This is a genomic window from Bacillus cereus (assembly GCF_002567495.1).
GTDB classification, from domain to species: Bacteria; Bacillota; Bacilli; order Bacillales; family Bacillaceae_G; genus Bacillus_A; species Bacillus_A cereus_AQ.
In genome coordinates this window covers 1-47,081 of record NZ_NVAP01000024.1, presented here as the reverse complement: position 1 = coordinate 47,081, position 47,081 = coordinate 1, and the positions used below count along the sequence as shown (strand labels likewise).

Genomic DNA, 47,081 nt, shown 5'->3' with positions numbered 1-47,081 from the left:
CAGTCTTCTCTCATTTATATGGTGTTGTTGCTTTCACTTTTTGTCGGTAAGTCGATATAATTCAAAAATCGCTGATATATTTTTAAACGGCGATCAATATAATTTCATTTACCGTCGAACCATTATCTGAATTTCATCAACTATTAATCAGTTGCCTTCCTATTTAAAAACGACTACAATTTTACTGTTATATATATGAACGAAAAAAATAGAATAGGAGGGGAAACTATGCCAAGGAAAGTATGGCTATTAGTAGCTGGGATGATTATTAATGTCACGGGTGCTTCTTTTTTATGGCCTTTTAATACAATTTATTTGCATGATCATCTAGGGAAATCTTTATCTGTGGCCGGGATGGTACTAATGATCAACTCGCTTACTGGTGTAATCGGAAACTTGCTCGGCGGTGTTTTATTTGATAAATGGGGCGGTTATAAATCAATTTTAGTAGGAATTGTTATTACACTCGTATCGATTTTAGGTCTTGTGTTCTTCCACGGTTGGCCGTTATATGTTGTGTGGTTAGCGTTAATCGGATTTGGTTCTGGAATGGTCTTCCCATCGATGTACGCGATGGTCGGTACGGTTTGGCCAGAAGGCGGCAGGCGGGCATTTAATGCAATGTATGTTGGACAAAATGTTGGTATTGCAATCGGAACAGCGTGCGGTGGTTTAGTTGCTTCATATCGTTTTGATTATATTTTCTTAGCGAACTTTATTTTATACTTTGTTTTCTTCTTAATTGCTTTTATTGGATTCCGCGGTATGGAGGACAAGAAAGAGCCAGGAGTGCAAAAAGAAATCGAAACGAAAAAAGGGTGGTCACTTACACCTGGATTTAAAGCACTTCTTATCGTGTGTGTAGCATATGCTTTATGCTGGGTTACATACGTACAGTGGCAAGGAGCCATTGCAACACATATGCAGGAATTGAATATTAGTCTTCGTCACTATAGTTTATTATGGACGATAAACGGAGCGATGATTGTTTGTGCACAGCCACTCGTTAGTATGCTAATTCGCTGGATGAAGCGTTCTTTAAAGCAACAAATTATGATTGGAATTTTCATTTTTGCCGCGTCATTCATTGTGTTAAGTCAAGCGCAGCAATTTACGATGTTCCTCGTGGCAATGGTGACATTAACAATTGGTGAATTATTCGTATGGCCAGCGGTCCCGACGATTGCGAATATACTTGCACCAAAAGATAAATTAGGATTCTATCAAGGGGTCGTAAATAGTGCGGCGACTGTAGGGAAAATGTTCGGACCGGTCGTTGGCGGAGCGATTGTGGATTTATACAATATGGAAGTATTGTTTATAGCCATCATGGTAATGCTTGTAGTAGCGCTTATTGCAACGAGCATGTATGATAAACGAGTAAAAGTAGAAGAAACAGTTGAAGAAAAAATTGCAGTTTAGTTTGACGGAACATGTAACATGTTTTAGAATATATTTAAATAAAATAACCTTTGGAACAAGGGAGATAGCTCGGCTGTCTTGAGACGAATTCGTTAGTTATGAAAAATAACGATGAACCGAGAAGTCCTCACTTCAAGTAAGCTCTTAAGAGATACGAAGTGATGGATAGTTCACATTAACTTATATGTGTAATAACAGTGAGAAGGAGTAGTAGTAATAGAAGCTGGTTTAGAGAGTTGACGGTCGGTGCAAGTCAATCCACGTTTCGTTATGAACTCGCCTTTGAGTTGCAGTTGTGAAACTAATAGTAGCAATTGCCGTTAATCCACGTTACGGATCTAAGCGAATGTACATTTGTACATTAATTTAGGGTGGTACCGCGGGAATCTATAACCTCTCGTCCCTTTCTAGGGATGAGAGGTTTTTTGTATTTTGGGCGGTGAAAATAAATTGAATTTCAAGGAGGGTATCTCATGAGCTTTAATCATCAAGAAATTGAGAAGAAGTGGCAAGGGTACTGGGAAGAGAATAAAACATTCCGTACGCCAGATGAGACAGAAAAACCAAAATTTTATGCACTAGATATGTTTCCATATCCATCAGGTGCAGGCTTACACGTAGGACATCCAGAAGGTTATACAGCGACAGATATTTTATCTCGTATGAAGCGTATGCAAGGGTATAACGTTCTTCATCCAATGGGATGGGATGCATTCGGTCTTCCAGCAGAGCAATATGCACTTGATACTGGAAACAGCCCAGCTGAATTTACAGAGCTTAATATTAATACGTTCCGTAATCAAATTAAATCATTAGGTTTCTCTTACGATTGGGACCGTGAAGTAAATACAACAGATCCAAACTACTATAAGTGGACACAATGGATCTTCCTGAAATTATTTGAAAAAGGTTTAGCTTACGTTGATGAAGTACCTGTAAACTGGTGTCCAGCACTTGGTACAGTACTTGCGAATGAAGAAATCATTGATGGTAAGAGTGAGCGCGGTGGACATCCAGTTGAGCGTCGTCCGATGAGACAGTGGATGTTAAAAATTACAGCTTACGGAGATCGTTTATTAGAAGATCTAGATGAGCTTGATTGGCCAGAAAGCTTAAAAGATATGCAACGTAACTGGATCGGTCGTTCTGAAGGTGCAGAAGTACACTTCAACATCGATGGTACAGATGAGAAATTCACAGTTTTCACAACGCGTCCTGATACACTATTTGGTGCAAGCTATTGTGTACTTGCTCCAGAACATGCACTTGTTGCAGACATTACAACAGCAGAGCAAAAAGAAGCTGTAGAGGCTTACATTAATTCTGTAAAAATGAAGAGTGACCTAGAGCGTACAGAACTTGCGAAAGAGAAAACTGGTGTATTCACTGGTGCTTATGCAGTTAACCCAGTAAACGGTGAGAAATTACCAATCTGGATCGCTGACTACGTTCTTGCAACTTACGGAACAGGTGCTGTAATGGCAGTTCCAGCTCACGATGAGCGTGACTATGAGTTCGCATCAACTTTCAATCTTCCAATGAAGGAAGTTGTAAAAGGTGGAGACATTACGAAAGAAGCATACACAGGTGATGGTGCACACGTAAACTCAGCATTCCTTGATGGTTTAAATAAAGAAGAAGCAATCGCAAAAATGATTGAATGGCTTGAAGTAACGAGCGCAGGAAATCAAAAAGTAACGTACCGTCTACGTGACTGGTTATTTAGCCGTCAACGTTACTGGGGTGAGCCAATTCCAGTAATCCACTGGGAAGATGGTACAATGACAGCTGTGAAAGAAGAAGAATTACCATTAGTTCTTCCGAAAACAGAAAACATCCGTCCTTCAGGTACAGGTGAATCACCACTTGCAAACATTGACGAGTGGGTAAATGTTGTAGATCCTGAGACTGGTAAAAAAGGTCGTCGTGAAACAAACACAATGCCACAATGGGCTGGTAGCTGCTGGTATTACCTACGCTACATCGATCCAAACAATAACGAAGCGCTTGTAGATCCTGAAAAAGTAAAACAATGGCTTCCAGTTGATATTTATATCGGCGGAGCAGAGCATGCTGTACTTCACTTACTATATGCTCGTTTCTGGCATAAAGTATTATACGATATCGGTGTAGTTCCAACGAAAGAGCCATTCCAACAATTATTCAACCAAGGTATGATCTTAGGTGAAAACAACGAGAAAATGAGTAAATCAAAAGGTAACGTTGTAAACCCTGATGATATCGTAGCAAGCCATGGTGCAGATACACTTCGTCTATACGAAATGTTCATGGGACCATTAGATGCTTCAATTGCTTGGTCTGAAAATGGTCTTGACGGAGCTCGTCGTTTCTTAGACCGCGTATGGCGCCTATTCGTTCAAGATAATGGTGAATTAAGTGAGAAAATTACTGATGCACCAAATAAAGAGCTTGAAAAAGCTTATCACCAAACAGTGAAGAAAGTAACAGAAGACTATGCAGAGCTTCGCTTCAACACAGCGATTTCTCAAATGATGGTATTCATCAATGATGCATACAAAGCTGAAACACTTCCGAAAGAATATGTAGAAGGTTTCGTAAAAATGGTTGCACCAGTTGCACCTCACATCGGGGAAGAACTATGGAGCAAGCTTGGTTACAATGAAACAATCACATATGCAAGCTGGCCAACATTTGATGAGTCAAAACTTGTAGAAGATGAAGTTGAAATCGTTGTTCAAGTTATGGGTAAAGTTCGTGCAAAACTAACAATGAGTAAAGATGCATCAAAAGAAGAAATGGAACAAATTGCACTTGAGGCAATTCAAGACCAAATTGAAGGGAAAACAGTTCGCAAAGTAATTGTTGTTCCTGGAAAACTTGTTAACGTTGTTGCAAACTAATGTAAGAAAGAAAAGCTCAGAGCATGTATGCTCTGAGCTTTTCTGTATGAAAAATTATTTCTGGATCACCTTAATCTAAGTTTTCAATTATTCCACTACGTACAAATAAAAGAGCGGAATTCCAATACAGACAAACACCTATTCTTCTATAAGAAATATGATAAAAAAGGTAGGCTAAATTGAGTAGAAGAGGTGAAAGGAATGAAAGGGATGGACAATAATGCACCACATGGTTTCTTCGGGGGTGGATCGGATAGTAGTTATGAACAAATGATGTTAATGGGAGCAGGACAACAAGGATACGGTGGAATTCCGGGCTGGATGGGCGGAACACCTGGAGGTTTTTCGACATCAGTAGCTGGTGTACAAACAGGAATTCCAACATTAACAGGAGGATTTCCAACATCGGTAGCTGGGGTGCAAACGGGAATCCCAACATTTGTTGGCGGAGCAGCGGGAGGAGTACCAGTAGGCGTACCAACTACATTTCCATCTTTCGTTGGAGGAGTACAGACAGGATTTCCTGTACCGGGAGTAGGTGTTGTAGCAGGAGGAGTAGGCGGATATCCACAAGGTGTTCACGGTCACCACGTACATCATCATCAAGGTCAACATGGCCACCACCAAGGTCATCATCATCATCAAGGTCAACACGGCCACCACCATGTACATCACCATCATCAAGGTCAACACGGCCACCACCATGTACATCACCACCATCAAGGTCAACATGGACACCAAGGTCAACATGGACACCAAGGTCAACATGGACACCAAGGTCAACATGGACACCAAGGTCATCACCAACAACAAGTACATCACCAAGGCCACCACCACATTCATCCGCAAGCTGTTCTTTATCAAACGCACCACGGCCAACAACATGGCCATCAAGGCCATCACCACCACGGCCAACAACATGGACACCAAGGTCACCACCACCACGGCCAACAACATGGACACCAAGGTCACCACCACCACCACGGCCAACAACATGGACATCACCAAGGTCAACAACATCACCAAGGTCAACAACATCAACAACATCAACATCAACAACAACAATATCAACAACAGCAATCTTCTCCTTGGACAGGTGGAATGGGAGCAGGAGGAGCAGGAGCAGCGGCAGGAGCAGCTAGCATTGGTGGAGCAGCAGGACATGCGGGACACGTGGGTCATTAATGAGTCAAAGGAAAAAAGATATAATAAAAAACTGCTAGGAAATCCTAGCAGTTTTTTTCAGCTTCTTGGCGTTGGCGTTCAATTTCAGCACGAAGTTGTGGTTCTGGTGCTTGCCAGCCTTCTGGTTTTAGAATTTTACCGTCGCCTTCACGGAAGCGAGGTTTTCCATCAGGGAATAGTTTTGCCATGTTGGCGTTGTTTACAATTTCGAATCCTTTGTCTGGACGTACGCCCATTTCTGCAAACGTTCCGAATGCAAAGTAAATAAGATCAATCAGTGCATCGTATTGATCCTCAACAGTCGTTGCCTCTAGAAACTCTTCTAGTTCTTCTTGCATAAAACTTGCACGGATTTTTGCGCGCTCTTCTGTTAATTTTGTTGGAGTATTTGTCACAGGATGTCCAAAGACTTCATGCATTTTCGCAACAAGTTCGTATCCTTTATCTAAACCTTTTTCGTTTGTCATGTTGTTTCATCCTTTCTTACGTTATGCCGAAGTTTATTGTAACATAGATGACCAGTGACTATTCTTCTTTCTTAATTAAAATAGATAAAATAAGATCAATGCCAAAAATACCGACGAGTAACATTGGTATAACGACAAGCAAGTAACGTGTGAAGGAAACATTTTTCAAATATGTATGAGCAAATAAAAAAACGCCGAGAAATAAAATACCATTTAAAATAGGCTTTACTAATTTTTTAGACATAAGCTCCCCCATAAATATCTTCTCTCTCTATTTGGTAATAAAAAACTCCTCTCTCCGTTTTATCATGCTGGAGAGAGGAGTTCAATCATTTCTCATTCAATTACACCAGAATTTGTAATGTTAACGGTGTATTTTATTTGAATTGGAACATCTTTGTACATTTGTTTCCACTCCTCTAATTTGAATGGGCGATAATGTTGTTTATATTTTGCTCCTAGCCCGAGAGGATCGACGTTTAAAGATTTAAATTGCTTAATTAATTTTGCAGCCTGTACATCCAATTGTTTTTGTACATTTTTTTCAATGTTTTTTGTGTTCTTGTTATTTTCTAAGTTAATTTGTTTCGATAGTTCTTGAATACGAGCTTCAAGGTTAACATGAATGAAAAAAGAAGGTTTACCATTTTTTATTTTTATATCGTAAGTTGGAACAGAACGAATATTATTAATCATTACGTACGCAGAATCTGTTTTAAATTCATGTGAATCTAATTTATGTTTCTCTAACAGCCCTTTAAATATGAACATATCTTTTTGCGCAATTTTACCAATATATTTATCTTTTTTAAAAAGGCCAATTCCGGTAATTTTTATTTTATCACCATGTTTCTTTAAAATTGGAATATAGTAGTCTTGCCCTTCTTGATAATAACGGAATGCTCCTACATGCAGATTATCTGTTGGTAAAGGACCAGTTTCCATATTATGTTCTAGCAACTTTTTTATATAAATTGCAACGTTGTATGAAGTTGTATATTTGCCTTTTAAAAGTTCAGTACCATTCCCCTCTAATAAACCAACATATAAAGCGTTCCCTATATTCACATCTCGAAGTAATGTATCGAATGAAGTAGACATTCCTGTTTTGGCAAGTCTTATAGTATAGAGAGCAACACGCATTTGTCCGCTAGCAAAGGGTTGAGAAGATTCTAAAGATGTGTCTGCTTTTACTTGTTTTACCGCATTTGCGCTGCCTTCAAAAACTTGAACTTTATTGCCTTTTTTCTGAATGGGACAAACGAATGTCACTTTTACCTTATTATCTTTTCCTACATCAAAAACGCTTCCTTGAATAAGCTGTACATCATCGATAATATTTTTTTGTAAACATCCAGTTAGACTGAAGAGTGTTATACAAGAAATAAGTATTAATTTACTTTTGATTTTTTCCATTTTCTTTTCACCCACACAATGATAAATAGGATAGGGATGTATACATAAATAAGCCAGAAACTAACTTTTGACGCATTACTAATAAAATTATTAATATCGTGTCTGTTTGTTAAAAGTTGTGAAACAATGAGAGTGATAAGGATGAAAGCGATTAGAACACCTCTTTGTTTCACTCGAAATATTTCGTGAGTGCCTCTCGTTGCTGCCCATAAAGGAAGGATAAAACTTGAAATAATCACGAGTGCATAGCCTGAAATTGCAATATATTCTAGTCTTTCTATGAACGGTAATTGAATGACTTGGGTCATAGAAAGTTGCGACCATATCGTTTTTAACAATTGCTTCTCACTAAAAAATACAAAGGCTAAAAGGGTACTAAATAAATATAGTAGGTTTGAAAATAGTGCCCCGAGTTGAGCGTATTTATGAGATTGCATAGGTTTTTTCACAAAAGGATACACCATGAGGTAAATCTCAAAGCCTGTCATACTGTAGATTGACAGATGTGCCGATTTTAAAATATCTGAAAACGAATGTGTGAAAATAGGAAGTAAATTATCCCAATGTGAGTATTTCAAAACGAATAGGCTAAGAAGTAAATATCCTAGTGTACCACCAACAGAGATGACGCAAATGCCAGTAATGACACGAAATCCAGAAGAAATAATGTAATAACTAACTAAGCATAAAAAGAGTGTTAACATAAAGGTGGAAGCGGTAGGGAACATCCATACTTGAATAATTTCAACATATGTTCGAATGACGGAAATACTGACGATTAAAAAATAAGCTGCAAAGATGATATTAAAGCCATTCCCTAGCCATTTTCCAAATGTTTGTCGATGTAAATCAATTAAATTCCCGTTTGTTTCCCTTAATAAAAAATACATCATCCATATAAGAATATGGATACCGAGTCCTGTGATTACAACTCCCATCCAGCCGTCGTATCCAGCAGCCTTTGCAATGATTCGAGCGAAGCCGAGAACACCAGCTCCAAACTGTGCACCGTGAATTAAGAAGAAGACAAAGACAGGAGATATTTGATATTTTTCTTGAACTTTACTCATCAATGCACCTCAGTTCTTAATCATCAAAATCCGATCTATGTTTTGTTGAAATTCCTTTCGCTGCTTTTTTTACATGTTGTGGTCTTGCTTGTACATCACGTGTATCAATCATTGTTAAAGGAAAACGAATCCAAGAATCTTTAACAGATTGTTGTCTTGTTGGGTAGAACAAAGCGTACGGCTTGCGTAAAGAAGTAAGTCTAAATAGATGGGTAAATAAAAAGATAAATCCAAGAGAAATCCCGAAAAGTCCTCCTATTTCTGCAAATGCGAGAAATGGGAAGCGTAGTAATCGAACCGCATTACCCATTTTATAAATAGGTGTAATAAAGGAAGCGAGTGCTGATAGGGCAACGATAATTAATAAAATGTTACTCGTTAAACCAGCTTGTACAGATGCTTGCCCGATTACGATACCGCCTACAATACCGAGCGTTTGACCGACTTTCATCGGTAACCTCGCGCCAGCTTCTCTCAGTAAGTCGATTGCAAGTTCTAAAAAGAGTGCTTCAATTAAAGGCGGGAATGGTACTTGTGCCCTTGATAAAATCAAAGTTTCAAGTAAGTCACTTGGAATGAGTTCATAATGATAATTTAAAACTGCAACGTATAATGGTGTAGCGCATATCGAGAATAGAACGGCAAGAAGGCGTAAAATCCTTGAAAATGTAGCGTATAGCCAAGAGACGTTATAGTCTTCAGGTGAAATGAAAAAATCGAAATAGGATACAGGTGTTAGTAGAACACTTGGAGAACCATCCACAAAAATAGCGATTTTCCCATCAATTAGTGCTTTTGTAACTCTATCAGTACGTTCTGTATTGATATAGAGAGGGAAAATCGACTTTTCACCCATTAATTCTTGTATATAAGCACTATCATTAATTTGATCATATTCAAGAGCGCGTAATGATTCCTCAAGAAAATCTACATTATCTTTTTCAGCGAGGTTGTCTAAATACATCATGACAACTTTCGTTTTGGAAAACTCCCCGACAATCATTTCTTTTGTTTGTAAATCTAAAACAGGAAGACGTTTTCGAACTAAATTAATATTTGTATCAATATCCTCTACGAAACCTTCTTGAGGACCAATAACAGTCGACTCGTTTAAAGGAGGAGTTGGCGCACGATAATTATCAATTGCAATGTTTGCAAGCATGCATTTTTGGTCTTGCTGGTTCAATTGAATAATCGCATGTCCCTTTAAAACCATATCCTCAATTTTTTGTAAGTCGTTTGTAATTGTAATGCCGCTCATCGGAATATGTTCTTTTAGTTCTTCTAGCGAAGTACAAGGTCTTTCTAAAAGAGCAGGCATTAAATATTTCTGTAATTTCTCCCCATCAAGTGAAGGACGATAGTAAGAAATCCAATAAGGCATCGTCTCATCGTCAGATGTATGGTAATTAATAAAATCACTAGACTTTTTAAGTTTCTCTATTAAATCTTGTAGAGAATGAATACGGTCCTTTGTTGGCTTCGTAAAATCATAAATACTGTTCTCCCCAGCGCTTTGAGATTGATTTTGAGAAGAGTTATCTTGCTTAGAGCTTTGCTNNGAAGAGTCATCTTGCTTAGAACTTTGTTGTTTGTTTTGAGAAGAGTCATCTTGCCTGTTATTTTTACCTTTAGTATGTTTCATACTTCTAGTCTGTTCGTTGTTATCGTCATCTTGATTGTTAGACTGCTGCTCCCAGTTATCGGCTTCTTTTGCTTCTGTTGTATTTGATTTTTTTTTCTTACGTAACCAATTCCAAATCATATGTATGCCCTCTTTAATTGTGTAATATAGTGCTATTTTGTGGCTAATTTTGTATATTATTCATTTATTTATGAAAAGAAGGAGGAGATTGGTTTGTATAGAAAAAAACCTTTAGTAAGCAGTTCATACTATAACGGGGAGAGGGAGAGTCTGTGCAAATTGTAAAAAAGGAGAAGTTTGTTTTAAAAGAATTTACGTTTGAAAATGGTAGGGGAATTCCTGTTCAAATGGGGTACGAGACATATGGTACGTTAAATAGAGAAAGGTCAAATGCGATTTTGGTTTGTCATTACTTTAGTGCAACAAGTCATGCGGCGGGGAAATATACAGAGCATGATGAGGAGCCTGGTTGGTGGGATGGGCTTATTGGACCAGGTAAAGCAATTGATACAAATAAGTATTTTGTTATATGTACTGATAATCTTTGTAATGTGCAGGTGAAGAATCCATATGTCATTACAACGGGGCCGAAATCGATTAATCCAGAAACTGGAGAAGAATATGTAATGGATTTCCCTGTGTTTACATTTCTTGATGTAGCTCGTATGCAATATAGATTAATAAAAGATATGGGAATCTCAAGATTATACGCTGTAATGGGACCCTCAGTTGGTGGGATGATTGCGCAGCAATGGGCTATTCACTATCCTCATATGGTAGAGCGGATGATTGGTGTTATTACGAATCCGCAAAATCCGATTATCACTTCAGTGAATGTAGCGCAAAATGCGATTGAAGCAATTCAACTAGATCCAAGTTGGAAAGGTGGAAAATATGGAGAGGCGCAGCCAATGAAGGGACTGCATTTAGCAAATAGAATGATGTTCATGAACGCATTTGATAATAATTTTTATGAAACGGCATTTCTTCGTAACAGTGTAGAGGTAGAACCTTATGAAAAGTTTTCTTCATTAACATCATTTGAGAAAGAGATAAACAAATTGACATATAGAAGTATAGAGTTAGTAGATGCAAATTCGTGGATGTACACCGCGAAAGCAGTTTTATTACATGATATTGCACATGGATTTTCTTCATTAGAAGAGGCTCTTTCTAACATAGAAGCAAATGTACTCATGATTCCGTGCAAACAAGATTTGCTTCAGCCGCCACGTTATAATTATAACATGGTAGACATTTTGCAAAAACAAGGAAAATATGCGGAAGTATACGAGATAGAAAGTATAAATGGGCATATGGCAGGAGCATTTGATATTCATTTATTTGAAAAGAAAGTGTATGAATTTTTAAATCGGAAAGTATCTAGTTTTGTGTAGGCAATAAATAATGTGAAAAAGGTGCAATATGTGTAGTAGGCACCTTTTTTTACATGATTTGTAGACGGAAAATATATGTAGCGATTGCTATACCGAAGAACGCTATACTAAGTAATAGAAATAAGAATGACATTTCTTGGGGAGATTTTATCTTTTTATTATTTTTCATACTAAGTGCAATAATTGCAGCGAGTAAGAACACAATGCCCATAATGAAAAGAAAAAGCGTCATTTTAATCGACTCCTTTCATAAAACAAGTATATTGAGGATACAATGTGCTAGTTATGTTTGTAAAGAATAAGTTTTGCAAGAAAATTGAGAAATAGCTTTTTGATTTCTTTGCGTTCTTTCTTTCGCATGCTAAAATTGGTAGAGAATGTTTGTGACAAAGAAACTAAAGGTTTTATTGTATATAAGGAGGAACTACATATGACAGAAGTTAAAACAATTACTACAGAAGAGGTACAAGAGCGTTTAGAAAATGGAGAAACGTTATTTTTAGTAGACGTAAGAGAAGATGAAGAAATAGCGACAGGAAAAATTCCAGAAGCTGTACATATTAAAATGGGTGATATCCCAACTAAAGTAGATTTCTTTAATAAAGAGAATGAATATATCTTTATTTGTCGTTCGGGAATGCGCAGTGAAAATGTATGCCATTATTTAAATGAGCAAGGATTTAAAACGATGAACATGGTTGGCGGTATGCTTCAATATGAAGGTGAAACGAAATAGTTAATAGTTAAAAACTTGAAACGAGTATGTTTCAAGTTTTTTTTCTTTTGCATACAGTATATAAAAGGAGGATGGAGAAGATGGGAATTAACATGCGTAAAGTAAAAATTATAAATAATACAGGAGCTGTTAATGTTGGCGATTGTTATGATCTCTCACCTTTTGCTGTATCAAAAGCGTATGCGGGTGCTGGAGGGGCGAGTGCGGCTATTTTTTTAAATGGGAAAAGGCAGCCAGAAGCAGTAATTAGAACATCAGTATTTCTTCCACCATTAGCAACGAGTACACGTACGTTAGGTTCGTAAAAGAAAGGTGGAGTGTAAGTATGCCTGCGCATATAAAAGAGTTTGTTATTGTTAATAATACTGGGAACATATTTACAGGTGACAATTTGAGTGATACTTCATTTACTGCTTCGAAATCGTATAGTGGTTCACTGGGGTGCACTTGGATTGACGTTGTTACAGTAATAGGGACGGAGACGAAGCTTTGTTTACAGCCAGGAGATTCGGTCACAACAACGTATACGCGAGGTACTCCTGCTGGTACTGTAACAGGAACAAATACCGGGCAAGGTGCAAATGTGTCGAGTACTATGCAGGCGGTGCCAAATACAGATAATATGGATTCAGTTGCTGGACTCCCTTAAGGAATTAAGGGAGTTTTTATTATTTAAAATAAAAATAGTCTTGGAGATTATTTTTGTAAATAGATTAAGAAGAGGTTTATTTATTATGAAAAAAACGGTTTGTAGGTGGTGAAAGTGTGAAGAATCGTGACAATAAAGGGAAACAACACTCTAATTTTAGAATTCCACCAGAACTTATTGGTCCTACTTTTCCTCCTGTTCCAACTGGATTTACCGGTATAGGGATTACTGGCCCAACAGGTCCACAAGGTCCGACTGGCCCTCAAGGACCAAGAGGATTACAAGGTCCAATGGGAGAGAGGGGGCCGACAGGACCTCAAGGTGTGCAAGGAATTCAAGGGACACAAGGACCAATAGGTGCAACTGGACCAGAAGGACAGCAGGGTCCACAAGGATTAAGAGGACCACAAGGGGAAACTGGAGCGACAGGTTTACAGGGTGTGCAAGGTTTACAAGGGCCGATTGGTCCAACAGGTTCGACTGGAGCACAAGGGATACAGGGTGTACAGGGATTACAGGGGCTGATTGGAGCTACTGGACCTGAGGGACCTCAAGGAATCCAAGGAGTGCAAGGGATACCGGGAGTAACTGGTCCTCAAGGAATCCAAGGAGCGCAAGGAATCCAAGGGCCACAAGGACCAAGTGGAAGTACCGGATCAACGGGAGCAACCGGTCAGGGGATAACTGGTCCGACTGGAATAACAGGTCCAACAGGGATAACTGGACCATCTGGAGGACCTCCTGGTCCGACAGGGCCAACTGGTGTGACAGGTCCGGGTGGTGGACCGAGTGGAAGTACAGGTGCGACTGGAGCAACAGGTGCAACTGGAAATACTGGAGCAACTGGTCAGGGGATTACCGGTCCGACGGGAAGTACAGGAGTAACAGGTGCGCAGGGGCTACAAGGAATTCAAGGTATCCAAGGGCCAATTGGCCCAACAGGTCCAGAAGGACCGCAGGGGATTCAAGGTATTCCTGGTCCGACGGGAATAACTGGTGAACAAGGAATCCAAGGGGTTCAGGGGATTCAAGGAGTAACAGGAGCAACAGGAGATCAAGGTCCACAAGGTATACAGGGGGCTATAGGACCTCAAGGAGTAACGGGAGAAACAGGAGATCAAGGTCTACAAGGTATACAAGGAGTACCAGGTCCATCAGGAGCAACGGGACCACAAGGTGTTCAAGGGATACAAGGTCCGATGGGTGATATAGGACCAACAGGTCCAGAAGGCCCAGAGGGACTTCAGGGCCCGCAAGGAATACAAGGAGTGCCAGGGCCAGCTGGAGCAACAGGTCCAGAGGGTCCGCAAGGGATACAAGGCATTCAAGGACCGGTAGGTGCAACAGGTCCAGAAGGTCCACAAGGAATACAGGGAATACAAGGAGTGCAAGGGATAACGGGAGCAACAGGAGTACAAGGAGCAACTGGAATTCAAGGGATACAAGGGGAAATCGGTCCAACGGGTCCAGAGGGTCCCCAAGGAGTGCAAGGTGTTCAAGGGGCGATTGGTCCAACAGGTCCGATGGGGCCACAAGGGGTTCAAGGAATACAAGGAATTCAAGGAGCAACGGGTGCACAAGGAGTGCAAGGTCCACAAGGGATTCAAGGAATCCAAGGCCCGACAGGGGCAACAGGAGATACGGGAGCAACAGGGGCGACAGGGGAAGGAACTACAGGCCCAACTGGAATAACGGGGGCAACAGGGGTAACGGGGCCTTCTGGAGGACCGGCAGGACCGACTGGCCCAACGGGGCCATCAGGTCCGGCGGGAGTTACAGGTCCGTCCGGTGGACCACCAGGCCCGACAGGAGCAACAGGTTCGACAGGAGCAACAGGAGATATCGGTGCGACAGGCTCAACAGGAGATACGGGAGCGACAGGAGCAACCGGAGCAACTGGAGTGACGGGTTTGCAGGGCCCACAAGGAATTCAAGGTGTGCAAGGAGAGATAGGTCCAACGGGTCCACAAGGTGTTCAAGGTCCCCAAGGAGTGCAAGGGATAACGGGAGCAACAGGAGATCAAGGTCCGCAAGGGATTCAGGGCCCTCAAGGAATCCAAGGTCCAACTGGCCCGCAAGGAATTCAAGGCCCCCAAGGTCCCCAAGGAATCCAAGGAGCAACTGGGGCAACTGGAGCACAAGGCCCACAGGGAATCCAAGGTCCTCAAGGGATTCAAGGTCCGACCGGCCCCCAAGGTCCAACTGGAATTCAAGGTGTGCAAGGAGAAATAGGTCCAACCGGTCCGCAAGGTGTGCAAGGCTTGCAAGGTCCACAAGGCCCAACCGGGGATACGGGAGCCACAGGTTCGCAAGGCCCACAAGGAATTCAAGGTCCAACGGGAGCCACGGGAGCGACAGGTCCCCAAGGAATTCAAGGCCCTCAAGGAATTCAAGGTCCCCAAGGAATCCAAGGTCCAACGGGTGCCACAGGAGCCACAGGTTCGCAAGGTCCGACCGGTGATACGGGTCCAACAGGTTCGCAAGGAATCCAAGGCCCAACTGGTCCAACCGGAGCTGGAGCAACCGGAGCCACAGGAGCGACCGGGGTGACTGGAGTTAGTACAACTGCAACGTATGCATTTGCGAATAATACATCAGGAACCGCTATTTCCGTTTTATTAGGTGGTACGAATGTACCATTACCGAACAATCAAAATATTGGCCCAGGAATTACCGTCAGTGGAGGGAATACTGTATTCACAGTTACGAATGCAGGAAATTACTATATAGCTTATACAATAAATTTAACAGCCTCTTTACTTGTAAGTTCTCGTATAACTGTAAATGGCAGTCCGCTTGCGGGAACGATAAACGCTCCAACAGTGGCTACTGGTTCATTTAGTGCACCGATAATTGCTAACTTGCCTGCTGGAGCCGCTGTTAGCTTGCAATTATTTGGATTAGTTGCAATAGCTACATTATCTACAACAACGCCAGGGGCTACTCTCACGATTATTAGATTAAGTTAATAAGTAGAAAACCTTGAAACTTTTATGTTTCAAGGTTTTTTTATCCTTGTATTTGCAAGTAAATCTCGTTAATCAGCAGGAGAGTGGATACCCTCTAATTATTTAAAGTTTCACTTTATTCACTTGAGTAAAAACATCGCAGTTCGAAAATATATTATAATAGAATGAAAAGAAAGAAATTTGGCAGAAAGGGAGGGTGGCGATGCAGGAGATGGTTAAAGATTTTTTTGGGCGCCCACTTCAAGATTTACGTATATCTGTCATTGATCGTTGCAATTTTAGATGTACATATTGTATGCCAGCGGAAATATTTGGGCCAGATTATGCTTTTTTGAAAGATGAGTTTTTACTAACTTTTGATGAAATTGAGCGTTTGGCAAAATTATTTGTTAGCATCGGTGTACGAAAAATTAGAATTACTGGCGGTGAGCCACTGCTTCGCAAAGATTTAACAAAGCTTATTGCACGTCTTGTGAAAATTGATGGGCTAATAGATATAGGGTTAACGACAAATGCTATTCATTTAACGAAACAAGCGAGGGTGTTAAAAGAAGCCGGTTTACATAGAGTGAATGTTAGTTTAGATGCGATAGATGACAACATATTTAGGAATATTAATGGTCGAAATATTAATACGAAGCCAGTGATTAAGGGAATTATAGCAGCGAAAGAGGCAGGGCTGGAAGTAAAGGTAAACATGGTTGTGAAAAAAGGGATGAACGATCATCAAGTACTCCCGATGGCTGCATATTTTAAAGAGCAAGAAATTCCGCTTCGGTTTATTGAGTTTATGGATGTTGGTAGTACGAATGGATGGAATTTTGATCAAGTGGTTACAAAGCGAGAATTGATTGAGATGATTCATAGAGTGTACCCGCTTGAGCCAGCTGAAGTACATTATTTTGGTGAGGTTGCGAAGCGATATCGGTACGTTGGAACAAATGTCGAAGTTGGTTTTATTACATCTGTTTCTGAGTCATTTTGTGCCTCTTGTACGAGGGCGAGAATTTCGGCAGATGGAAAGTTTTATACGTGCTTATTTGCGACAGAGGGTTTGGATGTAAGGGAACTTCTTAGAGGAAATCTTTCGGATGATGAGTTATTGAGTGTTATACAAGATGTATGGATGAATAGAAAAGATAGGTATTCGGATGAACGGACAGAAGAAAGTGCAAAAAATCGTCCGAAAATCGAAATGTCTTATATTGGAGGATAAGAAAGGAGGCTATCGTATGCAGGAGCGATATTCAAGACAAATATTATTTTCTGGTGTTGGAGAAGAAGGACAGAGAAAAATAAGAGAGAAGCATGTGCTTATTATTGGTGCTGGTGCTCTCGGTGCGGCGAATGCAGAAGCGATTGTTAGAGCAGGTGTTGGAAAAGTAACGATTGCTGATCGTGATTATGTAGAATGGAGTAATTTACAAAGACAACAACTATATACAGAAGAAGATGCAAAGCAGTATAAACCAAAGGCGATAGCGGCAGTAGAACATTTACAAGCGATTAATTCTGAGGTGGAAATGAATCCGGTTGTGACTGATGTAACGGTGCGAGAAATGGAAGAACTAGTGAATGATGTAGATTTAATATTAGATGCGACAGATAATTTTGAAACGCGTCTTCTTATTAATGATATTTCACAAAAGTATAATATTCCATGGATATATGGTGGTTGTGTCGGAAGCTACGGGGTAACGTATACAATTTTACCAGGGCAAACACCGTGTTTTCGCTGTTTAATGGAGCATCCAGCGAGCGGAGCAACATGTGACACAGCTGGTATTATACAACCGGCAGTACAGTTAGTAGTTGCGCATCAAATTACGGAAGCGCTAAAAATATTAGTAGAAGATTTTGGGGCGCTTCGTGAAACGATGTTATCGTTTGATCTTTGGAATAATCAACAGATGGCATTTAAAGTGAATAGGCAGAAAAAAGATACTTGTTTATCTTGCGGAAGGTTACGTACATATCCGAGTTTGACATTTGAAGCACAAACGAAAACAGAAGTGTTATGTGGTCGAAATACAGTACAAATTCGTCCGGGTATGCGAAAGAATTTTAATTTAGAAGAAATTAAAAAGCGCTTACAAAGAAGTGTAGAGATAAAGGCGACGCCTTATTTATTATCATTTCCGGTAGAAGAATATCGTTTTGTTTTATTTGCAGATGGCAGGGCGTTTATTCATGGGACGAATGATATGAATGTAGCAAAAAGTCTATATGCAAGATATATAGGTTGAACCTAAAGGAAACCCTTTAGGTTCAACGGAGAGAGTATTATGAATTTCTCGTATAATCCCCACTTTTTCCACCTGTTTTTTCAAGTAAGTATGTTTCGCCGATAATCATACCTTTATCGACAGCTTTACACATATCATACACAGTAAGAGCGGTAGCGGAAGCAGCTGTTAAAGCTTCCATTTCAACGCCGGTGCTACCTTCTGTTTTAACTTTTACTTCAATGAGTAAACGATATTGTTCTTCTGATTGTTTCCAATCGAAAGAAACGTCAACACCTTTTAATAATAAAGGATGGCACATTGGGATAATATCAGAAGTTCGTTTCGCGGCCATAATGCCTGCGATTTGCGCAACTGCTAATACATCACCTTTCCCAATTTCATTGTGAGAGATTTTATCGTAAATTTCTTTCGTAACGACAATGCTAGAGCACGCAATTGCTGTTCGAACGGTTGCTTTTTTGTCGCTTATATCAACCATTTTTGCGCGTCCTTGGTCATTAAAGTGTGTAAATGAAGACATGGAATTCCTCCTTGAAGTAATTTCTATTGAATACATAAAGTTTAATCGAGATAAAAAAAATTGCAAATATGAGGTGAGAAACGATGGTAGAAAAACGAATTCCAATTCAAGTTGCTGAGGCAGTAGAACGGGTAATGAAATATGCGAAGCATGGTGAATTAGAAGAAGTTTCTATTACGGAAAGTTACGGGAGAATTCTCGGGGAAGATGTTGTCTCAGATCATGACGTTCCTCATTTTGATCGTTCTCCTTATGATGGTTTCGCCATTCGAGCAAAAGATACGAAAGGAGCAACTCAAGAGAATCCAGTTGAATTTGAAGTAATAGGAGAAATTGGGGCAGGTTCTGTTTTTTTAGAAAAAGTAGGAGCTTTGGAAGCGATTCGTATTATGACAGGAGCAGCTATTCCAGAAGATTGCAATGCAGTCGTAATGCTAGAGCTGACAGAAGGGTTTGAGAAGAGCGGAAAAACATATATGAAGTTAAAACGCCCGTTTAATAGCGGTGACAATGTGTCGTTTAAAGGAGAAGATATAAAACAAAATCAAGTTCTCGTTAAGAAAGGTGTTGCAATTAATCCAGGTGTTGCGGCCTTATTAGCGACGTTTGGATACAGCACTGTGAAAGTTGTAAAACAGCCTGTTGTCGGTATTGTAACGACGGGAAGTGAATTACTAGAAGTACATGAGTCATTAGAGCCGGGGAAAATTAGAAATAGTAACTCGTATATGATTGCAGCTCAAATTATGAAAGCTGGCGGGAGGGTTCGTTATTATGGCCAACTTGCCGATGAGTTAGCTGCATGTTTTACAGCTGTTCAATCAGCGATGGATGAGGTCGACATTTTAATTACAACAGGCGGTGTGTCAGTAGGAGACTATGATTACTTACCAGCTATTTATGAAAGATTACAGGCGAATGTCCTCTTTAATAAAATAGCGATGAGACCGGGAAGTGTAACGACAGTAGCTGAAGTGGATGGGAAGTTACTTTTCGGTTTATCAGGAAATCCATCTGCTTGTTATGTAGGATTTGAATTATTTGTGCACCCAATTATAAAAACGTATTTGTATGCGAAGGAACCTCACGTATATAGAGCGGATGCTATTTTACAAAAAGATTTTCCTAAGCCAAATCCATTTACTCGTTTCGTAAGAGCGAACGTAACGATTGTGGACGGGGCGTTACAAGCGATGCCGGTCGGTTTAGATAAATCGAGTGCGGTATCTTCACTTGCAGATGCGAATGCTTTTATCGTGTTACCTGGAGGAACGAGAGGATTTGAGACCGGGATGAAAGTATCTGTATTATTGTTAGAGCACTCTGAGGGATGTGATTGGCCATGGGCAAAGCCCCTTCAATCTTACAAATAGTAGGATATCAAAATAGCGGAAAAACGACACTTGTAGAGAAAATTGTGCATGCGTTAGCTGAAAGTGAAATGAAAGTTGCTACAATTAAACATCACGGGCACGGAGGTTTTCCAGAAGTAGCGCAAAAAGATAGCGAAAGACACCGTAAAGCTGGTGCTGTCGTAAGTAGTGTAGAAGGTGCTGGATTGCTCTCGCTTTCTTCGCTAAAAGAGAAATGGTCGTTGAAAGAAATTATTCGCTTATATGAGTTTTTTGAAGTGGATATAATTTTAATAGAGGGTTATAAAAAAGAGAACTATCCGAAAGTAGTGTTACTTCGTTCTGCGGAAGATGTTGAACTTTTACATAAAGTAGAAAATATAGTAGCAGTTATTACGTGGTATGATGCCCCGGAAAACATACGAGAAGAATATAAAGTATTTCATATAACAGAAGAAGAGTTGTACATAGACTGGTTTTTACAAACGGTTAGGAGTGCGAAATGACAAATACATATTATGAAGTAATTGATACAGAAATCTCGATTGAAGAGGTAACGAAGAAAGTGATTCGCCGTGAATGCGGTGCTGTTACAACATTTATTGGAACGGTTAGAGAGTTTACGAAAGGGCGTCGTACATTATACTTAGAGTATGTCGCTTATAAGACGATGGCGGAAAAGATGCTAGAGAAAATTGGCTCAGAAGTGAAAGAGAAATGGCCGGGTACACATGTTGCGATTACACATCGCATTGGTACGTTGCAAATTTCTGATATAGCGGTTGTTGTTGCTGTTTCAACACCACACCGTAAAGCGGCTTATGAAGCGAACGAATATATTATGGAACGCATAAAACAAATTGTTCCGATTTGGAAAAAGGAGTTTTGGGAAGATGGTGACTCATGGATTGGTGATCAATTAGAAAAAACATCATATCCGGCGGGAGAGCCTGGGAAGGAGCTATAAGTATGATTCGAGTATTGTTATTTGCGCACTTGCAAGAAGAAGCGGGGACAAGTGAATTACAAATAGAGAAAGAAAATATTACGGTTGCAGAGTTAAAAGATGTTGTTGCGAAAGAATATAATGTACCAGTTTCAGCGCCAATTATGGTTGCGATTAATGAAGAATATGCAAATGAAGATGATACGATCCGAGCTGGTGATGTTGTTGCACTAATCCCACCAGTGAGCGGTGGTTAATATTGGATTCATTAAAACGACTTTCCTGAGTAGGAGAAGTCGTTTTTTTATGGCGTTTTTGAGAACACTAACTTATAGGACAAGGAGGGCATTATGAAAAAAATATGTGTAATTATTACCGTGATATGTTCTATCTTTTTCTCTTCCCCAAGCGATTCTTGGGCGGAAGAATCAAGGGAACAGCTTTTAGAGAGTGCATTATTGAATAGGTACTATTCGGTTATTAGGCAAGTGACCAAAGATCAATATGAATGTGATGCAGTTATAAATATAAAGCGTCTCGGCAGGAAGGATGAGTTTGTTCCTAGATTTGAAGTTACGCTACAATTTCTTACATTTCAAGGGGCACATAATCCGCCAAATGACAAAGTTACACTTACTTTGGAAGATTATTTAGATCATATAAAGGTAAAAAATGTGGAGCGTGAAAAAAATGTTTCTAATGATGTTGTAGAAAAGATTTGTGCGAGCAAAAAAGAAAAAATGAAAGCTCACTCTAATGATTTAGAGCGGTAACCTATGACATTTTGCAAAGAAAGGTAATGGGCAATGGATATATTTTTAGCGATTTTACCAGCTATATTTTGGGGAAGTATTGTGCTATTTAACGTAAAGTTGGGCGGGGGACCGTATAGTCAAACGCTTGGAACGACGTTTGGGGCACTTATTTTCTCGATTGTTGTTTATATTTTTATGAAGCCAGCATTAACACCTACCGTTATTGGAGTTGGAGTTGTGTCGGGTTTATTTTGGGCGCTTGGTCAGGCGAATCAATTGAAAAGTATTGATTTAATGGGTGTTTCGAGGACGATGCCAATTTCAACAGGACTTCAATTAGTCGCGACGACTTTATTTGGCGTTATCGTATTTCATGAATGGTCCACGACAATATCGGTCGTCCTTGGGATTTTAGCGCTCGTTTGTATTATTATCGGTGTTATTTTAACATCACTTCAAAGTGAAGAAGAAAAAAATGCAGAGCAAGCAGCAAATTTTAAAAGAGGTATCGTAATTTTATTAATTTCAACAGTCGGTTATTTAGTTTACGTAGTAGTGATTAGGTTATTTAACGTAGATGGTTGGTCGGCTTTATTACCACAAGCAGTTGGTATGGTATTAGGGGGTATTTTACTTACGTTTAAGCATCATCCATTTAATAAATATGCGATACGAAATATTATTCCAGGATTAATTTGGGCAGCTGGAAATATGTTTTTATTCATTTCACAACCGCGTGTCGGAGTAGCAACAAGTTTTTCACTATCACAAATGGGAATTATTATTTCGACGCTTGGCGGGATTCTTATATTAGGTGAAAGGAAAACGAAGCGTCAATTAACAGGAATTGTTGTGGGTATCGTTTTTATTATTGCGGCTGGAATTATGCTAGGTATTGCAAAAAGTTAAAGGAGGTATTGAAATGTATAGCGATTTAGAAGGGAAAGTTGTTGTTATTACAGGATCAGCAAGTGGTCTTGGAAGGGCGATGGGAGTAAGGTTTGCTAAGGAGAAAGCGAAAGTGGTTATTAATTATCGCTCACGAGAGTCAGAAGCGAATGATGTGTTAGAAGAAATTAAAAAGGTAGGCGGAGAAGCGATTGCTGTAAAAGGTGATGTAACTGTCGAATCAGATGTGGCGAATCTCATTCAATCTGCTGTGAAAGAATTTGGTACACTTGACGTTATGATTAATAATGCAGGGATAGAAAATGCGGTACCGTCGCATGAAATGCCGTTAGAAGATTGGAATAAGGTAATTAATACAAATTTAACAGGTGCTTTTTTAGGGAGCCGTGAAGCGATTAAATATTTTGTAGAACACGATATTAAAGGATCTGTCATTAATATGTCTAGTGTTCATGAGAAAATTCCATGGCCATTATTCGTGCATTATGCAGCAAGTAAGGGTGGCATTAAACTTATGACAGAAACGTTAGCGTTAGAATATGCACCAAAAGGTATTCGAGTAAATAATATTGGACCAGGTGCAATTAATACGCCAATTAATGCTGAAAAGTTTGCTGATCCTAAAAAACGGGCTGACGTAGAAAGTATGATACCGATGGGCTACATTGGAAAACCGGAAGAAATCGCAGCGGTAGCAACTTGGCTTGCTTCATCAGAGGCGAGTTACGTAACTGGAATTACGTTATTTGCAGATGGTGGAATGACTTTATACCCATCGTTTCAAGCTGGGCGTGGGTAATATGAAAAGGACAAAGAGTTTTATCTCTTTGTCCTTTTTGCAAAAAAAAATAGCGTTCGGCTATTTTAAATTTAATGATTAATTGTATCTTGAAGAAATTCTGTTGCTTGATGTTCAGTAACATTTTGTACGAGCGCGACTTCGCTAATCATCATTTTTCGTGCATTATCTAGCATTTGTTTTTCGCTCGCATTTAATGCTCTCTCTTTATTACGGCGAAGTAAATCCCGAACAACTTCTGCGCTATCTTGTAAATTGCCGTTTTTCATTTTTTCCATATTCATTGTATATCTTTGTTTCCATGAGAGTGATGGGTCTGATTCCCCATTTTGAAATTCAAGCAGTATATCATCTAACGTACCTTGATCAACGATATAACGAATACCTGATTTTTGTAATTGATCCATCGGAAGCATTACTTGCATATCTTTACTAATGATACGTATCACACAATATTGACGTGAAGTACCTAATATTTCTTTCTCTTCAATTGCTTCGATGATCCCTGCACCGTGCATTGGATAAACGATTTTATCACCAATTTGAAACAAATCATCCACCTCCATATGTGGTAACTACTCTTAATGATAGCATACGTATGTAAAAATGTCAAATTTTATATAATAACATAATATTTATATTCGAGTCAATAAGATAAAGTGCTTTTTTTTATGTTTTTTTTTGAGTCTTATTTATAGTGATTTTTTTAGAAAAATAGTACAGGCGAAGAAAGAAGGCATATCCACTTATTTTTAAGCATAAAATGTAGAATCGCTAATACAATATACCTAAATCCGTTCTTTGCAAGGGAGGGAGAGAAGGTGGGGCGCACAATAAGGATTGATATTACAAATAAAGTTGTAGCTAAATTTAGACCAGATTATTTGGAATTATATACGAGTAAATTTATGATAGGTAAGTTTTATGTCTATACTGAAGATAAACAATATGTGTTAGAAGACGGATATATATATGAGAATGGAAAGTTCTATCGCATCATAGATACGCACCGTGGCAATAATCAAGCGGCGGAGGGCTGCGATCTAGGATGGTGTTAAGATGATTCGTGTGAAAGTGTTTGATGAAAGTCACGAAAAAGATTTAGAAGACGCTGTGAATGTGTTTTTGAAAAAGATTGATGATAGCAACTTTGTAGATATTAAGTACCAAGTTGGTGTTTCTATTAACGACGATGAAAACCAAATTTATTGTTTTTCAGCAATGATCGTTTATAAAGCATAAAAAAGAGCTGGTTGAGCCAGCTCTTTTTTATGTTTTACGTTGGGACAACATGGGTTGGTAATCCGTTCATAATAGATTGTGCTGTACCTGTCTTATTCGTCTTTAAAAGAAGTTCTTCCGTTTCATGCTTTTGGGCATCTTTGCACATACCGAGGTGATAACGATCACCTAAAAATGGATCGATATAAAAACCGTTTTTGAATATTTTATCATTTGGATGTTTTTCATGGTGAATGTCAGAACAGTTAATGCAATAGAACATAGCTTTCATCCCCTTTGTATTTTGGTTTAAAAAAGTGAGTGGGTAGTCATTTCGCTCCTAAGGAAATGTTGAGGAGAAGAGAAATAACTACCTACTCAAATGGTGGGCATATTCCTTCTGATTTGTCATATCTCGCGTATTGTCCCTGAGGGAAGGAGGAGAGACGATGTACGCATGATATAAGTAAGGCGCTTCTTTCAATATGAATGATGGAGTTTCATGTTGAGAGAAGTTTTTATTTTGTATTGCCTTTGTGAGTATATTATGAAGGAATGCTGAGAGGGTGTTTGTCCTGTTGAAAAAATGTTGAGAATTTCTCAACAGTAAAAAAGAGTCAGTGTTGACATGAAACTAAAAGGTGTTATATCATCTAAATACAACCAAAAGGTGTTATGTTGTAACGCCGAGTAAAGGAGAATGAAAATGGAACAACAAAATACATTAAATGATATTAAACAAACAATCGTTTTTAACGCGTCTATTCAAAAGGTATGGAGTGTAGTATCAACTGCAGAAGGAATCGCATCATGGTTTATGCCAAATGATTTTGAATTAAAGGAAGGACATGAATTTCATGTGCAATCGCCTTTCGGACCATCACCTTGTAAAGTGTTAGAGATTGATGAACCAAATCATTTAACTTTCTCATGGGACACAGATGGCTGGGTTGTTTCATTTAATTTGAAAGACTTAGGAGATAACAAAACAGAATTTACGTTAATTCACGGCGGCTGGAAACATCCTGATGAAATTCTTCCGAAAGCGAATGCGAAGAGCTCTATTATTCGCGATAGAATGAGCGGTGGTTGGGTAGCGATTGTAAATGAAAAACTGAAAAAGGTTGTCGAAGGATAAGTGTCTTCGTCAGCAGCTAAATATGATGTATTCCAAGCAATTGCTGATCCAACTCGCCGAGAAGTGTTACGGTTATTAAGTGATAAAGAGTTACCAATTTCAAAAATAACGGATCATTTTCCGATGAGTCGTACAGCTGTTGTGAAGCATCTCCATATTCTTTCCGAAGCGAATTTAGTAAGTGGAAGAAAAAGCGGGAGAGAGAAGATATACCGCTTGCAACCAGAGCCGTTAGAGGAATTACAACAGTGGCTCTCGTACTATGAACGTTTTTGGGATAATAAATTGTCCATGCTGAAACATATTGTGGAGAATGAAGAGTAGGTTTTATATAAAAAGGATGACCAAAATGGTCATCCTTTTTACTATTGTTCACTTGTTTGTGTAGCTGGTTTTAATAAAAGCCAAGCGATAATTAATGTACATACTGCTAATACGAAAGTACTCATATAAATAACGTGTACACTTGATGCTAGTGCCTCCTGTGATTCGGTTACTACGTTTGCTGTAGTTCCTCCGTGTCCGCCAGAAGATACGAGATCAAGATTTTTAATACCACGTGCGTGAATCATCGTATTGAAGATTGTGCCGAATATTGCAGCACCTAATGTTTGACTAAATGTATTAATAAATGTGTTTAAACCAACGGCTGTTCCGCGTGTATGTGCTGGTACGGCTGCTTGAATTGTTACCATGTAAATCGGTGTCACAAGCCCCATTCCTAAGCCGAATAATCCGACCGCCACATAAATAAGGAACGATGGTGAATTTGTTGATAATGTAAATAATAAGAAGGTAGCAACGGATAAAATGCTAGCTCCAAGTAAAATGATTTGTTTCGTTTTTAGTTTGCCGACTAGATTACCAGAGAAGATGGCACCAAATGTCCACATAACAGGAATTGGCATTAAAATAAGTCCGGCTTCTGTCGCATTTTTCCCTAATACACCTTGGCTCCAAATTGGAAGGTACATTGTAATGCTAATAATCATTGCACCAGCAATAAGGGTTAATATGTTTATCGTAGATAATGTACGGTTAGAGAAAAGTGTTAACGGAATTAATGGTTCTGGAGATTTTTTCTCGATGAATAAGAAAATAATAAATGAAATAACAGCAAAGATTAATAGACCGATAATTGTTATGTCTCCCCAGTTTTGCTTACTGCTACCTGTTAATAATGCATATAGTAGAGCGATTGTACTTAATGAAAAAACTGTTGCACCAAGATAATCGATATGATGCTTAGCAGGCTTAATAGATTCTTTGTAATAAATAGCAATCATTAAGCAAGCAATAATTCCAAATGGAACGTTTAAGAAGAAAATATAACGCCAAGATAGAGAATCAACTAAAAATCCACCGACTAATGGTCCGATAACACCAGAGACACCCCAAACAGCACTCATCCATCCTTGTGCTTTTGCACGGTCTTTCGCTTCGTCATATAAGTCTCCGATAATCGTCATTGTGATCGGCATAACAGCACCAGCACCTAAACCTTGAAGAGCACGGAAGAAGATAAGCTGTTCCATCGATGTAACGACACCGCAAAGTGCAGAACCGACTAAAAAGATTGTAGCTCCGATAAGTAAAACTTTTTTACGACCGAATAAATCAGCTAGCTTTCCGTATATTGGAGTCGAAACAGCTGTTGCAAGCATATAAATTGCATATACCCAACTAACGAGTTCGACGCCTGACAAATCACTCGTTATACGAGGGATTGCTGTACTAACAATCGTTCCTTCTACCGCAGAAAGAAACGTCATTAACATTAAAGACATCATGACTTTTTTTCTCATATGTTTTCCCCTTACCCTTTTTTAAATATTCAACAATATAAAATATAAAGGTACTAAGGTATATAAAGCAATAAAAAAGCACGAGGGGATTTGGTATTCTTTGTTGATAGGTCGGTATATCTTGAGGGATCGCCGATATAATTGAAAGACCGCTGTTATGATTTCATGGCAATATTAAAAAAAGAAACAGGAATCCCTGTTTCTTTTTTCAATATTGCATTTTCGCGTTTTCTCCAGCTGTCGTTCCGGCAATTCTACCAGTAACGAGGGCGGATGTAATATTATAGCCACCAGTATAACCGTGAATATCAAGAACTTCTCCGCAGAAGTATAAGCCATTCGTGAATTTAGAAGACATTTCTTTCGGATTAATTTCTTTAACGGATACACCGCCACCAGTAACGAATGCTTTTTCAATTGACTGTGTACCATTTACATTCACAATAAATTCTTTAAAGTCTTTCACAAGTGCACGAATCTTTTCGTGAGAAACTTGTCCAGCTTGTTCGCTACCGTCAATTTCATTTTTTTCTAATAAGAATAGGAAGTAACGCTCAGGAACATAACCTTTTAATACGTTTTTAATTCCTTTTTTCGGATCTTCTTTCATTTGTTTCAGCATACGTTGGAATAGTTGTTCACTATTTTCCTCTGGCAATGCATCAATACTCATTTGTACTGTATTCGTTTTAAACTTTTTCAGTGCTTTCACGACGAATTGACTACAGCGAAGAGCAGCAGGACCAGATAGGCCGAAATGAGTGAAGAGCATGTCCATTTTATGAGAGATGATAGCTTTTCCTTTCGGATTTAATACGCTTAAGTTTATATCGCGTAAAGCGAGACCTTGTAATGAGCGGTCACGTATAAACGGCTCGTTTGAAAGGATAGGTACTTCTGTTGGGAATAATTCTGTAATTGTATGCCCACCTTTTTCAGCCCAAGCATATCCGTCTCCAGTAGAACCAGTTTGAGGAACTGATTTTCCGCCAACAGCGATAACGACGTGATTCGTTTCTAACACTTCACCTGTTTGCAGTACAACTGCTTTCGTTTGACCGTTTTCATATTCAATCGTTTCAACAGGTGTATTTGTACGGATTTTTACACCTAAGTTTTTTAATCGTGTTAAAAGTGCGTCTACAACAGATTGTGCTTTGTTTGACACAGGGAACATACGGCCATGGTCTTCTTCTTTCAATTTAACACCAAGATTTTCAAAGAATGTAATAATATCTTCATTATTAAAAATAGAAAAAGCGCTGTATAAGAAGCGACCGTTTCCTGGTATATGTTTAACAATTTCATCAAGTGGTAGACGGTTTGTTACGTTACAGCGCCCGCCACCAGAAATCGCAAGTTTACGCCCGAGTTTATTTCCTTTATCAAGAAGCAAGACATTTGCGCCTTCTTCTGCAGCACCAATTGCAGCCATTAGCCCAGAAGGACCGCCGCCGATGACAATAACATCATAATGCATAATATATCGACCTCATTTTCTACATTTCCTGCCTAAAAGAATAGCATGTTTTCCCTTAAAAGAAAAATAGAGTGAAGTACTGCTTAATGAGAGAATTGTGGTACAATACAAAAGTTAGAGTTCAGCACTATCCTGCTATTTGTGGGCAATAAGACTAAAACCCTGAGATTTAGGAGAAGTAAATAGGGAGTCTGTTAGCCTGTAAATGCTCGAATGGTTCAACTAATAAGGAGTAGGAGAGAAGTCTCCGACTAATTGTAGTCTCACTTTATCCCGCTATTTGTGGGCGGTAAAATTCGGCTGGATCAAAGAATTCAGTAAGAGCCATACTGCCTGTAAACGCTTGATTGGTGAGGGTTAATAATTAGTGGGGATGAACAAAACTCCAACTAATTATAGTTTCACTTTATGTAGATGTAGGAGGATTTTTGTATGTCCGATTCGAAATTTCTGCGCGGAACGCTTATTGTTACGCTAGGGACATTTTTAGTAAAGTTCTTAGGCATGATTTACGTCTTTCCGTTTCATGCATTAGTAGGTACAGAAGGCGGAACGCTCTATACATATGGATACATTCCATATACGATCTTTTTAAGTATCGCAACGGCAGGTGTGCCGCTTGCTGTTTCGAAATTTGTTTCCAAATATAATGCGCTTGGCGATTATAAAACGAGCCGGAGAATGTTCCGCTCGGGAATGGTTATGATGATAGTAACAGGGGTTCTTTCATTCCTAGTACTGTACATGACGGCACCATTATTTGCAGAAGCAATGCTTGGTAAACAAAGTATACACAATAATGTAGGAGAAGTTACGACGATCATTCGTCTTGTAAGTTTCGCACTTATTGTTGTACCAGCAGCGAGTTTAATTCGTGGTTATTTCCAAGGTCACCAATCTATGGGACCAACTACCGTTTCACAAATTATTGAACAAATTATTCGTATCGTCTTTTTATTAGCAGGTAGTTTTATCGTTATTAAAGTACTTGGCGGTACAGTTGCAACAGCAGTTGGAGTAGCGACATTTGCTGCGTTCGTTTCAGCGGTTGGAGCGCTTGGTGTGTTAATTTGGTACTGGCTAAAACGTAAAAAATATTTGGATCAATACTTAATTGAACAAACTGTACCAGAATCAACAGTAAGTACCGTTCAATTGTTTAAAGAATTATTTGCATATGCAATTCCTTACGTTGTAATTGGGTTAACAATTCCTTTATATCAACAAATTGATACATTGACATTTAACTCAATTATGCAAGCGATTGGTCAAGGCGATATCGCAGAGCGAGCGCTTGGTATTTTCACAATGTGGACGCATAAGCTAATTATGATTCCTGTATCACTTGCAACTGCGTTTAGTTTAACGCTCGTGCCGGCGATTACAAAGTCATTTACTGAAAAACAATACCGCTATTTGAAATTACAAATTACACAAACATTCCAGGCAAATATGTTTTTAACATTGCCAGCAGTTATCGGTATTTCAACACTTGCATATCCAATTTACACTGCTTTCTATGACTCAGATCCATTAGGTGGACAAGTATTAATGTGGTATGCACCAGTTGCATTGTTATTTGCTTTATTTACGGTAACAGCGGCGATTCTGCAAGGGATTAATCAACAAAAACATGCGATTGTCGCGCTTGTTATGGGTGTTATTTTGAAATTTGTATGTAACGTAATCTTTATTCGTTATTTCGGTACAGTAGGAGCAATTCTAGCGACCGCAGTTGGTTTCTTAGCTTCTGTTTGGTACACAAATCGACAAATTAAAAAATACGCACACTATTCATTCGGTGTTGTATATAAAAGAACTTTCCAAATTGCAATATTGACACTTGTAATGGTCATTGCTGTAAAACTATCACAATGGATTCTATCCTTCATGATTTCGCCTGATGGCCGTATTGGTGCTCTTATAACAGTTGTGATTTGTGCAGGTATTGGTGGTCTTGTTTACGGATTATTAGCAATTCGCACAGGAGTACTTGAAAGAGTATTTGGCGGAGAAGCATTAGATAAAATTCAACGTAAACTTGGTAGTAGATTTAAAATAAAGTTGAAATCAAGAGGGGCGTAATTACGTCCCCTTTTCTATGATAAATAAAGAAGGTGAAAAACGTGAGATTAGATAAATTATTAGCGAATATGGGATATGGAAGTAGAAAAGAAGTAAAGAAATTATTGAAAGATGGCGTTGTGAAAATTGATGGAACGCCAGTAAAAGATGCGAAGGTTCATGTAAATGTAGAAGAGCAAGAAGTTATGATTCACGGTGAAGTTGTGGAATACAAAGAGTTTGTGTATTTAATGTTGCATAAACCACAAGGTGTTATTTCAGCGACGGAAGATGATAATCATGAAACAGTAATAGATTTATTAGAATTAGAAGATGCAATCTTTGATCCGTTCCCAGTTGGAAGACTTGATATTGATACGGAAGGTTTCTTATTGATAACAAATGACGGGAAGTTATCACATCAATTGTTATCTCCGAAAAAGCACGTGCCGAAAAAATATTATGCACATGTTGCAGGAGTAGTAACAGAAGAGGATGTAAAAGAGTTTGCTAAAGGTGTTATTTTAGACGATGGCTATGAAACAAAGCCAGGTGCGCTTACAATATTAAAAAGCGATGATATTTCCGAAATTGAGCTTGTGATTACGGAAGGGAAATTCCATCAAGTGAAGCGTATGTTTGAAGCGGTAGGGAAAAAAGTTGTTTATCTGAAGAGAACAGAGATGGGCCCGTTAGTATTAGATGAAGAACTAGAACTTGGACAATACCGAGAGTTAACAGATGAAGAAGTAGAAATGTTAAAAACATATCAAGTAGATACTGAAAAATAGTACCTTTCTAGGTGCAGAAAAGACCCCTTTCTAATAGTTAGAAAGGGGTATGTATTTATTTACATACAATTATTTTTCGTTATGAGGTCATTCTCACTTTCTTTCCTGTTGTTGTCCACTTACCGCGGCAAGGGCTATACACGAGTTCATTAAACTGCAACACATTTAGATCACGTTGTATCGTTCGCGGTGTGATCCCGAACTCATCTACAAGGTCTTTCGTCGTTACCGTTCCGTTTTCATTGATGTACATATAAATTGATTTAATGCGTGTTAGCATACGAGTAGTTGTAGGTTTCAAAAGAAAACCACTCCTCTACTAGTTTTTTTGACCCCATTGCAGGAAAGAAGGTCGTTACTACCATTGTACTCTACATGATAAAATTCATGCTTTAATCTACTTAAATTTTACAAAAGTTTAACAAATATTCATATAGAAAAATATTGGTAGTTGACATTGTATATATGGTCAGTCAACTAACACATAAAATTCTACGTAAAACGCCAAATTCCTGCAAATTTTTTTAAAAAATAAAAGAAAAACTAATGGGAAATATCTGAAATATTACAATTGTTCGGTATTTGGTTTTCGTGTATGGCATAAGGTATTTCGGTTTGCTATGATGAAAGAGATAATATAGTGAAGGATGGATGCGCGATGTCAACGATTAATTGGACAGAAGAAGTTGCAAAACGAAAAGATGATTTAATTCGTGATACACAACAATTTTTACAAATTAAAAGTGTATGGGAAGAAGAGTCGGCGAAAGAAGGCGCACCATTCGGTGAAGGTGTAGAAAAAGCGTTATCTTTCATGTTACATAAAGGAGAAGCTGAAGGTTTTGTTTCTAAAAATTTAGAAGGGTATGCAGGTCATCTTGAAATGGGACAAGGAGAAGAATTAGTAGGTATTCTTTGTCACGTTGACGTTGTACCAGAGGGAGATGGCTGGACGACACCTGCATATAGCGCAGATATTCGCGACGGAAAGATTTTTGCACGTGGTGCAATTGACGATAAAGGCCCAACAATGGCAGCTTATTATGCGATGAAAATTGTGAAAGAATTAGGTTTACCTCTTTCAAAACGAGTTCGTATGATTTTAGGAACAGATGAGGAAAGTAATTGGAAATGTGTAGATCACTACTTTAAAAACGAAGAAATGCCAACAATCGGTTTTGCGCCAGACGCGGACTTTCCAATTATTAATGCGGAAAAAGGAATTTCTGATATACAAGTTGTGCAAAATGGTAGTGAAGAGAAAAAAGGTACATATGAACTTGTTTCCTTTGACTCAGGTCGCCGTTTAAATATGGTTCCTGATTTTGCAGAAGCTGTTGTTACAGGAGAAGGTGTAAATGCACTTACGGTAGCATATGAAGAGTATTTACAAAATGCTAAAAAAATAGGGAAATTAACTATAGAAGGAAATACAGTGAAGCTGCAAATGGAAGGAATTTCAGCACACGGATCTACTCCTGAAAAAGGAGAGAATGCAGGCTTATCATTAGCGAGCTTCTTAACTACAATTTCACTTGATGGAAAAGCAAATGCATTTGCGACATTTGCAACAGAAACATTTACTGGTGATATTTTTGGTGAAAAAGCTACTATTGCTTATAAAGATGAAATTAGTGGTCCATTAACAGTAAATGTTGGTCGCCTTTCTTATACGAAAGAAAACGGTGGCAACTTAGGGCTAAACGTACGTTACCCGGTTACAACTAACTTTGAAGAAACAATTGCGAAGTTGAAAGAGTATGTTGGTACGCATGGGTTTGAAGTAGCTGACTATTCTAATTCACGCCCGCATCACGTTGATAAAGACCACGTATTAATTCGTACGTTGCAACGTGTATATGAAGAACAAACAGGAGAAAAAGCAGAATTGCTAGCAATTGGAGGAGGCACTTATGCTCGCTCATTAAAAGCTGGTGTGGCATTTGGCCCGCTATTCCCTGGAAAAGAAGAACTTGCGCATCAAAAAGACGAGTACATTGAAATCGAAGACTTATTAAAGGCAACAGCAATTTACGCGCAAGCAATTCATGAATTAGCGAAGTAAAGTGAAACTTTAATCGCCGATAAAGGATATATGAATAATGACCGCTCTCTACTTTAGAGGGCGGCTTCTTTTTAATTGAATGATATAAGAAAGAAAAGCAACAATAAAAGGAAGGAGAAGATGTACATGGAGCTGCATTATTTTGTCGCGATTACTTTACCAAATCATATAAAAGAAATGCTTTCTAACTATAAAGAGGATACGAATGAGGAATTACCATTTCGCTCGTGGGTACATAAGGAAGACTATCATATTACCCTTTCCTTTTTAGGAAGTGCAACAGAGGAACAATTAGAAGGAATAAAGAATGGATTACAAACATTTACAAAAACAAAAGAACTATCGTTCATGTTACAAGGGTTTTCAACGTTTGGTAGGGAAGATCAGCCCCGTATTTTTTGGGCGAAGGTAAGTGAGAATCATGATTTGTTTCAGTTACAAAAGCAAGTACATGCCATTTGTGAAGAAAATGGTTTTTCTCTAGAAACACGCCCGTATCATCCGCATATTACTATTGCTCGTAAATGGATAGGAAAAGAAAAGTTTCATTTAGAAAGTATAAAAGAAGTGCCTGAAATATCATTTCAAGCAGATACAATTACTTTATACGAATCCCACGTGAAAGAAACCCCAAAGTATAAACCGATTGCTGAAATAAAATTACAAAAATAGAATGGTGAAAACGTTTTTTATGCAGGTGAATATACTATAGAGAAGAATGGAGTTACTGTAGAGGGTCTTGTTGATAAGAAAAGTCTTATCATTTGCAGCTCATTTTATCTCGCCTGATTGGTGAAGGCTAATAATGAGTGGGGATGTAAAAACTTTCTCACTCATTAAAGTTTCACTTTATTTTAACTTTGAGAATGATGGTGATTTTTTTATGTTGAAAGTAAAACGTCCATTTGATGCCTATTTAGATGAAATGAATAAAATTACAATTTTGCTCCCACATGCGTATGGAACAAGTCGGACATTTCGTTTGCAAGAAGGAAGTAATGTGAAAGATTTACCGATTGCTCATACTATTGCGCTTCCGGATGCAACGAAGTATGAGTGCTTTATAGAAGAGCCGCTAGATGTGGGGAAGTATTATACAGTACGAGATGAACGGAATGAAGAAACGGATTTACAAATAGGGGCTGTTATTCGAACAACAATTTTCGATGAAAAGTATTATTACGAAGGTACAGATTTAGGTGCTGTGTATCAAAAAGAAGCAACGACATTTAAAGTGTGGGCCCCAACTGCAAGGCTTGCGAAAGTAAGAATTTATAAAAGCGATAAAGAATATACCGATCATGAAATGTACAGAGGAGAAAACGGAGTTTGGATTCAAACCTTACAAGGGGATTTAGACGGAGCGCGCTATACATTTCTTGTTTGTATTAATTTAATATGGAACGAAGCTGTGGATCCTTACGCAAAGTCGGTGATGGTAAACGGAAAATACGGTATTGTTATCGATTTAGAAAAGACAAATATAACAACACAAGAGGAATTACCACCATTACAGTCAATGACAGATGCCATATTGTATGAACTGCATATTCGTGATGCGACTATTCATCCAAATAGTGGAGTAATTCAAAAGGGGACATATAAAGGGTTGATGGAAGAGGGAACAACAGGACGGAATGGAACGTTAACAGGGCTGTCTTATATAAAAGATTTAGGTGTTACACATGTTGAACTATTGCCTTTATACTGTTTTGGTGGTGTAGATGAGGCGAATCCTTCTTCCGCCTATAATTGGGGGTACAATCCATTGTATTATAATGCACCAACGGGATTTTATGCTACAAACCCCTCTGATCCGTATAACAGGATAGTAGAGTGTAAACAATTGATTGAAACATTTCATGAACAAGGCATTAGGGTGATTATAGATGTTGTATATAATCATGTTTATGAAAGGGAGCTATCGTCATTTGAAAAGCTTGTTCCAGGATACTATTTTCGTCATGGTGAAGATGGTATGCCTTCTAATGGGACGGGAGTCGGAAATGATATAGCGTCTGAACGAAAAATGATGAGGAAATTCATCGTAGAGTCTATTTTATATTGGCTTAAAGAATACAATGTCGATGGATTCCGATTCGACTTAATGGGAATTTTAGATGTTGATACAATGAATACGATAGAAAAAGAAGTGCGAAACATAAAACGAGATGCCTTGTTATTAGGAGAGGGATGGGATTTACAAACACCGCTTTCTCTTGAGGAAAAAGCAACGTTAAATAATGCGAAGAAAATGCCACATATCGCACAGTTTAATGATCAATTTCGTGACGGGATAAAAGGGAGTACATTTCATATAAATAAGCGTGGTTTTGCATTTGGTGGGCATGTAGACTGTAATCATTTGCAGTATATTGCAGCAGGAAGTCTTTTAAGTATGAAAGAAACAGGGCTGTTTCTAGAGCCTGTGCAAAGCATTAACTATGTAGAATGCCATGACAATATGACGATGTGGGATAAACTAGCGCGGAGTAATGAAGAACCAGAAGCGATTTTGAAAAAACGTCACTTGCTAGCAACGGCAATGGTTATTCTTTCGCAAGGTATTCCTTTCTTACACGCAGGACAAGAGTTTTATCGTACGAAGAAAGGAAATGAAAATAGTTATAATGCAAATGATGAAATCAATCAATTAGATTGGAATCAAAAAGAGAAAGAGATAGAGACCGTTAACTATATAAAAGGATTAATTGCGATTCGTAAAGAGCACGGGGCATTCCGATTACAAAATGCAGACCTTATAAAAAAACATATGACTTTTTTACAAACATCTACAGAAGTACTTGCATACCACCTGCAAAATGTAAAATCATTTGGACCGTGGAAAGAGATTGTCGTTTTATTTAATAGCGGTTTAGAAGCTAAAACGGTGCAATTACCGAAAGAAGAAATGTGGCATGTAGTAGTAAACGAAAAGCAAGCGAAAATAGAGCCAATTTCCTCATTTAGAGGAAAGGAACTTAGGCTGGCTCCAATTAGCGCGTATATATTGACGATAATGTGACAAATCGCTACTTGACGATGAGAATGTAATAAATGTAGAATTGACAAAGGTGACGATTTTGATAAGTTGTCATTCTATGACAGGTTTTGTAAAATATAATAGAGAATTTTTGGCTTAGGCTAATTTTTCTTTTCATTCACAGTAAAATATATATGAATCCACAACATGTGTAGAAATGTTGCGGTTTTTCTTTTCATAACTATAAAAGATAAGGATTTGTTAACGGGTAATGAATATGGAATGGTTGGAACAATTATTAGGAAAAGAGTGGAGTCTTGTACCGGCTGGTGGAGTAACGGGCGATGCGTATATTGCGCAAAACGGACAACAGAAGTTATTTTTAAAGCGGAATACATCGCCCTTTTTAGCGGTATTGTCAGCAGAAGGAATTGTTCCAAAATTACTTTGGACAAGAAGGGTAACGAACGGTGATGTAATTTCTGCTCAAAAATGGCTTCCGGGACAGAAGCTAGAGCCAGAGGATATGAAACTAGATCGTGTTGCGAAACTTTTGAAGAAAATACACTCCTCTAAAGCGCTTGTACAGATGATTCAAAGACTTGGGAAGCAGCCGCTTCACGCACAAGAGTTATTACAACAACTGCAACTCCTTTTAAGAGGAGATATAAGGGATGATGAAACAATTCAGCAAGGTCTTCAATATTTAACGGATTCATTAAAAGATATTGAATACAATGAATTCGTTGTATGTCATTGTGATGTAAACCATAACAACTGGCTATTGTCGGATGAAGATGAGTTGTTTTTAATTGATTGGGATGGAGCTGTAATTGCTGACCCAGCTTTAGACCTCGGTATGTTATTATATTGGTACATTCCGCGCCACGAATGGAGTGAGTGGCTCGGTTATTATGATATTGAAATGGATGAATCATTGCTTAGGCGAATGAGATGGTATGTGATAGCACAAACGATTTTGTCTATTCAATGGCATACAACAAAAAAGCAGCAAGCAGAAGCTGAATATTGGCATCAATATTTACAGCAACTACTTGCTTCAGAATAATACTTAAGAAAAATTGTCCATTCCAGCAATCCACTGAGTAAGTTGTTCTTGATTATTGGAAATATGGTTGTCCAAATTAGAGGAAGATTTACCCGATTGACTATAAGAATATACATCGTTTAGCATTGTTTTAGCGTCACTACTTATATTATCGTTTGCGAGTAACGATTGAATGAGGCGCTCTAATTGCTCGCATTCTGAAACTGTCCCGCAGCAATCACTTTGGTGATTGACTAAAATATCTTTCAGCACTTCTAATTGATGTTGTTGATTAATTGGCATGAACGGATCATCCTTTCGATTGTTTTCCTCTTCAAATGTAAGAGGAAAAGCTGTTTCGTCATGGAATGTTTAATGCTGTATGTAGTTTTTATCAAAATGGTACATCTTATACTTGAAAGAAACGGACCGAGTGCTCGTACGTACTTGGTTTTTTGTTTGGTAGATTGATTAAAAAAAGAAAGAAGGAATTATTCCTTTAAAATAGTTTCGTAAAGAGAGGGAGACATCTATGCGTTTAAGACATAAACCGTATGCAATGGATCGAATTAATGAATACTCACATATCGTAATTGTAAACCCAGAGGAGCGCGCTGGTAACTGGAAAGAAGTATTTGGAAACGAACAACCAATTCACATTGAAGTAGGTACAGGTCGTGGCCGCTTTATGTATGATATGGCAAAAGCGAATCCGCATATTAATTATATTGGAATTGAAAAATTCACAAGTGTTGTCGTAGATGCACTTGATAAATTAATTGAAGAAGAATTACCGAACTTAAAGTTAATTAATAAAGATGCTGAAGATTTAACAGTTTTCTTTGCGAAAGGTGAAATCGATCGCGTTTATTTAAACTTTTCAGATCCATGGCCAAAGAAACGTCATACGAAGCGTCGTTTAACGTATAAAACATTTTTACGTAATTACGAAGAAGTGTTAGTAGAAGGCGGAGAAATTCATTTCAAAACAGATAACCAAGGTTTATTTGAATATTCTCTTATGAGTATGGCTGAGTATGGTATGTTACTAACTTACTTAAGCTTAGATCTTCATAACAGTGACTTTGAAGGTAACATCATGACTGAATACGAAGAGAAATTCTCTAGTAAAGGTCATCGTATTTACCGAGTTGAAGCAAAATATCGTACAGAACCTATGCAGTAATGCGTAGGTTTTTTTATGTCTAAAATAATCAGAATTTTATGTTAAGATTAATTGAAAAGGGGGATGTGTAATGGAACAGTTACAAATTGGAGATATAAAAGTGACATGGTTAAATGGCGGGAATACACATTTAGATGGAGGGGCAATGTTTGGTGTTGTGCCGAAAGTACTTTGGTCACGCAAATATAAACATAATGACACAAATCATATTTATTTACGAACAGATCCGTTACTTTTGCAAACGAAAGACGGAAACATGCTGATTGATTCAGGAATCGGAAATGGTAAATTGGATGAGAAGATGAAACGAAATCAAGGTGTAACAGAAGAATCATCAGTTTATGAATCATTAGAAAAATTAGGATTAAAGTCTGAAGATATACATGCTGTTTTAATGACGCATCTTCATTTTGATCACGCATCTGGTTTAACAAAATGGGAAGATGATCACCTTGTACCAGCTTTTCCGAATGCGAAAGTTTATGTAAGTGAAACAGAATGGAATGAAATGAGGAACCCAAATATTAGATCACGTAATACATATTGGAAGGAAAATTGGGAGCCGATTGTAGATCGAGTTGTTACGTTTCAGCAAGAAATAGAGATTACAGATGAAATCAAGATGGCGCATACGGGTGGTCATAGTGATGGACATGCAGTTATCGCTTTGGAAAGTCAGGGTGAAACGATGCTACATTTAGCAGATCTCTTGCCGACACATGCACATCAAAATGTATTATGGGTAATGGCATACGATGATTATCCGATGACATCGATTGAAAATAAGCAAAAATGGATGAAGTATGGTGCTGAAAAAGAGGCATGGTTTACGTTTTACCATGACGCATATTATCGCGCTGTGAAGTGGAATGAGGAAGGATATATTGTGGAAAAGATAGAACGAAAAACGAGTATAGAGGCTTAAAAATAGGAGGTTGTTCAACAAAAGTTGTTGGAGCAGCCTCCTTTCTTTTGCAGGATTTTGTTGGTAAGTCGATATAATTTCAATCACTATCCGTAATTTTTCAAAAAAATAAGAGGTTCACCTAATGGGAACCCTCCTTTTTATGCTGTTATAACCTCTAAAACAGTACCTGTTTTAGCATCAACTAAAAATTCAAATCGTTCTTGTATATCATCTAACATTGTTGTAAGACCGCCGCGATAAACTTCATATGCGACATCATATTTTTCAAATGTCTCTGGAACCATATGTACCCAAGAGCCAGTAATTTCACCTTTATGACTTAATGCTTGTTTCACCATTTTCAATGCTTTTTCTGAAGAAATATGGGATTGTTCTTGTACTTTGTTTGCAACGAAATAACCAGCTGCAAATCCAACGCCAAGACCTGCTACTAAACCTTTCCAGCTCATATATTCACCTCAATTCTATAAAATAAAAATAGTGTACCAATAATAATTATAAAGCAAATACAGCTAAAAAAGAAGAAACTAGAAACATTTCGAAAATTTCGTTACAATAAAAGAGGTATTCTACTAAGGTTTGAAAGAAGGGGACTTCGTGAATAAAGAGACATTACAATTATTTCGTACGTTAACAGAATTACAAGGTGCATCAGGTTTTGAACATGATGTACGCCGTTTTATGAAGCAAGAATTAAGCAAATATGCTGATGAAATTGTGCAAGACGGTTTAGGTAGCGTATTTGGTCTGAAAAAAGGGGACGAAACTGGCCCGCGTGTTCTTGTAGCAGGTCATATGGATGAAGTAGGTTTCATGGTTACGCAAATTACGAAAAACGGAATGCTTCGTTTTCAAACGTTAGGCGGCTGGTGGAGCCAAGTTCTATTAGCGCAGCGTGTACAAGTTATGACGAAGAATGGTCCTGTTATTGGGGTTGTTGGTTCTGTTCCTCCTCATTTATTAAGTGATGCGCAACGTGCAAAACCGATGGATATAAAAAATATGTTAATTGATATAGGTGCAGATAGCTATGAAGATGCGATTGAAATTGGTGTAAAACCAGGACAACAAATCGTGCCAATCTGCCCGTTTACGCCGATGGCAAACGAAAAGAAAATTATGGCGAAAGCTTGGGATAACCGTTACGGATGTGGTCTGGCTATCGAATTATTAAAAGAATTAAAAGACGAAACATTACCAAATACACTATACTCTGGTGCTACTGTACAAGAAGAGGTAGGTCTTCGCGGTGCGCAAACAGCTGCAAATATGATTCAACCAGACATTTTCTATGCGCTTGATGCAAGTCCAGCAAACGATGCTTCTGGTGATAAAACGCAGTTCGGTCAATTAGGAAAAGGTGCTCTTCTTCGTATTTACGATCGCACGATGGTAACGCATAGAGGAATACGTGAATTTATTTTAGATACAGCAGAAACAAACAATATTCCGTACCAATACTTTATTTCACAAGGTGGTACAGATGCGGGTCGTGTACATACAAGCAACTCTGGTATCCCATCAGCGGTAATTGGTGTTTGCGCGCGATATATTCATACACATGCTTCAATTTTACATGTTGATGATTATGCAGCGGCGAAAGAATTAATTACGAAGCTTGTAAGAACGACAGATAAAACGACGTTAGAGACAATTAAGAATAACGCGTAGAGAAGAAGGGCTGAAGAGCCTTTCTTTTTTTAGGTGGGAGAGATAACTCAGCGATGAGTGGTGGTGCTCCCACGTATAAAGAGTGATTTTATGAAGATGAAATGATGATTTTTTATAGAGGTGAACGAAATGAAGGTAGTAGTTGGATCGAAGAATAAAACGAAGGTTGGCGCTGTGGAGAAAGTTTGGAAAGAGGCCGAAATTACATCTCTTTCTGTTCCGTCAGGAGTAGCAAATCAGCCTTTCTCAGATGAAGAGACGATGCAAGGAGCAATTAATAGAGCGAAACGAGCGCTGCAAGAAGGAGAAGCACAAATTGGTATTGGGCTAGAAGGCGGCGTAATGAAAACGGAGCACGGTTTATTTATGTGTAACTGGGGCGCGCTAGCAACAAGCGATGGGAAAATATTTGTTGCTGGCGGGGCACGTATTACGTTACCAGACGATTTTTTAACACCTCTTGAAAATGGCAAAGAGTTAAGTGAAGTGATGGAAGAGTTTGTGCAGAGAAAAGATATTCGTAGTCACGAAGGTGCGATCGGTATTTTTACAGATGATTATGTCGACCGTACGGAATTATTTGTACACGTTGTTAAGTTACTTGTTGGGCAATATAAGTATGACGAAAAGCAAGCATAAACCTTGCACCATGCGCGATGTATGGTAGTATAAAAGAAAGATTATAACATGAAAAAATGCACTCGTTAGAGGAGGAAATATAGATGAAATCATTAGAAAGCATGGAGCAATTCCAACAATTAAAAAATGAAGAGAATGTAGTCTTTATGTTCTCAGCAGAATGGTGCCCAGACTGCCGCTTTGTAGACCCATTTATGCCAGAAGTAGAAGAGAAATATAGTGATTTCTCATTTTACTATGTAGATCGTGATGAGTTTATTGATCTATGCGTAAAATTAGACGTATTTGGCATTCCGAGCTTTGTAGCGTACAATAAAGGTGAAGAAACAGGTCGCTATGTAAACAAAGACCGTAAAACACAAGAACAAATCGAAGAGTTTATTGAAGGGTTAAAATAAGGCAATTTGCCAATTGAATTGTAAAACAACCTCTACCTTCGCGGGGGAGGTTATTTTTTTGGAAGGGAGGAAAAAGAGATGAAGATGACAAGTAAAAAGATGAAAGATGAGTTAATGAAGAAATTATCTCGCCCGGAATGGGACTTTCAGTATGATAGTGAGAAAGAAGTTCTACGTATAGAACAGAAAGACTCGAAAAAAGGTATTAACGTATCGCTTCCAGGAGTTGTGGCAAAATGGGAAGTGAACAAGGAAAAGGCAATTGAAGAGGTTGCCTATTACGTACAAGAAGCGTTAATTGCGATGCATAAAGAAGAAAATGGTGCGGCAAAAATTTTACCTGTTATTCGCTCTACTTCTTTCCCGAAACAAGCAGAAGAAGGAAATCCGTTTATTATGACGGATCATACGGCGGAAACACGTATTTACTACGCGTTAGATTCGAATAAAACGTATCGCCTAATTGATGAGCGCTTATTACAAAAATTAGAACTTACAGAACAGCAAGTGCGTGAAATGGCATTATTCAACGCTCGTTCATTAGGTTATGAATTTAAACAAGAAACAGTAGCGGGTAATACATTCTACTTTTTAAACACAAATGATGGGTATGATGCGACTCGTATTTTAAACGAATCGTTACTACAATCGATGCGTGAAAAGATTTCTGGTGACATGGTTGTTGCTGTTCCTCATCAGGATGTATTAATTATTGCTGATATCGTCAACGAAATCGGTTATGATATTATTGCACAAATGACAATGAAATTTTTTGCCGAAGGGCATGTTCCGATTACATCACTTTCATTCGTATATGAAGATGGGGACTTTGAACCAATCTTTATTTTAGCGAAGAATCGGAAGAAGACAGATGGAAAAGAGAAAGGATGAACGAAGTGAACGTTTTTTACAACCTTGAAGGAATTGGTGACACTCTAATTGTTGCCTTACAAGATATTACTTTAGAGAACCGTACTTTTGATCGCAAAGGAGATGTTGCACGCGTATATGATCGTGAAAGTAACGAAACAGCAGGATTCAACATCTTTAATGCATCTTCTTACTTAGAAGTAAAAGAAACAGGTAACCTTACATTAACGAAAGAACTTGTAGAAAAAATCAACGAAATTTTAGCGAAGAACGGCTTTGAAGAAACAGTAGAAGCAGACCTTTCTCCAAAATTTGTTGTAGGCTATGTAGCTGAAAAAGAAAAGCATCCAAATGCGGATAAGTTAAACATCTGTAAAGTAGAAATCGGTACAGAAACATTACAAATCGTATGTGGTGCACCAAACGTTGATGCAGGACAAAAAGTTGTCGTTGCAAAAATCGGCGCTGTAATGCCAAGCGGTATGCTAATTAAACCAGCTGAACTTCGAGGAGTTCCTTCTTCTGGAATGATCTGCTCTGCACGTGAATTAGAGCTTCCAGACGCTCCACAAGAAAAAGGTATTCTTGTATTAGAAGATAGCTTTGAAGTTGGACAAGAGTTCAAATTTTAATTGATGTAAAAAAGAGAGGTTGTCCTTTTGGACAGCCTCTCTTTTCTATTGAATCGTTAATATATTGCGAGTTGTGATAGATATATGTAGAAAATCGTTCATATTCATAAGGATGCCACCTTTTTTCTTAAAATCTATATTGTATTTTATAAACAAACTAGTTAAAATTTAGAAAAATAGAAGGGGATAGACGTATGAAACAACAACTAAAAATTGCAGCACTTCTGAAACGAATTGAAACTTCAAAACAGCAAGATATTGAGTTAGGTTCCTATGAAATATATTTGTTTAGTGAAAATGAATTAGAAAAAGGGCAAATCGGTTATCGATATGATAAACATAAGAATTCATTAATAAGTGAAGAAAACGGAAAGTGGCAAGAAGGATGGATTGCAATTGGATATGAAACGGATATGGGTGATCCGGTTTTCGTGAATATAGATGATAACGCTTATCCGGTTTATACTGCAGAGCGTGGTACAGAAACGTGGCAGCCTGTTTATATTGGAAGTATGGATGAGATTATAGGGCAATTATAAGAAAAACTTTGAATTCGGTGCAAAGTGATGGGAGAGAAGTATGAAGTATATAAAAATAATGAGCATGATTGCATTCATTGGAATATATATGGCCGGTTGTTCACAAGAGCAGCTGAAAAAAGAAACTACATCTTCTATACAAGAGAAAAGAAAAGATAACAAAGAAGACGCACCGGTAGAAAAGCAGCAAGAAGAAAAGAATGAAGAACCGCAAGCAATTGAAACGAATGAGCAAGTGGAGCATAAGCAGGAGGAAGTGCCGGCCGAAGAAAAGACAGAGGAAACTACACCGGTGCCCTCAACTGAGCAACCATTGCAAAATAATGAACAAAAAGTAGAGAGTAATGAAAAGCAAGGAAAGTTTCTCGTTGTTATTGATCCAGGGCATCAACAAAAAGCGAATTTAAATTTAGAGCCGATTGGACCAGGGGCAACGACACAAAAATATAAAGTGACAGATGGTACAACAGGTATTGTGACGAAAAAGAGAGAGGCTGTACTTGTATTAGAAATGGCTTTTTTATTAAAAGAGAAGCTTGAAGAAAAAGGGATACAAGTATTAATGACGAGAACGTCACAAGACGTTGATATAAGTAATAAAGAACGAGCGACATTCGCAAATAATCATAAGGCAAATTTATTTTTACGTCTGCATGCAGATGGTTCTGAAAATCCAAACCAAAGTGGATTTGCTGTATTGACGCCGGCAGAAGGAAGTCCATATACGAAAGAGATTTATGCGGAAAGCCTTCAAATCTCTCAAACAATTGTAAATAAAATGAGAGAAAATAATCAGATAAAAGTAAATGGAGTTAAATTTCGGGATGATCTTTCTGGATTTAATTGGGCAAAAGTTCCTGGCGTACTATTAGAACTTGGGTTTATGTCAAATCCTGAAGAGGATAAAAAATTATCTGACCCGCAGTATGTAAATTCTTTATTGCAAAGTGTAACGGATAGTGTGGATGAATATCGGAAGAGTAAAGCTTAAGCGCAGTCTTACATGAAAGGCTGCGTTTTTCCATATGAAAACACTCGTAAATTAGAATATTGTGGATAAATATGACATGCTTAATTTTACCTGCACTTTTTGCCGAATGCTGATACAATAAAGGATGTTACTATTTAGTAGAAAGAGTGGTAAGCATGTTAGATTGGATGAAAAAGCTGTTTAACAAAGAGGAAGAACAAACAGCGATGAATAAAGAAGTACCAAAGCAAATGGAAAGTCAGCCGAAAATTCCGCGTGTAAACCACTACACTGAAGCAAGAGAAGCACAAATGGCAAGTAGGAATGCAGGGAAATGCCGTTTTCCATTAGTACCGGATAATGGGTTCGACGAAGAGGATGTTATAGAAACAGGGCATTTTGAAGAACACTCTGTTCAAGCTGTAACGTATGAAGATCAGCCTATTCAAAGAGGAATAAAAGTGGAAAGAAGCAGACGACCGTATGTGGAGAAGGTAGTTTCTACATATGAAGAACCGGAAGTGCAATATGAACCGGAGCGAGAGTCTGTCATTAAAAAGGCATCTGCACCAGTGCAAGAAAGTAACCGTAGACCATTTCGTCCAACAGAAATGATTTCGCCAATTTACGGATATAATCGTCCTTCTGTAGAGAAAAAGGAAGAAAAGCAGGAGGAAGTAAAGGAAAGAGAAGATCTTGTAATATCTGTAGAGGGCAAAGCAGTTGTTGATGCATGGTTAGAGAAAAAAGGGTATACATTATCAGATTTCTCAGAAGGGCAAGCAACGTCTTCTTCGCCTAGTCATGAATCAGTTGGTCAACAAGATAAAAAGAAAGAAAAATCAGTTGTTGATCAATGGCTAGAGAAAAACGGTTATGAAATTGAACGCCAAGAGCTTTTAGTAGAAGAAAAAGAAGTGATTCAAGAAATGAGTACACCGCAGGAAGTTTCAGCGGATGAATTACTTCATAAAACAGTAGCTGAGCAGATGGAAAGTGCTGAGCTAGAAAAAGATGTAGTGGTGTTAAACGAAAACAATCTACAAGAAGAATTAGTAGCTTCTAAAGTAGAGCACGAGGATACAATATTATCAGAAGAAATTAAACGTAATACAGAAATAGAACAACCTACTATTGAAGTAGAAAAGCAAACTTCACAAGAATCAGTGATTGTCAAAGCAGAAGAAAAACTTGAAGAAACAATCATTGTGGAAATACCAGAAGAAACTGAAGAAGTGGAAGTAATTGCGGAAACGGAAGAAACTGAAGAAGTAGAAGTAATTGC

At 38.3% G+C, this 47,081-nt stretch carries 50 protein-coding genes, 1 pseudogene and 1 other annotated feature; of the genes and pseudogenes, 37 read left to right on the top strand and 14 right to left on the bottom strand.

Annotated elements, in window-relative coordinates; genetic code table 11:
• Positions 1-228: 228 nt before the first annotated feature.
• The 3 genes from COK05_RS11230 to COK05_RS11220 all read left to right on the top strand — a co-directional run bounded on the left by COK05_RS11230 (position 229) and on the right by COK05_RS11220 (position 5,489).
• The gene (locus tag COK05_RS11230) at positions 229-1,422 is read left to right on the top strand and encodes an MDR family MFS transporter (RefSeq protein WP_098612644.1); all 1,194 of its coding nucleotides are present in this window, start codon (positions 229-231) and stop codon (positions 1,420-1,422) included.
• A 188-nt stretch (positions 1,423-1,610) separates the two neighbouring features.
• Positions 1,611-1,830, top strand: a binding site (T-box leader).
• A gap of 65 nt (positions 1,831-1,895) precedes the next feature.
• On the top strand, positions 1,896-4,304 hold the full coding sequence (gene leuS, locus COK05_RS11225; RefSeq protein ID WP_098612643.1) for a leucine--tRNA ligase: 2,409 nt from the start codon (positions 1,896-1,898) through the stop codon (positions 4,302-4,304).
• A 201-nt stretch (positions 4,305-4,505) separates the two neighbouring features.
• Positions 4,506-5,489, top strand: coding sequence for a hypothetical protein (locus COK05_RS11220; protein WP_098612642.1), 984 nt, complete (start codon positions 4,506-4,508; stop codon positions 5,487-5,489).
• Between the two features lie 44 nt (positions 5,490-5,533).
• Here the strand turns inward: COK05_RS11220 and COK05_RS11215 are convergent, their stop codons facing one another.
• From COK05_RS11215 to COK05_RS11195, 5 genes are all read right to left on the bottom strand, one after another.
• The gene (locus tag COK05_RS11215; RefSeq protein ID WP_000180554.1) at positions 5,534-5,956 is read right to left on the bottom strand and encodes a hypothetical protein; all 423 of its coding nucleotides are present in this window, start codon (positions 5,954-5,956) and stop codon (positions 5,534-5,536) included.
• 58 nt (positions 5,957-6,014) lie between these two features.
• On the bottom strand, positions 6,015-6,200 hold the full coding sequence (locus COK05_RS11210) for a hypothetical protein (RefSeq protein ID WP_000038779.1): 186 nt from the start codon (positions 6,198-6,200) through the stop codon (positions 6,015-6,017).
• A 92-nt stretch (positions 6,201-6,292) separates the two neighbouring features.
• Entirely contained in the window at positions 6,293-7,372 is a 1,080-nt protein-coding gene (locus COK05_RS11205) for a Ger(x)C family spore germination protein (protein ID WP_098612641.1), read from the bottom strand.
• A complete protein-coding gene (locus COK05_RS11200) occupies positions 7,348-8,442 on the bottom strand; it encodes a spore germination protein (RefSeq protein WP_098612640.1) in 1,095 nt (364 codons plus the stop codon). Before COK05_RS11200 ends, COK05_RS11205 begins: the two co-directional genes overlap by 25 nt.
• A gap of 16 nt (positions 8,443-8,458) precedes the next feature.
• Positions 8,459-10,207 carry a spore germination protein gene (locus tag COK05_RS11195; protein ID WP_098612639.1) on the bottom strand — a complete coding sequence of 583 codons (1,749 nt, stop codon included), beginning with the start codon at positions 10,205-10,207 and terminating at the stop codon, positions 8,459-8,461.
• A gap of 152 nt (positions 10,208-10,359) precedes the next feature.
• Between COK05_RS11195 and COK05_RS11190 the strand changes: the two genes are divergently transcribed.
• Positions 10,360-11,484 (top strand): alpha/beta fold hydrolase, encoded by a 1,125-nt coding sequence (locus COK05_RS11190; RefSeq protein WP_098612638.1) that lies wholly within the window; start codon positions 10,360-10,362, stop codon positions 11,482-11,484.
• A 49-nt stretch (positions 11,485-11,533) separates the two neighbouring features.
• Here COK05_RS11190 and COK05_RS11185 read toward each other — a convergent pair whose 3' ends face one another.
• Positions 11,534-11,716 (bottom strand): hypothetical protein, encoded by a 183-nt coding sequence (locus tag COK05_RS11185; RefSeq protein ID WP_098612637.1) that lies wholly within the window; start codon positions 11,714-11,716, stop codon positions 11,534-11,536.
• Positions 11,717-11,914: 198 nt separating this feature from the next.
• On the opposite strand from COK05_RS11185, the gene COK05_RS11180 reads away from it, so the two are divergent.
• The 6 genes from COK05_RS11180 (at position 11,915) to COK05_RS11155 (ending at position 18,084) form a co-directional block, all read left to right on the top strand.
• The gene (locus tag COK05_RS11180; RefSeq protein ID WP_098612636.1) at positions 11,915-12,220 is read left to right on the top strand and encodes a rhodanese-like domain-containing protein; all 306 of its coding nucleotides are present in this window, start codon (positions 11,915-11,917) and stop codon (positions 12,218-12,220) included.
• 80 nt (positions 12,221-12,300) lie between these two features.
• Positions 12,301-12,525 (top strand): spore germination protein, encoded by a 225-nt coding sequence (locus tag COK05_RS11175; RefSeq protein ID WP_000512596.1) that lies wholly within the window; start codon positions 12,301-12,303, stop codon positions 12,523-12,525.
• 20 nt (positions 12,526-12,545) lie between these two features.
• Positions 12,546-12,869: a hypothetical protein gene (locus COK05_RS11170; RefSeq protein ID WP_098612635.1), complete on the top strand. Its 324-nt coding sequence runs from the start codon at positions 12,546-12,548 to the stop codon at positions 12,867-12,869.
• 116 nt (positions 12,870-12,985) lie between these two features.
• Positions 12,986-15,838 carry a BclA-related collagen-like exosporium protein gene (locus tag COK05_RS11165; protein WP_098612634.1) on the top strand — a complete coding sequence of 951 codons (2,853 nt, stop codon included), beginning with the start codon at positions 12,986-12,988 and terminating at the stop codon, positions 15,836-15,838.
• A 202-nt stretch (positions 15,839-16,040) separates the two neighbouring features.
• Positions 16,041-17,054 (top strand): GTP 3',8-cyclase MoaA, encoded by a 1,014-nt coding sequence (moaA, locus tag COK05_RS11160; RefSeq protein ID WP_098612633.1) that lies wholly within the window; start codon positions 16,041-16,043, stop codon positions 17,052-17,054.
• 16 nt (positions 17,055-17,070) lie between these two features.
• Positions 17,071-18,084: a molybdopterin-synthase adenylyltransferase MoeB gene (locus tag COK05_RS11155; RefSeq protein WP_098612632.1), complete on the top strand. Its 1,014-nt coding sequence runs from the start codon at positions 17,071-17,073 to the stop codon at positions 18,082-18,084.
• 37 nt (positions 18,085-18,121) lie between these two features.
• On the opposite strand, the gene moaC is transcribed toward COK05_RS11155, so the two are convergent.
• Entirely contained in the window at positions 18,122-18,607 is a 486-nt protein-coding gene (gene moaC / locus COK05_RS11150) for a cyclic pyranopterin monophosphate synthase MoaC (protein WP_000094146.1), read from the bottom strand.
• Positions 18,608-18,690: 83 nt separating this feature from the next.
• On the opposite strand from moaC, the gene COK05_RS11145 reads away from it, so the two are divergent.
• The 7 genes from COK05_RS11145 (at position 18,691) to COK05_RS11115 (ending at position 23,368) form a co-directional block, all read left to right on the top strand.
• On the top strand, positions 18,691-19,980 hold the full coding sequence (locus COK05_RS11145; RefSeq protein ID WP_098612631.1) for a molybdopterin molybdotransferase MoeA: 1,290 nt from the start codon (positions 18,691-18,693) through the stop codon (positions 19,978-19,980).
• Positions 19,950-20,465, top strand: a complete 516-nt coding sequence (gene mobB, locus COK05_RS11140) for a molybdopterin-guanine dinucleotide biosynthesis protein B (protein ID WP_098612630.1) — start codon at positions 19,950-19,952, stop codon at positions 20,463-20,465. The genes COK05_RS11145 and mobB overlap by 31 nt, the downstream gene beginning before the upstream one ends.
• Positions 20,462-20,926 carry a molybdopterin synthase catalytic subunit MoaE gene (gene moaE / locus COK05_RS11135; RefSeq protein ID WP_098612629.1) on the top strand — a complete coding sequence of 155 codons (465 nt, stop codon included), beginning with the start codon at positions 20,462-20,464 and terminating at the stop codon, positions 20,924-20,926. Before mobB ends, moaE begins: the two co-directional genes overlap by 4 nt.
• Before the next feature lie 2 nt (positions 20,927-20,928).
• Entirely contained in the window at positions 20,929-21,162 is a 234-nt protein-coding gene (moaD, locus tag COK05_RS11130; RefSeq protein WP_098612628.1) for a molybdopterin converting factor subunit 1, read from the top strand.
• Between the two features lie 93 nt (positions 21,163-21,255).
• Complete coding sequence (locus COK05_RS11125) at positions 21,256-21,678, top strand: DUF3888 domain-containing protein (RefSeq protein ID WP_098612627.1); 423 nt, start codon at positions 21,256-21,258, stop codon at positions 21,676-21,678.
• Positions 21,679-21,711: 33 nt separating this feature from the next.
• Positions 21,712-22,569, top strand: coding sequence for a glucose uptake protein GlcU (glcU, locus tag COK05_RS11120; protein ID WP_098612626.1), 858 nt, complete (start codon positions 21,712-21,714; stop codon positions 22,567-22,569).
• 13 nt (positions 22,570-22,582) lie between these two features.
• Positions 22,583-23,368: a glucose 1-dehydrogenase gene (locus COK05_RS11115; protein WP_098612625.1), complete on the top strand. Its 786-nt coding sequence runs from the start codon at positions 22,583-22,585 to the stop codon at positions 23,366-23,368.
• A gap of 71 nt (positions 23,369-23,439) precedes the next feature.
• Here COK05_RS11115 and COK05_RS11110 read toward each other — a convergent pair whose 3' ends face one another.
• Positions 23,440-23,934 (bottom strand): CarD family transcriptional regulator, encoded by a 495-nt coding sequence (locus COK05_RS11110; protein ID WP_098612624.1) that lies wholly within the window; start codon positions 23,932-23,934, stop codon positions 23,440-23,442.
• Between the two features lie 255 nt (positions 23,935-24,189).
• On the opposite strand from COK05_RS11110, the gene COK05_RS11105 reads away from it, so the two are divergent.
• Entirely contained in the window at positions 24,190-24,426 is a 237-nt protein-coding gene (locus COK05_RS11105) for a DUF2553 family protein (protein ID WP_048374324.1), read from the top strand.
• 1 nt (position 24,427) lies between these two features.
• Positions 24,428-24,610 carry a sporulation protein Cse60 gene (locus COK05_RS11100; protein ID WP_000621751.1) on the top strand — a complete coding sequence of 61 codons (183 nt, stop codon included), beginning with the start codon at positions 24,428-24,430 and terminating at the stop codon, positions 24,608-24,610.
• Positions 24,611-24,644: 34 nt separating this feature from the next.
• Here COK05_RS11100 and COK05_RS11095 read toward each other — a convergent pair whose 3' ends face one another.
• On the bottom strand, positions 24,645-24,872 hold the full coding sequence (locus COK05_RS11095) for a DUF3973 domain-containing protein (RefSeq protein ID WP_098612623.1): 228 nt from the start codon (positions 24,870-24,872) through the stop codon (positions 24,645-24,647).
• 423 nt (positions 24,873-25,295) lie between these two features.
• Here COK05_RS11095 and COK05_RS11085 point away from each other — a divergent pair, with 423 nt between their 5' ends.
• The gene (locus tag COK05_RS11085; RefSeq protein WP_098612622.1) at positions 25,296-25,727 is read left to right on the top strand and encodes an SRPBCC family protein; all 432 of its coding nucleotides are present in this window, start codon (positions 25,296-25,298) and stop codon (positions 25,725-25,727) included.
• Positions 25,728-26,051: an ArsR/SmtB family transcription factor gene (locus COK05_RS11080; protein WP_000098845.1), complete on the top strand. Its 324-nt coding sequence runs from the start codon at positions 25,728-25,730 to the stop codon at positions 26,049-26,051.
• 41 nt (positions 26,052-26,092) lie between these two features.
• Here the strand turns inward: COK05_RS11080 and COK05_RS11075 are convergent, their stop codons facing one another.
• Together COK05_RS11075 and COK05_RS11065 are read right to left on the bottom strand one after the other, a co-directional pair.
• Positions 26,093-27,532 carry an MDR family MFS transporter gene (locus COK05_RS11075; protein ID WP_098612621.1) on the bottom strand — a complete coding sequence of 480 codons (1,440 nt, stop codon included), beginning with the start codon at positions 27,530-27,532 and terminating at the stop codon, positions 26,093-26,095.
• Positions 27,533-27,740: 208 nt separating this feature from the next.
• Positions 27,741-29,012: an NAD(P)/FAD-dependent oxidoreductase gene (locus COK05_RS11065; protein ID WP_098612620.1), complete on the bottom strand. Its 1,272-nt coding sequence runs from the start codon at positions 29,010-29,012 to the stop codon at positions 27,741-27,743.
• A 432-nt stretch (positions 29,013-29,444) separates the two neighbouring features.
• On the opposite strand from COK05_RS11065, the gene COK05_RS11060 reads away from it, so the two are divergent.
• Together COK05_RS11060 and COK05_RS11055 are read left to right on the top strand one after the other, a co-directional pair.
• Positions 29,445-31,097, top strand: a complete 1,653-nt coding sequence (locus tag COK05_RS11060) for a putative polysaccharide biosynthesis protein (protein WP_098612619.1) — start codon at positions 29,445-29,447, stop codon at positions 31,095-31,097.
• Between the two features lie 41 nt (positions 31,098-31,138).
• Positions 31,139-31,867 (top strand): pseudouridine synthase, encoded by a 729-nt coding sequence (locus tag COK05_RS11055; RefSeq protein ID WP_098612618.1) that lies wholly within the window; start codon positions 31,139-31,141, stop codon positions 31,865-31,867.
• 79 nt (positions 31,868-31,946) lie between these two features.
• Here COK05_RS11055 and COK05_RS11050 read toward each other — a convergent pair whose 3' ends face one another.
• Positions 31,947-32,168 carry a DeoR family transcriptional regulator gene (locus tag COK05_RS11050; protein ID WP_000805512.1) on the bottom strand — a complete coding sequence of 74 codons (222 nt, stop codon included), beginning with the start codon at positions 32,166-32,168 and terminating at the stop codon, positions 31,947-31,949.
• Positions 32,169-32,525: 357 nt separating this feature from the next.
• Here COK05_RS11050 and pepV point away from each other — a divergent pair, with 357 nt between their 5' ends.
• The 4 genes from pepV (at position 32,526) to COK05_RS11025 (ending at position 37,984) form a co-directional block, all read left to right on the top strand.
• Positions 32,526-33,932, top strand: coding sequence for a dipeptidase PepV (gene pepV, locus COK05_RS11045; protein ID WP_098612617.1), 1,407 nt, complete (start codon positions 32,526-32,528; stop codon positions 33,930-33,932).
• A gap of 126 nt (positions 33,933-34,058) precedes the next feature.
• Positions 34,059-34,604, top strand: coding sequence for an RNA 2',3'-cyclic phosphodiesterase (gene thpR / locus COK05_RS11040; protein ID WP_098612616.1), 546 nt, complete (start codon positions 34,059-34,061; stop codon positions 34,602-34,604).
• 211 nt (positions 34,605-34,815) lie between these two features.
• Positions 34,816-36,957, top strand: coding sequence for a type I pullulanase (gene pulA / locus COK05_RS11030; protein WP_098612615.1), 2,142 nt, complete (start codon positions 34,816-34,818; stop codon positions 36,955-36,957).
• A gap of 229 nt (positions 36,958-37,186) precedes the next feature.
• Complete coding sequence (locus COK05_RS11025; protein WP_098612614.1) at positions 37,187-37,984, top strand: phosphotransferase family protein; 798 nt, start codon at positions 37,187-37,189, stop codon at positions 37,982-37,984.
• A gap of 3 nt (positions 37,985-37,987) precedes the next feature.
• Here the strand turns inward: COK05_RS11025 and COK05_RS11020 are convergent, their stop codons facing one another.
• Positions 37,988-38,266: a YtzH-like family protein gene (locus tag COK05_RS11020; RefSeq protein ID WP_001122235.1), complete on the bottom strand. Its 279-nt coding sequence runs from the start codon at positions 38,264-38,266 to the stop codon at positions 37,988-37,990.
• 229 nt (positions 38,267-38,495) lie between these two features.
• On the opposite strand from COK05_RS11020, the gene trmB reads away from it, so the two are divergent.
• On the top strand, positions 38,496-39,149 hold the full coding sequence (gene trmB, locus COK05_RS11015) for a tRNA (guanosine(46)-N7)-methyltransferase TrmB (protein WP_098612613.1): 654 nt from the start codon (positions 38,496-38,498) through the stop codon (positions 39,147-39,149).
• A 70-nt stretch (positions 39,150-39,219) separates the two neighbouring features.
• Positions 39,220-40,074 (top strand): YtnP family quorum-quenching lactonase, encoded by an 855-nt coding sequence (locus tag COK05_RS11010; protein ID WP_098612612.1) that lies wholly within the window; start codon positions 39,220-39,222, stop codon positions 40,072-40,074.
• Positions 40,075-40,214: 140 nt separating this feature from the next.
• Here the strand turns inward: COK05_RS11010 and COK05_RS11005 are convergent, their stop codons facing one another.
• Positions 40,215-40,526, bottom strand: coding sequence for a PepSY domain-containing protein (locus COK05_RS11005; protein WP_098612611.1), 312 nt, complete (start codon positions 40,524-40,526; stop codon positions 40,215-40,217).
• A gap of 148 nt (positions 40,527-40,674) precedes the next feature.
• Here COK05_RS11005 and COK05_RS11000 point away from each other — a divergent pair, with 148 nt between their 5' ends.
• The 8 genes and pseudogenes from COK05_RS11000 to COK05_RS10965 all read left to right on the top strand — a co-directional run.
• Complete coding sequence (locus tag COK05_RS11000) at positions 40,675-41,748, top strand: M42 family metallopeptidase (protein ID WP_088023183.1); 1,074 nt, start codon at positions 40,675-40,677, stop codon at positions 41,746-41,748.
• Positions 41,749-41,877: 129 nt separating this feature from the next.
• Positions 41,878-42,387 carry a DUF84 family protein gene (locus COK05_RS10995; protein WP_098612610.1) on the top strand — a complete coding sequence of 170 codons (510 nt, stop codon included), beginning with the start codon at positions 41,878-41,880 and terminating at the stop codon, positions 42,385-42,387.
• A gap of 83 nt (positions 42,388-42,470) precedes the next feature.
• Positions 42,471-42,785: a thioredoxin family protein gene (locus tag COK05_RS10990; RefSeq protein WP_000838193.1), complete on the top strand. Its 315-nt coding sequence runs from the start codon at positions 42,471-42,473 to the stop codon at positions 42,783-42,785.
• Between the two features lie 78 nt (positions 42,786-42,863).
• Complete coding sequence (locus COK05_RS10985; RefSeq protein ID WP_098612609.1) at positions 42,864-43,676, top strand: DUF1444 domain-containing protein; 813 nt, start codon at positions 42,864-42,866, stop codon at positions 43,674-43,676.
• Positions 43,673-44,287 carry a YtpR family tRNA-binding protein gene (ytpR, locus tag COK05_RS10980; RefSeq protein WP_001006761.1) on the top strand — a complete coding sequence of 205 codons (615 nt, stop codon included), beginning with the start codon at positions 43,673-43,675 and terminating at the stop codon, positions 44,285-44,287. Before COK05_RS10985 ends, ytpR begins: the two co-directional genes overlap by 4 nt.
• 194 nt (positions 44,288-44,481) lie before the next feature.
• Positions 44,482-44,826, top strand: a complete 345-nt coding sequence (locus COK05_RS10975) for a thiamine transporter (protein ID WP_098612608.1) — start codon at positions 44,482-44,484, stop codon at positions 44,824-44,826.
• A 40-nt stretch (positions 44,827-44,866) separates the two neighbouring features.
• Positions 44,867-45,817, top strand: a complete 951-nt coding sequence (locus COK05_RS10970; RefSeq protein WP_141539027.1) for an N-acetylmuramoyl-L-alanine amidase — start codon at positions 44,867-44,869, stop codon at positions 45,815-45,817.
• Between the two features lie 155 nt (positions 45,818-45,972).
• Positions 45,973-47,081, top strand: a pseudogene (locus COK05_RS10965) (hypothetical protein); the annotation flags it as partial.

Excerpts from the sequence above, each read along its gene's own strand:
- COK05_RS11230 (WP_098612644.1), top strand. The coding sequence starts at position 229 with ATGCCAAGGAAAGTATGGCTATTAGTAGCTGGGATGATTATTAATGTC.
- leuS (WP_098612643.1), top strand. The coding sequence starts at position 1,896 with ATGAGCTTTAATCATCAAGAAATTGAGAAGAAGTGGCAAGGGTACTGG.
- COK05_RS11220 (WP_098612642.1), top strand. The coding sequence starts at position 4,506 with ATGAAAGGGATGGACAATAATGCACCACATGGTTTCTTCGGGGGTGGA.
- COK05_RS11215 (WP_000180554.1), bottom strand. The coding sequence starts at position 5,956 with ATGACAAACGAAAAAGGTTTAGATAAAGGATACGAACTTGTTGCGAAA.
- COK05_RS11210 (WP_000038779.1), bottom strand. The coding sequence starts at position 6,200 with ATGTCTAAAAAATTAGTAAAGCCTATTTTAAATGGTATTTTATTTCTC.
- COK05_RS11205 (WP_098612641.1), bottom strand. The coding sequence starts at position 7,372 with ATGGAAAAAATCAAAAGTAAATTAATACTTATTTCTTGTATAACACTC.
- COK05_RS11200 (WP_098612640.1), bottom strand. The coding sequence starts at position 8,442 with ATGAGTAAAGTTCAAGAAAAATATCAAATATCTCCTGTCTTTGTCTTC.
- COK05_RS11185 (WP_098612637.1), bottom strand. The coding sequence starts at position 11,716 with ATGACGCTTTTTCTTTTCATTATGGGCATTGTGTTCTTACTCGCTGCA.
- COK05_RS11180 (WP_098612636.1), top strand. The coding sequence starts at position 11,915 with ATGACAGAAGTTAAAACAATTACTACAGAAGAGGTACAAGAGCGTTTA.
- COK05_RS11175 (WP_000512596.1), top strand. The coding sequence starts at position 12,301 with ATGGGAATTAACATGCGTAAAGTAAAAATTATAAATAATACAGGAGCT.
- COK05_RS11170 (WP_098612635.1), top strand. The coding sequence starts at position 12,546 with ATGCCTGCGCATATAAAAGAGTTTGTTATTGTTAATAATACTGGGAAC.
- moaA (WP_098612633.1), top strand. The coding sequence starts at position 16,041 with ATGCAGGAGATGGTTAAAGATTTTTTTGGGCGCCCACTTCAAGATTTA.
- COK05_RS11155 (WP_098612632.1), top strand. The coding sequence starts at position 17,071 with ATGCAGGAGCGATATTCAAGACAAATATTATTTTCTGGTGTTGGAGAA.
- moaC (WP_000094146.1), bottom strand. The coding sequence starts at position 18,607 with ATGTCTTCATTTACACACTTTAATGACCAAGGACGCGCAAAAATGGTT.
- COK05_RS11145 (WP_098612631.1), top strand. The coding sequence starts at position 18,691 with ATGGTAGAAAAACGAATTCCAATTCAAGTTGCTGAGGCAGTAGAACGG.
- mobB (WP_098612630.1), top strand. The coding sequence starts at position 19,950 with ATGGGCAAAGCCCCTTCAATCTTACAAATAGTAGGATATCAAAATAGC.
- moaE (WP_098612629.1), top strand. The coding sequence starts at position 20,462 with ATGACAAATACATATTATGAAGTAATTGATACAGAAATCTCGATTGAA.
- moaD (WP_098612628.1), top strand. The coding sequence starts at position 20,929 with ATGATTCGAGTATTGTTATTTGCGCACTTGCAAGAAGAAGCGGGGACA.
- COK05_RS11125 (WP_098612627.1), top strand. The coding sequence starts at position 21,256 with ATGAAAAAAATATGTGTAATTATTACCGTGATATGTTCTATCTTTTTC.
- glcU (WP_098612626.1), top strand. The coding sequence starts at position 21,712 with ATGGATATATTTTTAGCGATTTTACCAGCTATATTTTGGGGAAGTATT.
- COK05_RS11115 (WP_098612625.1), top strand. The coding sequence starts at position 22,583 with ATGTATAGCGATTTAGAAGGGAAAGTTGTTGTTATTACAGGATCAGCA.
- COK05_RS11110 (WP_098612624.1), bottom strand. The coding sequence starts at position 23,934 with ATGGAGGTGGATGATTTGTTTCAAATTGGTGATAAAATCGTTTATCCA.
- COK05_RS11100 (WP_000621751.1), top strand. The coding sequence starts at position 24,428 with ATGATTCGTGTGAAAGTGTTTGATGAAAGTCACGAAAAAGATTTAGAA.
- COK05_RS11095 (WP_098612623.1), bottom strand. The coding sequence starts at position 24,872 with ATGTTCTATTGCATTAACTGTTCTGACATTCACCATGAAAAACATCCA.
- COK05_RS11085 (WP_098612622.1), top strand. The coding sequence starts at position 25,296 with ATGGAACAACAAAATACATTAAATGATATTAAACAAACAATCGTTTTT.
- COK05_RS11075 (WP_098612621.1), bottom strand. The coding sequence starts at position 27,532 with ATGAGAAAAAAAGTCATGATGTCTTTAATGTTAATGACGTTTCTTTCT.
- COK05_RS11065 (WP_098612620.1), bottom strand. The coding sequence starts at position 29,012 with ATGCATTATGATGTTATTGTCATCGGCGGCGGTCCTTCTGGGCTAATG.
- COK05_RS11060 (WP_098612619.1), top strand. The coding sequence starts at position 29,445 with ATGTCCGATTCGAAATTTCTGCGCGGAACGCTTATTGTTACGCTAGGG.
- pepV (WP_098612617.1), top strand. The coding sequence starts at position 32,526 with ATGTCAACGATTAATTGGACAGAAGAAGTTGCAAAACGAAAAGATGAT.
- thpR (WP_098612616.1), top strand. The coding sequence starts at position 34,059 with ATGGAGCTGCATTATTTTGTCGCGATTACTTTACCAAATCATATAAAA.
- pulA (WP_098612615.1), top strand. The coding sequence starts at position 34,816 with ATGTTGAAAGTAAAACGTCCATTTGATGCCTATTTAGATGAAATGAAT.
- COK05_RS11025 (WP_098612614.1), top strand. The coding sequence starts at position 37,187 with ATGAATATGGAATGGTTGGAACAATTATTAGGAAAAGAGTGGAGTCTT.
- COK05_RS11020 (WP_001122235.1), bottom strand. The coding sequence starts at position 38,266 with ATGCCAATTAATCAACAACATCAATTAGAAGTGCTGAAAGATATTTTA.
- trmB (WP_098612613.1), top strand. The coding sequence starts at position 38,496 with ATGCGTTTAAGACATAAACCGTATGCAATGGATCGAATTAATGAATAC.
- COK05_RS11010 (WP_098612612.1), top strand. The coding sequence starts at position 39,220 with ATGGAACAGTTACAAATTGGAGATATAAAAGTGACATGGTTAAATGGC.
- COK05_RS11005 (WP_098612611.1), bottom strand. The coding sequence starts at position 40,526 with ATGAGCTGGAAAGGTTTAGTAGCAGGTCTTGGCGTTGGATTTGCAGCT.
- COK05_RS10995 (WP_098612610.1), top strand. The coding sequence starts at position 41,878 with ATGAAGGTAGTAGTTGGATCGAAGAATAAAACGAAGGTTGGCGCTGTG.
- COK05_RS10990 (WP_000838193.1), top strand. The coding sequence starts at position 42,471 with ATGAAATCATTAGAAAGCATGGAGCAATTCCAACAATTAAAAAATGAA.
- COK05_RS10985 (WP_098612609.1), top strand. The coding sequence starts at position 42,864 with ATGAAGATGACAAGTAAAAAGATGAAAGATGAGTTAATGAAGAAATTA.
- ytpR (WP_001006761.1), top strand. The coding sequence starts at position 43,673 with ATGAACGAAGTGAACGTTTTTTACAACCTTGAAGGAATTGGTGACACT.
- COK05_RS10975 (WP_098612608.1), top strand. The coding sequence starts at position 44,482 with ATGAAACAACAACTAAAAATTGCAGCACTTCTGAAACGAATTGAAACT.
- COK05_RS10970 (WP_141539027.1), top strand. The coding sequence starts at position 44,867 with ATGAAGTATATAAAAATAATGAGCATGATTGCATTCATTGGAATATAT.